Annotated in this window: 49 protein-coding genes (1 of these 49 only partly in view); 27 read left to right on the top strand and 22 right to left on the bottom strand. The window is 74.0% G+C overall.

Features of this window, described 5'->3' with window-relative positions; all coding sequences use genetic code 11:
* The 4 genes from C892_RS0110495 to C892_RS0110480 form a co-directional block, all read left to right on the top strand.
* Positions 1-1369, top strand: the 3' portion of a protein-coding gene (locus tag C892_RS0110495) for an acyl-CoA carboxylase subunit beta (RefSeq protein ID WP_017536794.1). 227 nt of this gene lie to the left of the window's left edge; the window shows 1369 of its 1596 coding nt (coding positions 228-1596); its start codon lies beyond the left edge, outside the window; its stop codon occupies positions 1367-1369.
* A gap of 43 nt (positions 1370-1412) precedes the next feature.
* Complete coding sequence (locus C892_RS0110490; protein WP_017557142.1) at positions 1413-3446, top strand: ATP-binding protein; 2034 nt, start codon at positions 1413-1415, stop codon at positions 3444-3446.
* A gap of 546 nt (positions 3447-3992) precedes the next feature.
* Positions 3993-5150 carry an acyl-CoA dehydrogenase family protein gene (locus C892_RS0110485; protein ID WP_017557141.1) on the top strand — a complete coding sequence of 386 codons (1158 nt, stop codon included), beginning with the start codon at positions 3993-3995 and terminating at the stop codon, positions 5148-5150.
* A gap of 91 nt (positions 5151-5241) precedes the next feature.
* A complete protein-coding gene (locus tag C892_RS0110480) occupies positions 5242-5874 on the top strand; it encodes a TetR/AcrR family transcriptional regulator (RefSeq protein ID WP_017557140.1) in 633 nt (210 codons plus the stop codon).
* Positions 5875-5884: 10 nt separating this feature from the next.
* On the opposite strand, the gene C892_RS0110475 is transcribed toward C892_RS0110480, so the two are convergent.
* Complete coding sequence (locus C892_RS0110475) at positions 5885-6454, bottom strand: hypothetical protein (RefSeq protein WP_017557139.1); 570 nt, start codon at positions 6452-6454, stop codon at positions 5885-5887.
* 171 nt (positions 6455-6625) lie between these two features.
* Between C892_RS0110475 and C892_RS0110470 the strand changes: the two genes are divergently transcribed.
* Together C892_RS0110470 and C892_RS0110465 are read left to right on the top strand one after the other, a co-directional pair.
* The gene (locus C892_RS0110470; RefSeq protein ID WP_017557138.1) at positions 6626-9001 is read left to right on the top strand and encodes a phosphoketolase family protein; all 2376 of its coding nucleotides are present in this window, start codon (positions 6626-6628) and stop codon (positions 8999-9001) included.
* Between the two features lie 31 nt (positions 9002-9032).
* Complete coding sequence (locus C892_RS0110465) at positions 9033-10109, top strand: acetate/propionate family kinase (protein WP_017557137.1); 1077 nt, start codon at positions 9033-9035, stop codon at positions 10107-10109.
* A gap of 317 nt (positions 10110-10426) precedes the next feature.
* Here C892_RS0110465 and C892_RS32175 read toward each other — a convergent pair whose 3' ends face one another.
* Complete coding sequence (locus tag C892_RS32175) at positions 10427-10576, bottom strand: hypothetical protein (protein WP_017557136.1); 150 nt, start codon at positions 10574-10576, stop codon at positions 10427-10429.
* Positions 10577-10798: 222 nt separating this feature from the next.
* Positions 10799-12790 (bottom strand): acyl-CoA dehydrogenase family protein, encoded by a 1992-nt coding sequence (locus C892_RS0110455; RefSeq protein ID WP_017557135.1) that lies wholly within the window; start codon positions 12788-12790, stop codon positions 10799-10801.
* A gap of 159 nt (positions 12791-12949) precedes the next feature.
* On the opposite strand from C892_RS0110455, the gene C892_RS0110450 reads away from it, so the two are divergent.
* The 5 genes from C892_RS0110450 to egtD all read left to right on the top strand — a co-directional run bounded on the left by C892_RS0110450 (position 12950) and on the right by egtD (position 17855).
* On the top strand, positions 12950-13402 hold the full coding sequence (locus C892_RS0110450; RefSeq protein WP_017557134.1) for a GNAT family N-acetyltransferase: 453 nt from the start codon (positions 12950-12952) through the stop codon (positions 13400-13402).
* A gap of 172 nt (positions 13403-13574) precedes the next feature.
* Entirely contained in the window at positions 13575-14780 is a 1206-nt protein-coding gene (gene egtA, locus C892_RS0110445) for an ergothioneine biosynthesis glutamate--cysteine ligase EgtA (RefSeq protein ID WP_017557133.1), read from the top strand.
* Positions 14777-16120, top strand: coding sequence for an ergothioneine biosynthesis protein EgtB (gene egtB / locus C892_RS0110440; RefSeq protein WP_017557132.1), 1344 nt, complete (start codon positions 14777-14779; stop codon positions 16118-16120). Before egtA ends, egtB begins: the two co-directional genes overlap by 4 nt.
* A complete protein-coding gene (gene egtC / locus C892_RS0110435; protein ID WP_017557131.1) occupies positions 16120-16917 on the top strand; it encodes an ergothioneine biosynthesis protein EgtC in 798 nt (265 codons plus the stop codon). Before egtB ends, egtC begins: the two co-directional genes overlap by 1 nt.
* Entirely contained in the window at positions 16893-17855 is a 963-nt protein-coding gene (gene egtD, locus C892_RS0110430; RefSeq protein WP_017536781.1) for an L-histidine N(alpha)-methyltransferase, read from the top strand. Before egtC ends, egtD begins: the two co-directional genes overlap by 25 nt.
* A gap of 40 nt (positions 17856-17895) precedes the next feature.
* Here the strand turns inward: egtD and C892_RS0110425 are convergent, their stop codons facing one another.
* Positions 17896-18663 (bottom strand): VIT1/CCC1 transporter family protein, encoded by a 768-nt coding sequence (locus C892_RS0110425; protein WP_017557130.1) that lies wholly within the window; start codon positions 18661-18663, stop codon positions 17896-17898.
* 89 nt (positions 18664-18752) lie between these two features.
* Here C892_RS0110425 and dapB point away from each other — a divergent pair, with 89 nt between their 5' ends.
* The 6 genes from dapB to C892_RS0110395 all read left to right on the top strand — a co-directional run bounded on the left by dapB (position 18753) and on the right by C892_RS0110395 (position 24709).
* A complete protein-coding gene (dapB, locus tag C892_RS0110420; protein ID WP_017557129.1) occupies positions 18753-19505 on the top strand; it encodes a 4-hydroxy-tetrahydrodipicolinate reductase in 753 nt (250 codons plus the stop codon).
* Between the two features lie 340 nt (positions 19506-19845).
* Entirely contained in the window at positions 19846-20523 is a 678-nt protein-coding gene (locus C892_RS28740; RefSeq protein ID WP_083932519.1) for an urease subunit gamma, read from the top strand.
* Positions 20520-22232, top strand: coding sequence for an urease subunit alpha (locus tag C892_RS0110410; protein WP_017557127.1), 1713 nt, complete (start codon positions 20520-20522; stop codon positions 22230-22232). The genes C892_RS28740 and C892_RS0110410 overlap by 4 nt, the downstream gene beginning before the upstream one ends.
* Before the next feature lie 221 nt (positions 22233-22453).
* Positions 22454-23149 (top strand): urease accessory protein UreF, encoded by a 696-nt coding sequence (locus C892_RS0110405; RefSeq protein WP_017557126.1) that lies wholly within the window; start codon positions 22454-22456, stop codon positions 23147-23149.
* Positions 23150-23156: 7 nt separating this feature from the next.
* Positions 23157-23894 carry an urease accessory protein UreG gene (ureG, locus tag C892_RS0110400; protein WP_017557125.1) on the top strand — a complete coding sequence of 246 codons (738 nt, stop codon included), beginning with the start codon at positions 23157-23159 and terminating at the stop codon, positions 23892-23894.
* On the top strand, positions 23894-24709 hold the full coding sequence (locus C892_RS0110395; RefSeq protein WP_083934354.1) for an urease accessory protein UreD: 816 nt from the start codon (positions 23894-23896) through the stop codon (positions 24707-24709). The genes ureG and C892_RS0110395 overlap by 1 nt, the downstream gene beginning before the upstream one ends.
* A 1593-nt stretch (positions 24710-26302) precedes the next feature.
* Here the strand turns inward: C892_RS0110395 and C892_RS0110390 are convergent.
* From C892_RS0110390 to C892_RS0110360, 7 genes are all read right to left on the bottom strand, one after another.
* Positions 26303-27046: an MIP/aquaporin family protein gene (locus C892_RS0110390; protein WP_017536773.1), complete on the bottom strand. Its 744-nt coding sequence runs from the start codon at positions 27044-27046 to the stop codon at positions 26303-26305.
* Between the two features lie 375 nt (positions 27047-27421).
* Entirely contained in the window at positions 27422-28918 is a 1497-nt protein-coding gene (glpK, locus tag C892_RS0110385; protein ID WP_017536772.1) for a glycerol kinase GlpK, read from the bottom strand.
* A 343-nt stretch (positions 28919-29261) separates the two neighbouring features.
* Positions 29262-30077: an IclR family transcriptional regulator gene (locus C892_RS0110380; protein WP_017536771.1), complete on the bottom strand. Its 816-nt coding sequence runs from the start codon at positions 30075-30077 to the stop codon at positions 29262-29264.
* A gap of 168 nt (positions 30078-30245) precedes the next feature.
* Positions 30246-30869 (bottom strand): OmpA family protein, encoded by a 624-nt coding sequence (locus C892_RS0110375; protein WP_239647337.1) that lies wholly within the window; start codon positions 30867-30869, stop codon positions 30246-30248.
* Entirely contained in the window at positions 30853-31443 is a 591-nt protein-coding gene (locus C892_RS0110370; protein WP_017557122.1) for a fimbrial protein, read from the bottom strand. Before C892_RS0110370 ends, C892_RS0110375 begins: the two co-directional genes overlap by 17 nt.
* Positions 31444-31578: 135 nt before the next feature.
* Positions 31579-32460, bottom strand: coding sequence for a 1,4-dihydroxy-2-naphthoate polyprenyltransferase (locus tag C892_RS0110365; RefSeq protein WP_017557121.1), 882 nt, complete (start codon positions 32458-32460; stop codon positions 31579-31581).
* Between the two features lie 170 nt (positions 32461-32630).
* Positions 32631-33275, bottom strand: coding sequence for a GNAT family N-acetyltransferase (locus C892_RS0110360; RefSeq protein WP_017557120.1), 645 nt, complete (start codon positions 33273-33275; stop codon positions 32631-32633).
* Between the two features lie 193 nt (positions 33276-33468).
* On the opposite strand from C892_RS0110360, the gene C892_RS0110355 reads away from it, so the two are divergent.
* Positions 33469-33852, top strand: coding sequence for a phage holin family protein (locus C892_RS0110355; protein WP_026124282.1), 384 nt, complete (start codon positions 33469-33471; stop codon positions 33850-33852).
* A gap of 108 nt (positions 33853-33960) precedes the next feature.
* Here C892_RS0110355 and C892_RS0110350 read toward each other — a convergent pair whose 3' ends face one another.
* The 4 genes from C892_RS0110350 to C892_RS0110335 form a co-directional block, all read right to left on the bottom strand.
* Positions 33961-34323 (bottom strand): DUF1304 domain-containing protein, encoded by a 363-nt coding sequence (locus tag C892_RS0110350; protein WP_017557119.1) that lies wholly within the window; start codon positions 34321-34323, stop codon positions 33961-33963.
* Between the two features lie 48 nt (positions 34324-34371).
* The gene (locus C892_RS0110345) at positions 34372-35733 is read right to left on the bottom strand and encodes a short-chain fatty acid transporter (RefSeq protein ID WP_017557118.1); all 1362 of its coding nucleotides are present in this window, start codon (positions 35731-35733) and stop codon (positions 34372-34374) included.
* Positions 35734-35838: 105 nt separating this feature from the next.
* Positions 35839-36252, bottom strand: a complete 414-nt coding sequence (locus C892_RS0110340; RefSeq protein ID WP_017557117.1) for a type II toxin-antitoxin system VapC family toxin — start codon at positions 36250-36252, stop codon at positions 35839-35841.
* Complete coding sequence (locus tag C892_RS0110335) at positions 36249-36650, bottom strand: type II toxin-antitoxin system Phd/YefM family antitoxin (RefSeq protein ID WP_239647336.1); 402 nt, start codon at positions 36648-36650, stop codon at positions 36249-36251. The genes C892_RS0110340 and C892_RS0110335 overlap by 4 nt, the downstream gene beginning before the upstream one ends.
* A 157-nt stretch (positions 36651-36807) precedes the next feature.
* Here C892_RS0110335 and dapA point away from each other — a divergent pair, with 157 nt between their 5' ends.
* From dapA to C892_RS0110295, 8 genes are all read left to right on the top strand, one after another.
* Positions 36808-37785 (top strand): 4-hydroxy-tetrahydrodipicolinate synthase, encoded by a 978-nt coding sequence (dapA, locus tag C892_RS0110330; protein WP_083932516.1) that lies wholly within the window; start codon positions 36808-36810, stop codon positions 37783-37785.
* A complete protein-coding gene (locus C892_RS0110325; RefSeq protein ID WP_017557116.1) occupies positions 37782-39467 on the top strand; it encodes a ribonuclease J in 1686 nt (561 codons plus the stop codon). Before dapA ends, C892_RS0110325 begins: the two co-directional genes overlap by 4 nt.
* A 76-nt stretch (positions 39468-39543) precedes the next feature.
* The gene (locus C892_RS0110320) at positions 39544-42078 is read left to right on the top strand and encodes a DNA translocase FtsK (RefSeq protein ID WP_017557115.1); all 2535 of its coding nucleotides are present in this window, start codon (positions 39544-39546) and stop codon (positions 42076-42078) included.
* Between the two features lie 151 nt (positions 42079-42229).
* Complete coding sequence (locus C892_RS0110315; RefSeq protein ID WP_017557114.1) at positions 42230-43738, top strand: RodZ domain-containing protein; 1509 nt, start codon at positions 42230-42232, stop codon at positions 43736-43738.
* Positions 43739-44111: 373 nt separating this feature from the next.
* Positions 44112-45584, top strand: a complete 1473-nt coding sequence (gene rimO / locus C892_RS0110310; protein WP_017557113.1) for a 30S ribosomal protein S12 methylthiotransferase RimO — start codon at positions 44112-44114, stop codon at positions 45582-45584.
* Positions 45581-46201 carry a CDP-diacylglycerol--glycerol-3-phosphate 3-phosphatidyltransferase gene (gene pgsA, locus C892_RS0110305; RefSeq protein WP_017536757.1) on the top strand — a complete coding sequence of 207 codons (621 nt, stop codon included), beginning with the start codon at positions 45581-45583 and terminating at the stop codon, positions 46199-46201. The genes rimO and pgsA overlap by 4 nt, the downstream gene beginning before the upstream one ends.
* 38 nt (positions 46202-46239) lie before the next feature.
* Complete coding sequence (locus C892_RS0110300) at positions 46240-46725, top strand: CinA family protein (RefSeq protein WP_083932517.1); 486 nt, start codon at positions 46240-46242, stop codon at positions 46723-46725.
* Positions 46726-46882: 157 nt separating this feature from the next.
* A complete protein-coding gene (locus C892_RS0110295; protein ID WP_017536755.1) occupies positions 46883-47239 on the top strand; it encodes a helix-turn-helix domain-containing protein in 357 nt (118 codons plus the stop codon).
* A gap of 114 nt (positions 47240-47353) precedes the next feature.
* Here C892_RS0110295 and C892_RS0110290 read toward each other — a convergent pair whose 3' ends face one another.
* From C892_RS0110290 to C892_RS0110270, 5 genes are all read right to left on the bottom strand, one after another.
* Positions 47354-47806 (bottom strand): RrF2 family transcriptional regulator, encoded by a 453-nt coding sequence (locus C892_RS0110290; protein ID WP_026124281.1) that lies wholly within the window; start codon positions 47804-47806, stop codon positions 47354-47356.
* 262 nt (positions 47807-48068) lie between these two features.
* Positions 48069-49541, bottom strand: a complete 1473-nt coding sequence (locus C892_RS0110285; protein ID WP_017557112.1) for a glycoside hydrolase family 3 protein — start codon at positions 49539-49541, stop codon at positions 48069-48071.
* Between the two features lie 129 nt (positions 49542-49670).
* Positions 49671-50612, bottom strand: a complete 942-nt coding sequence (locus C892_RS0110280; RefSeq protein WP_017536752.1) for a carbohydrate ABC transporter permease — start codon at positions 50610-50612, stop codon at positions 49671-49673.
* Complete coding sequence (locus tag C892_RS0110275; RefSeq protein WP_017536751.1) at positions 50609-51607, bottom strand: carbohydrate ABC transporter permease; 999 nt, start codon at positions 51605-51607, stop codon at positions 50609-50611. Before C892_RS0110275 ends, C892_RS0110280 begins: the two co-directional genes overlap by 4 nt.
* A 116-nt stretch (positions 51608-51723) precedes the next feature.
* Entirely contained in the window at positions 51724-53013 is a 1290-nt protein-coding gene (locus tag C892_RS0110270; protein ID WP_017557111.1) for an extracellular solute-binding protein, read from the bottom strand.
* Positions 53014-53280: 267 nt separating this feature from the next.
* On the opposite strand from C892_RS0110270, the gene C892_RS0110265 reads away from it, so the two are divergent.
* Positions 53281-54498 (top strand): ROK family transcriptional regulator, encoded by a 1218-nt coding sequence (locus C892_RS0110265; protein ID WP_017557110.1) that lies wholly within the window; start codon positions 53281-53283, stop codon positions 54496-54498.
* Positions 54499-54690: 192 nt separating this feature from the next.
* Here the strand turns inward: C892_RS0110265 and C892_RS0110260 are convergent, their stop codons facing one another.
* Together C892_RS0110260 and C892_RS0110255 are read right to left on the bottom strand one after the other, a co-directional pair.
* Entirely contained in the window at positions 54691-55620 is a 930-nt protein-coding gene (locus C892_RS0110260; RefSeq protein WP_017557109.1) for an oxidoreductase, read from the bottom strand.
* Between the two features lie 108 nt (positions 55621-55728).
* A complete protein-coding gene (locus C892_RS0110255; RefSeq protein ID WP_040685364.1) occupies positions 55729-56337 on the bottom strand; it encodes a GNAT family N-acetyltransferase in 609 nt (202 codons plus the stop codon).
* Positions 56338-56469: the final 132 nt, after the last annotated feature.

The following is a 56469-nucleotide window of genomic DNA, read 5'->3' as shown; positions in this document are numbered from 1 at the left end:
GGCCGCCTGGGGCAGCGACTACCCGGTGGGCGCCAGCGTGGTCACCGGCATCGGCGTCGTCGAGGGCGTGGAGTGCGTGGTGGTGGCCAACGACCCCACCGTGCGCGGCGGCGCCAGCAACCCCTGGACCGGCCGCAAGACCATGCGGGCGATGGAGATCGCCGAGCAGAACCGGATGCCGCTGGTCAACCTGGTGGAGTCCGGCGGGGCCGACCTGCCGAGCCAGAGCGAGATCTTCATCCCCGGCGGGCGGCTCTTCCGCGACCTGACCCGGCTCTCGGCCGCCGGGATCCCCACCATCGCCCTGGTCTTCGGCAACTCCACGGCCGGCGGCGCGTACGTGCCGGGCATGAGCGACCACGTGGTCATGGTGCGCGAACGCTCCAAGGTCTTCCTCGGCGGGCCGCCGCTGGTCGAGATGGCCACCGGCGAGAAGAGCGACGACGAGTCCCTGGGCGGCGCCGAGATGCACGCCCGGGTGTCCGGGCTCGCCGACCACCTGGCCGATGACGAGCACGACGCGCTGCGCATCGGCCGCCGCATCGTCGCCCGGCTCAACCACCGCAAGGCCGGCCCCGCGCCCGCGCCCGCCGCCGACCCGCTGCACGACCCCGAGGAGCTCGCCGGGATCGTCCCCGACGACCTGCGCACCCCCTTCGACCCGCGCGAGGTGCTGGCCCGCATCCTCGACGCCTCGGAGTTCGACGAGTTCAAGCCCGCCTACGGGGCCAGCCTCGTCACCGGCTGGGGCCGCCTGCACGGCCACCCGGTCGGGGTGCTCGCCAACGCCCAGGGGGTCCTGTTCAGCGAGGAGTCGCAGAAGGCCGCCCAGTTCATCCAGCTGGCCGACCGGGCCGACACGCCCCTGCTGTTCCTGCACAACACCACCGGGTACATGGTCGGCCGCGAATACGAGCAGGGCGGCATCATCAAGCACGGCGCCATGATGATCAACGCGGTCTCCAACAGCACCGTGCCGCACCTGTCGGTGCTCATGGGCGCCTCCTACGGCGCCGGCCACTACGGCATGTGCGGCAGGGCCTACGACCCCCGCTTCCTGTTCTCCTGGCCCAGCGCCAAGTCGGCGGTGATGGGCCCCAAGCAGCTGGCCGGGGTGCTGTCGATCGTCGCCCGCGCCTCCGCCGCCGCCAAGGGCCGCGCCTACTCCGACGCCGACGACGCGGCCATGCGCGAGGCGGTCGAGCGGCAGATCGAGGCCGAGTCGCTGCCGCTGTTCCTGTCCGGCCGGGTCTACGACGACGGGGTGATCGACCCCCGCGACACCCGCACCGTCCTGGGCCTGTGCCTGTCGGCCGTGCACAACGCCCCCGTCCGCGGCGCCGACGGCTTCGGCGTCTTCCGGATGTGAGCGCCGCGAGCGCGGCGGAGGCGACGATGGGAGGAGCCCGCAGATGATCGGCACCGTACTGGTCGCCAACCGCGGCGAGATCGCCCGCAGGGCCATGCGCACCTGCCGGGACATGGGCCTGGGCACGGTCGCGGTGTACGCGGCCGCCGACGCCGGCGCGCCGCACGTGCGCGAGGCCGACGCCGCGGTGCCGCTGGAGGGCGGGGGCGCCGCCGCCTACCTGCGCCCCGAGGCCCTGGTGGAGGCGGCCGAGCGGGCCGGCGCGGACGCGGTGCACCCCGGCTACGGCTTCCTGTCCGAGAGCGCCGCCTTCGCCCGCGCCGTCGTCAAGGCCGGCCTGACCTGGATCGGCCCGCCGGCCGAGGCGATCGAGGCGATGGGGTCCAAGACCGCGGCCAAGGCGCTGGCCGAGCGCGCCGGGGTGCCGGTCTCCGCCGCCCTGGACCCCGGACGGGTCACCGCCGGCGACCTGCCGGTGCTGGTGAAGGCCTCCGCGGGCGGGGGCGGCCGGGGCATGCGGATCGTGCGGGACCTGGTCGGCCTGGAGGCGGCGGCCGAGTCCGCCCGGGCCGAGGCGGCCGCCGCCTTCGGCGACCCGGCCGTGTTCTGCGAGCCCTACGTCGAACACGGGCGCCACGTGGAGGTGCAGGTCCTGGCCGACGCGCACGGCACGGTGTGGGCGGTGGGCGACCGCGACTGCTCGGTGCAGCGGCGCCACCAGAAGGTGGTCGAGGAGGCGCCCGCGCCCGGCCTGGACCCCGCCCTGCGCGAGCGGCTGCACGAGGCGGCCCGGCGGATGGCCGGCGCCATCGGCTACACCGGCGCCGGGACGGCCGAGTTCCTCGTCGGCGCCGACGGCACCCCCGCCTTCCTGGAGATGAACACCCGGCTCCAGGTGGAGCACCCCGTCACCGAGTGCGTCACCGGGCTGGACCTGGTGGAGTGGCAGCTGCGCATCGCCGAGGGGGAGGCGCTGCCGCCGGAGGGGCCGCCCGCCCCGCGCGGGCACGCCGTCCAGGCGCGGCTGTACGCCGAGGACCCGGCGGCCGGCTGGCGGCCGCACAGCGGCACCGTGGCCCGCTTCGACGTCCCGGCGGCGCGGGCGCGCTTCACGGTGCCCGACGGCTTCGGCGTGCGGGTGGACTCCGGGGTGGAGGAGGGCACCCGGGTCGGGGTGGAGTTCGACCCGATGCTGGCCAAGGTCATCGCCTGGGGGCGGAACCGGGACGACGCGCTGCGCCGCCTGTCCGCGGCGCTGGCCGGGGCGCGCCTGCACGGGGTGGGCGCCAACCGGGACCTGCTGGTGCGGGTGCTGCGCCACCCGGTGTTCACCGCCGGGGACATGCACATCCGCTTCCTGGCCGAGCAGGGGCTCGACGACCACGGCACCGGCGGGCGCACAGCGCAGGGCCGCCCTCCCGAACTGGCCCTTCCGCTGGCCGACGAGCGCGCGGTGCGGCTGTCGGCGCTGGCCGCGGCCCTGGCGGAGGCCGAGCGCAACCGGGAGCGGGCGCCGGTGCTGGGCGGCCTGCCGGCCGGGTGGCGCAACCTGCCCTCGGCGCCGCACACCCGCCGCTACCGGGGGCCCTCCGGCGAGGAGGTCGAGGCGGCCTACGCCTCCGGACGCGGCGGACCGGTGCCGGTGCCGGTCGGGGACACGGGCCGGGTGGTGCTGCGCGGTGCCGCGCCCGACCGGGTGGAACTGCTGGTCGACGGCGTCCTGCGGGCGTTCGAGGTCGCCCGCGGCGCCGGCGCCGTGTACGTGGACTCCGTGCTGGGGCCGGTGGCGCTGGAGCCGCTGGACCGCTTCCCCGAGCGGGAGGCGGCGCACACCCCGGGCACCCTGCTGGCGCCCATGCCGGGCACGGTGACGCGGGTCGCCGCCTGTGCAGGAGAGCGGGTGGAGGAGGGGCGGCCGCTGCTGTGGCTGGAGGCGATGAAGATGGAGCACGAGATCAGCGCCCCGGTCTCCGGGACGGTGTCCGAGGTGGCGGCGGAGGGCGCCCGCACCGACACCGGGACGGTCCTGGCCGTCGTCGAGCCCGACGGCCCTCCGGACCCGCAGGAACGGGCATGAGTGCTCCGGCTCGGAGGGCGGTCCTGACGCCGTCTCCGTCGTCGAAGGGGCCACCGCCGTCCGGGGAGCGCGCGCCGGCCGCGGTGCCCTCGGGAGCGGTGTACCGCCTCTGCTTACGGGAGGCCCCGGGGCCGGTGGGCGTCCCCTCCCCGTTCCCCCCCTCGTGCGGCGGCGACTCCGTTCGTGCAGGCCGGCGTGGACAGGGGGTCGGGCGTCGGCGGGGCCGCACGGCTTCCGGACCGGCCCTGCCCTGTGGTTTCGGGCTTCGGACCATTGCCGCGCACCGGGTGTGCGGCGGTGGTCCAGCGACGCGCACGGTCCCGGCCGGCGGAGGCGGCCGGAACCGGGGCCGCCCGGCGCGCTCGGGCGGCCCCGTGCCCCGCCCCGGCAGGCGGGGGACCGCGCTCCGCGCCTCCTCCCGGGGGCCCCGCGCCGCCCCGGGTGGGCCGGAAACCGCGGGGTGGGAACGAACCCGGGAACACCTCCGCCCCCGGCCGCGCGAACCCCGGCGACCCCTCGCCCCCTCGACCCAGTGAAGGGCCCAGCATGCGATTCACCGAATCCGACGAGCGCCTCGCCCTGCGCGAGGCCGTCCGCTCCTTCGCCTCCTCCTACGGCGGCGACTACTACCGCGCCAAGGCCCGCGAGGGCGCCTACCTGACCGAGCTGTGGGCCGAGGCGGGCAAGCTCGGCTACCTCGGGGTCAACCTCCCCGAGGAGTTCGGCGGCGGAGGCGGCGGCATCGGCGACCTGGCCGCCGTGCTCGAGGAGTTCTCCGCGGCCGGCTGCCCCACCCTGATGACGGTGGTCTCGCCCGCCATCTGCGGGACCGTCCTGGCCCGCTTCGGCACCCCCGAGCAGCGCCGGCGCTGGCTGCCGGGCATCGCCTCCGGCGAGAGCATCCTCGCCTTCGCCATCACCGAGCCCGACGCCGGCTCCAACGCGCACAACATCACCACCACCGCGCGCCCGGACGGCGACGGGTGGGTGCTCTCCGGCCGCAAGACCTTCATCTCCGGTGTGGACGTCGCCGACGCGGTCTTCGTCGTCGGCCGCATGGAGGACACCGCGACCGGGCGGCTCGCCCCGGCCCTGTTCATGGTCCCCACCGACGCCCCCGGGTTCGAGGCGCGCCGCATCGAGATGGACCTGGTCAGCCCCGACCACCAGTTCGCCCTGTTCATGGACGGGGTCCGGCTCCCCGCCGACGCCCTGGTCGGCGACCCCGGGAGCGGGCTGATGCAGCTGTTCGCCGGGCTCAACCCCGAGCGGATCATGGCCGCCTCGCTGGCCACCGGCTCGGCCCTGCACGCCCTGGAGCGCGCGGTGGGCTACGCCTCCCAGCGCGAGGTGTGGGGCCGCCCCATCGGCGCCCACCAGGGACTGTCCCACCCCCTGGCCCAGGTCAAGGTGGAGGTCGAACTGGCCCGCCTGATGACGCAGAAGGCCGCCGCCCTCTACGACGCCGGGGACGACGCGGGCGCGGGCGAGGCCGCCAACATGGCCAAGTACGCGGCCGGGGAGGCCTCGGCCCGGGCCGTGGACCAGGCGGTGCAGACCCTCGGCGGCAACGGGCTGGCCACCGAGTACGGGCTGGGGGCCGCCGTCACCGCCTCCCGGCTGGGCCGGATCGCGCCGGTCAGCCGGGAGATGGTGCTCAACTACGTCGCCCAGCACTCCCTCGGCCTGCCGAAGTCGTACTGACCCGGAGCCGCGGGCCCGCCGCCGCGCGTGTTCCGCGGAGCGCCGCACTGCCGTTAGGTTGGCGGCGACGCGACCAGGGGGGACGGAGCACATGGGGACCGTGCGCGGGGCGGAGCGGGGCGGGGAGCGCGAACCGCGCCAGGAGCGCAGCAGGGCCACCCGGCGCCGCCTGCTGGAGGCCGCCGTGGCGTGCCTGGCGGACCGGGGCGTGGCCGGGACGACGGTGGGCGCGGTCGCCGAGCGGGCCGGGGTGTCCCGCGGCGCCGCCCAGCACCACTTCCGCACCCGCGAGGACCTGTTCACCGCCGCGCTGCGGCACATGAGCGACACCCGCATGGCCGACCTGCGCGAGAGCGCCGAACGGCTGCCGAGCGGCCCCGGGCGCACCGAGGCCGTGGTGGAGATGCTGGTCGACGCCTACTGCGGGCCGGTGTTCTCGGCCGCGCTGCAGCTGTGGGCGTCGGCCGCCAGCGATCCCGCGCTGCGCGCGTCGGTCATCCCGCTGGAGGAGCACGTCGGACGGGAGGCGCACCGGGCGGCGGTGGAGGTGCTGGGCGCCGACGAGTCCGCCCCCGGGGTGCGCGAGACCGTGCAGGCGACCCTGGACATGGGGCGCGGCCTGGGCCTGGCCGCCCTGCTCACCGACGACACGGCGCGCCGCCGGCGCATCGTCGGCCAGTGGGCCCGCATCCTCGACCGCGAACTGGCGGAGCGGACCCGCTGAGCCTCCCGGGTCAGTTGCCGGGGACCATCGGCGGCATCGGGGCCGGCGGAGGCACCAGCAGGTACGCCCCCGCCGCGGCCAGGACGGCCAGCACCGCGACGATGAGCACGCCCCCGCACAGCCAGCGCGTCCAGGAACGGGTCTCGGAGGAGGACGCCGAGAGCGCCCCGACGGCGAGGACGGCCGCCAGCAGTGCGGGCACCGCGTCGCCCAGGGCCAGGGCCTTGAGCGCGCCCTCCTGGGACGTGGCCGTCACGCTCGCGACGACCTCCACGACGCGGGTGCCCGCGAACGACGCCAGCAGGGACAGCAGTGAGGCGATGCCGAACGCCTCGGGGGTCAGCACGCTCGCGAATCGGCTGCGGGGCTTGGTCCGCTGCTCCTCCTCCTGCTCTCCGTCCTGGACCTCGGCGGTGGCCTCCCCCTCCGGGGCCTGTGCGACCTCTCCATAGGCGCCCTGGTGCGGTTCCGTCTCGTCAGGGGTGGAGGCGGGCGCGAAGTCCGGCCCGGGCCGGACTTCGTCCGCGCGGTCGTCGTCGCGGGGGGCCGCGGCCCCTCCGTCTTCTGGAGTGGTAGTCATTGCGCGCCAACCTACCCGCGCCGCCGCCCTGCCGACGACGTCCGCCGCGCCATGGGCGAAACGAGGCGTCCGGATGGGGTTCCGATGACCCCTGGGCATCCATAGTCGGAATGACGACTGGGTAGTGGCACCCAGCGGTCCGACGCCGCGCGCGATCGACGAGGGGATGCGATGACCACCACAGAACCCCGGGTACGGGACTCCCTCACGCAGGACGAGGTCCGGCAGGTCGACATGTACTGGCGGGCCGCCAACTACCTGTCCGTCGGCCAGATCTACCTCCTCGACAACCCCCTGCTGCGGGAGCCCCTGCGCCCCGAGCACATCAAGCCCCGCCTGCTGGGCCACTGGGGCACCACCCCGGGGCTGAACTTCGTCTACGCGCACCTGCAGCGCCAGGTGACCAAGCGCGGGACCGACATGATGTGGCTGATGGGCCCGGGCCACGGCGGCCCCTCAGGGGTGGCGACGGCCTGGCTCGACGGCACCTACTCCGAGGTCTACCCGGAGGTCACCCAGGACGCCGAGGGCATGCGGAAGCTCTTCCGCCAGTTCTCCTTCCCCGGCGGGGTGCCCTCGCACTACGCACCGGAGACCCCCGGGTCCATCCACGAGGGCGGCGAACTGGGCTACGTCCTCTCGCACGCCTACGGGGCGGTCTTCGACACCCCCGGCCTGGTCGCCGCCGCGGTGGTCGGCGACGGCGAGGCCGAGACCGGGCCGCTCGCCAACAGCTGGCTGTCGAACAAGTTCGTCAACCCCGTCACCGACGGGGCGGTCCTGCCCGTCCTGCACCTGAACGGCTACAAGATCGCCGGGCCGACGGTGCTGGCGCGCATGCCCGAGAGCGAGCTGGCCTCTCTCCTGGAGGGGTACGGCCACCGGCCCTTCTTCGTCGCCGGAGACGACCCGGACGTGATGCACCGGGAGATGGCCGGGGTGCTCGACACGGTCCTGGACGAGATCACCGGCCTGCAGGAGCGGGCGCGCTCGGGCGGCGACCGGGGCGACCCCAAATGGCCGATGATCGTGCTGCGCACCCCCAAGGGGTGGACGGGCCCGTCCGAGGTCGACGGCCTGCCGGTGGAGGGCACGTGGCGCTCCCACCAGGTCCCGCTGGCCCGGATGCGGGAGAACCCCGAGCACCTCAGGATGCTGGAGGAGTGGATGCGCTCCTACCGGCCCGAGGAGCTGTTCGACTCCGACGGGGCGCCGGTGGGGGAGGCCGTCCGCCTCGTCCCCGAGGGGCCGCTGCGCATCAGCGCCAACCCGCGCGCCAACGGCGGCCTGCTGCTCAAGGACCTGACCCTGCCCGACTTCCGGGACTACGCCGTGGAGGTGCCCGAGCCGGGCGCGGTCAAGCACGAGGCCACCCGGGTCCTGGGCACGCTGCTGCGCGACGTCATCCGCCTCAACCCCGACGACTTCCGCATCTTCGGCCCCGACGAGACCGCCTCCAACCGGCTCGCCGCGGTCTTCGAGGCCACCGACCGGACCTGGAACGAGGGGCTGCTGCCCACCGACGAGGACATGGCCCCCGACGGGCGGGTCATGGAGGTGCTCAGCGAGCACCTGTGCCAGGGCTGGCTGGAGGGCTACCTGCTCACCGGGCGGCACGGGCTGTTCAACAGCTACGAGGCCTTCATCCACATCGTCGACTCGATGTTCAACCAGCACGCCAAGTGGCTCAAGACCACCCGCACCATCCCCTGGCGGCGCCCCATCGCCTCGCTGAACTACCTGCTCAGCTCGCACGTGTGGCGCCAGGACCACAACGGCTTCAGCCACCAGGACCCCGGCTTCATCGACCACGTCGTCAACAAGAAGCCCGAGATCATCCGGGTCTACCTGCCGCCGGACACCAACACCCTGCTCGCCACCGCCGACCACTGCCTGCGCCTGCGCGACACGGTCAACGTCATGATCGCCGGCAAGCAGCCCGGACTGAGCTACCTGGACATGGACCAGGCGCAGGCGCACTGCATCCGCGGCCTGGGCATCTGGGGGTGGGCCAGCTCCGACGACGGCGAGGAGCCCGACGTGGTGCTGGCCTGCGCCGGGGACGTGCCCACCATGGAGGCGCTGGCCGCCGCCGACCTGCTCCGCACCCACCTGCCGCAGCTGAAGGTACGGCTGGTCAACGTGGTGGACCTGATGCGGCTGCAGCCCGCCGAGGAGCACCCGCACGGCATCACCGACCGCGAGTTCGACGCGCTGTTCACCACCGACAAGCCGATCATCTTCGCCTTCCACGGCTACCCGTGGCTCATCCACCGCCTGACCTACCGGCGCCGGGGCCACGACAACCTGCACGTGCGCGGCTACATCGAGGAGGGCACGACCACCACCCCCTTCGACATGGTCATGCTCAACCACCTGGACCGCTACCACCTGGTCATGGACGTCATCGACCACGTCCCGGGGCTGGCCGTGCGCGCGGCCCACCTCAAGCAGCAGATGGACGATGCGCGGCTGCGCTGCCGCGCCTACACTCGCGAGCACGGCGACGACGCGCCCGAGGTCCGCGACTGGACGTGGCGGGGGTGAGGGGCGCGGCACGCGCGGAAGGGCGGTCCGTATGCAGGTCCTGATCGTCAACACCGGGTCGAGCAGCGTGAAGCTGGCGGTCCTGGGGACGGGCGACGAGCAGCTGGGCAGCAGCACCCTGGAGCTGCGCGAGGGCGCGGTCACCGCCGAGCAGCTGGAGGCCGCGCTGGCGGAGCTGCCGCGGGTGGACGCGGTCGGCCACCGGGTGGTGCACGGCGGCGAGGAGTTCCGCGACCCCGTGGTGCTGGACGACCGGGTGGTGGAGCGCATCCGGTCGGTGGCGGTGCTGGCGCCGCTGCACGTGCCCAAGGCGCTGGCGGGCATCGAGGCCGCCCGCAAGGTCCTGCCCGACACCCCGCACGTGGCCTGCTTCGACACGGCCTTCCACGCGACGCTGCCGCCCGAGGCCTTCACCTACGCCATCCCCCAGGGGTGGGGGCTGCGCAGGTACGGCTTCCACGGGCTCTCGCACTCCTACGCGACCCGGCGCAGCGCCGAGCTGCTGGGCCGCGCGCCGGGACGGCTGGTGGTGGCCCACCTGGGGGCGGGGGCGTCGCTGTCGGCGGTGCGCGACGGGCGCTGCCTGGACACCACCATGGGGTTCACCCCGACCGAGGGCCTGGTCATGGCCACGCGCAGCGGCGACGTGGACCCGGGGCTGGTGCTGTGGCTGCTGCAGTACGGGGGGATGGCCCCCGACGAGGTGGCCGGCGGGCTGGACCGCGGCGGCGGGCTGGCGGGGCTGACCGGGGACTCCGACATGCGGCGCGTGATGGACCGGGTCGAGGCCGGCGACCCGGCGGCGCGTCTGGGGCTGGGGGTCTACCTGCACCGGCTGCGCGCCAAGATCGGGGCGATGGCGGCCTCCCTGAACGGGCTGGACACGCTGGTCTTCACCGGGGGCGTGGGCGAGCACCAGCCCGCGGTCCGCTCCGGGGCCGCCGAGGGGCTGGCGTTCCTCGGCGTGGCCCTGGACGCCGCCGCCAACGAGGAGGCGCACACCGACACCGACGTCACCGCCCCGGGGGCGACCGTGCGCACCCTGGTCCTCACCGCCAGGGAGGACCTGGAGATCTCCGCCGAGGTACGGCGCACCCTGGCGCCCTGACGTCCGGAGGAGGGCTCACGGGGGCCGGGCACGAAGACCTTGTGGGTTCCGACCCTGCGCCAGATGACATGCGGCTTGCCAGGGATCTTCCCCCGGCCGTATTCCCATGTAGCCCTTCCGTCAGGGGCCCATGTCACCTCGAAGGCGCCTGGCGCCCCTTGAACGCGCTTGACGCGCAGACCAGGACGGAACTCGCCCTTGTCGACATCCGGTGCGAACTCGTTCCTGACGATGTGCCGGAAACGGCGGTGCTGCGCTTCGCTCAGTCGTTTGAGGTCGGCGCGGAACTTCGGGGGAACGGCGAACGTGGCCAGGGCTCAGCGCTCCTTGTCCAGGGCGTCGAACATCGAGTCCACGTCGTCGTACTCCTCGACATCGCCCTCCGCGATCTGAGCGCTTGCTTCGCACTCGCCTTCCTGCCAGGAGTTCTCCCAGAACCAGGCCTGGTCCGCGGGAACCACGGTCATCCCGCGAAGGACGACCTCTCCGTCCGCGTCGATGGCGAACTCGACTTCATCCCCTCCCGGATGTGGAGGGCCTCTGCCACATCGCGTGGCAGAGTCACCTGGTTCTTCCGCCGCATGACGGCGCGGATCCGCCTGAGAGACCGACGGTTCGACCGACCGTGCTTCGCGCTCATCGATCCACTCCCCCCGATCTCTGAGGCATGCATCGGAGTGTAGGAAAGTTCAACTATCCGACTCGGCGTTGATCTGGGCCGCCTGGCGCTCGGCCTCCGCGCCCAGGGCGATGGGGGCGGCCAGCCACTCGTCGGGCAGGCCGAAGGCGTCCACCAGGGTGCGCGCGTGCGGGCGCAGGTCGGCGCAGAGCTCGTCCACGGCCTTGACCACCGCCTTGGCCCGGGTCCCGGACAGGCGCTCGTGCTCCAGGAACCAGGCGCGGTCCTCCTCGACCACCGAGAGCACGTACAGGTCGCACACCTTCTCCAGCAGCCGCCGCGCCCCGGCGTCGGAGCAGCGGTCGATCCCGGCGACGAACGCCTCCAGCACCACCCGGTCCACGTGCACCCGCGCCGCCCGCAGCAGGTGGTCCTGGGCCTGGTTGAAGGCGTCGAAGGCCGAGCGCCCGTCGCCCCCGCCGGCCCGGCGCAGCCGCCGCGCCAGCCCCGCCACCGTGTGCTCCTCGCGGTCCTCCAGCAGCCGCAGCTGCCACCCGCGGTCCCGCAGCTCGTCGGCGTCCCCGCGGCCCGGCGCCGCGCTGACCAGGCGCTCGATCAGCGACCGGGCGGCGGTGCGCTCGATCACCCCCTCCAGCACCTGGCCGGCGGCGAAGCGCACCATGCCCGCGGTGTCCAGGTCGCCGAAGGCGTCCCGGTAGTCGGTCAGCAGCGCCTTGGCCAGCAGCTGCAGCAGCACCGTGTTGTCGCCCTCGAAGGTGGTGAACACGTCCACGTCCGCGCGCAGCTGCGGCAGGCGGTTGGCGGCCAGGTAGCCCGCGCCGCCGCAGGCCTCCCGGCAGTCCTGCACCGTGTCCAGGGCGTGCCAGGTGGCCACCGCCTTCAGCCCGGCGGCGCGCGACTCCAGCTCGCGCCGGCCGTGCTCGTCCAGCGGGCGCTCGCCGGTCTGCGCGTCGTGCAGCGACGCCACCAGCTCCTGCTGGGCGAAGTGCAGGGCGTAGGTGCGGGCCAGGGCGGGCAGCAGCCGGCGCTGGTAGGCGCGGTAGTCCAGCAGCGGCACCTCCTCCGAGGCCGATCCCGGCCGGGTGAACTGGCGCCGCGCCTCCCCGTAGCGCACCGCGATCGCCAGCGCCGCCTTGGCGGCGGTGCCCGCCCCGCCGGCCACGCTGACCCGGCCCCGCACCAGCGTCCCGAGCATGGTGAAGAACCGGCGCGAGGGGTCGGCGATGGGGCTGGAGTAGGTGCCGTCCTCGGCGACCGCGCCGTACCGGCTCAGCAGCGCCGAGCGTGGCACCCGCACCCGGTCGAAGGTGAGGCGGCCGTTGTCGACGCCGTTCAGCCCGGCCTTGGGGCCGCAGTCCCCGATCGCCACCCCGGGCAGCGGCCGCCCGTCGGCGTCCCGGATCGGCACCAGCAGGGCGTGCACCCCGTGGTCCTCGCCGCGCGTGCGCAGCCGGGCGAAGACCACCGCCGCGCGCCCGTCCCGGGCGGCGTTGCCGATGTAGTCCTTGCGGGCCGCCTCGTCGGGGGTGTGCACCGTGAACATGCCCGAGCCGGGGTCGTAGTCGGCGGTGGTGCGCAGCCGCTGCACGTCGGACCCGTGCCCGGTCTCGGTCATCGCGAAGCAGCCGGGCACCTCCAGGCCGATCACCCCGGGCAGGTGCTCGGCGCGCTGGCCGTCGGAGCCCAGCGCGTGGATCGCGCCGCCGAACAGCCCCCACTGCACGCCGACCTTGACCATCAGCGACATGTCGGCCACGAGCATCTCGAAGGCCGTGCACGAGGCCCCCAGGTCGTCGGCGCCGCCGACCTCGGCGGGGAAGCCGTAGCCGGGGACCTCGGTGCGGGCGAGCGCCGCCAGCTGGTCGGCGACCCGGGCGCGGTGCTCCTCCACCGACAGCCCGGCGACGGGGGCGAACCGCTCGCCCCGCACGTGCGTCCGGACGGCGTCCCGGACCCGGCCCCACCGCCCGTCGAGCAGGGCGCGCAGGGCCTGCTCGGTGCCCTCCTGCGGGTGCTGCTCCGCCTTCTCGGCATCGGTCATCGTCACCAGGCCCCCATCCGGCTCCGCGCTCCCGGCCGTCCTACCACGGGCGGGGCCGGGCGCACCCGCCCGACACGCGTGCATTGCGGGGGAAGGCGGTGAGATCGGGTGATCTCGGGAAGGGACGTGTGGAGAGAGGAACGCGCGGATCGGGGGAACATGACGGCCGAAACCCTTCCCGGTGTGCGGGACGCGCTGCCCACCGACGTCGCCGCGATGGTCGCCCTGGGCGGGCGCGTGCCCGGCGCAGAGCCCGTCGAGGCGCGCCGCGCCCGGCTCGGGGCGCTGGTGTCCGACCCCGGCGCGGTGGTGCTGGTGGCCACGGACGAGGAGGTCGTGCAGGGGTTCCTGGCGGCGGCGGTGGGCGACCCCGCGCCGGTGCACGGGGGCGCGGGCCCGGTGGGCTACGTCGACGACCTCGCGGTGGGGGAGGGCTTCGACTGGTGGCGGGTGGGCGGCGCCCTCATCGCCCGGGCCCGGGAGCGCCTGAAGGGGGCGGGGGCCGTGCGGATGATCGTCACCACGGGCGGCGGCGACCCGGTCAAGCAGGCGTTCCTGTGGAGGTCCGGCCTGACCCTGGTCACCGAGTCCTACGAGCAGCCCCTTCCCTGAGCGCCGGCACCGCCGTCGACTCCCGTCCCGTCGGCCGAGCGCGGCCACGGCGGCCGTATCGGTCCCGGGGGTCCCATTTCCCCCGAGGTTTCCCACATTTGAAGATCGAAGAGGTTCGATGCGCGGGATCGCCGGGCATGTGAGGTCGGTGCGTGTTCGATTGGAGTGAGCGATGACCCGACTCACCGAGAGCGACGTCCACGAGTACATCCGCGGGATCTGCTTCAAGAACGGCCCCCCGGGCCTGGTCGGGGTCGAGGCCGAATGGCTGGTCACCGACCCCGACGCCCCCGACCGCCCCGTCCCCCTCGACCGTGTGGCCGCGCTCCTGGACGAGGCCGGGCCGCCGCCGGCCGGAAGCGCCGTCACCTTCGAACCCGGAGGGCAGCTGGAGCTGAGCTCGCCGCCCCTCCCCGGCCCCGCCGCCGCGCACAGCGCCGCCGCCGCCGACCTCGCCCACGTGGAGAAGCCGCTCACCGACGCAGGCCTGTGCCTGCAGGGCGTCGGCCTGGACCCCCGCCGCCCGCCGCGGCGCCAGCTCACCCTCCCCCGCTACACCGCCATGGAGCGCTTCTTCGACCGCCACGGGCCCAGCGGGCGGACCATGATGTGCAGCACCGCCTCCCTGCAGGTGTGCCTGGACATCGGCGCCGACACCGCCGACGCGGCCCGCCGCTGGCGCCGGGTGCACCGCCTGGGCCCGGTGCTCACCGCCGCCTTCGCCAACTCCCCGCTGTGGCGCGGGCGGCCCACCGGATGGCGTTCGGCCCGCTGGGCGGTGTGGGCCGGGATCGACGCCGGCCGCACCCGCCCCGTCGGCGGCGACGACCCCGCGGCCGCCTGGGCCGAGTACGCCCTCAGCGCCCGCCTGATGACCATCCGCACCCCCGGCGGGCACTGGCACGGCGGCGCGGGCATGGCCTTCGCCGAGTGGATGCGCCGCTGCCGCCCCCGCCCGCCCGACCACGACGACCTCGCCTACCACCTGAGCACCCTGTTCCCTCCGGTACGCCCGCGCGGGTGGCTGGAACTGCGCATGATCGACGCCCTGCCCGCGCCCTGGTGGCCGGTGCCCGCCGCCGTCGCCTCCGCCCTGGTGGACGACGCCCGCGCCGCCGACGCCGCCGACCAGGCCCTGGACGAGCTGCACGGGGACGGCGCCGAACCCGCCCGCCGCACCTGGCTGGCGGCCGCCCGGGACGCCGTGGCCGACCCCGCCCTGGGCCGGGCCGCCCGGCGCTGCCTGGAGGCCGCCGCCGCGGCCCTGCCCCGGATGGGGGCGGCCCGGCTCGCCGAGGCGGTCGACGCCTACCGCGACCGCTACACCGAACGGGGCCGCTGCCCCGCCGACGACGCGACCCCCGGAGGGGACCGATGACCACCGATGCCGAGCAGGACCGGGTGCGCGAGCGCATCGCCGCCGAGCTGGAGGCGGTGCGGCGGCGCAGCGAGGGGCTGACCGTGCACGCCCTGGAGGACGAGGAGCTGCTGTCCCAGCACTCGCCCCTGATGTCGCCGCTGGTGTGGGACTACGCCCACGTCGGCAACTACGAGGAGCAGTGGCTGCTGCGCGCCGCCGCGGGGCGCGAGGCGCTGCGCCCCGACATCGACGTGCTCTACGACGCCTTCGAGAACGCCCGCGCCGACCGGGTGGAGCTGCCGCTGCTGCGCCCCGAGGAGGCGCGCGCCTACAACGCCCGCGTCCGCCGCGGGGTGCTCGACTCCCTGGAGCGGGTGCCGCTGGAGGAGGGCGCCGGACTGGGCGCCGGCGGGTTCGTCTACAACATGGTGATCCAGCACGAGCACCAGCACGACGAGACCATGCTCGCCACCCACCAGCTGCGCACGGGCGACCCGGTGCTGCCGGACGGCGCCCCGGACGCGCCCGACGCGGTGCCGCCCGGCCCCGAAGAGGTGCTGGTCCCCGCGGGGCCGTTCACCATGGGCACCACCGCCGACCCGTGGGCCTACGACAACGAGCGCCCCGCGCACACCGTGCACCTGCCCGCCTACCGGATCGGCGCGCGGCCGGTGTCCAACGCCGAGCACATGGCCTTCATCGACGCCGGGGGCTATGACGACCCCCGCTGGTGGACCGGGGAGGGCTGGAACTGGCGCCGGGAGCGGGGCGCGGCCGCCCCGGCGTTCTGGTTCCGCGACGGCGGCCGGTGGATGCGGCGCCGGTTCGGCCGCATCGAGCCCGTCCCTGCCGAGGAGCCGGTGCAGCACGTGAGCTTCCACGAGGCCCAGGCGCACGCGCGCTGGGCGGGCGCACGGCTGCCCACCGAGGCCGAGTGGGAGAAGGCCGCGCGCTGGGACCCCGCCACCGGGCGCTCCCGCCGCTTCCCCTGGGGAGAGGAGGACCCCGACGAGCGCCACGCCAACCTGGGGCAGCGCCGGCTGCGGCCCTCGGCCGCCGGGGCCTTCCCCGAGGGGGCGTCCCCGCTCGGGGTGCGCCAGCTCATCGGCGACGTGTGGGAGTGGACCTCGACCGTCTTCCACGGCTACCCCGGCTTCACCGCCTTCCCCTACCGGGAGTACTCCGAGGTGTTCTTCGACGACGGCTACCGGGTGCTGCGCGGCGGCTCGTGGGCGACCGACCCCACCGCGACCCGGGGCACCTTCCGCAACTGGGACCACCCGGTCCGCCGGCAGATCTTCAGCGGGTTCCGGCTGGCGCGCGACGCCGCACCGGACGAGGGCGGGGTGGGCGCCTGATGTGCCGCCACATGGCCTACCTGGGGCCGCCCTCCACCCTGCACCGGCTGCTCTACCGGCCGGAGCACGCGCTGCACCGCCAGTCCTACGCCCCGCGCGAGCAGCGGCACGGCACGGTCAACGCCGACGGGTTCGGCGTGGGCTGGTATCCGCCGGACGGCGGGGAGCCGCTGCGCTACCGCCGGGCGATGCCGATCTGGGCCGACTCCTCCTTCGCGGACGCCGCGCGGGCGATCACCGCCGGGTGCCTGGTGGCGGCCGTGCGCGACGCCACCCCGGGGTTCGGCTCGGACGAGTCCTGCGCCCAGCCCTTCCGCGCCGACGGCCTGCTGTTCAGCCACAACGGCGCGGCCGAGGACGACGAGGCGCTGGCGGCCGCGCTCGGGGCGCCCGCCCCGGCCGGGGCCCTGGACGCCCGCACGCCCGTGGACTCGGCGCCCCTGTTCGCGCACACCGTGCGGCTGCGCCGGCAGGGCGCGGGGCTGGGGGAGGCGCTGGCGGCCACGGCGCTGGCGGCGCTGGAGGTGTCGCCGGGCCGGTACAACCTGCTGGCCAGTGACGGGCACGCCATCGCGGCGACGGCCCTGGGCGACACCCTGTACGTGCGGGCGCAGGCCGGCGGCGCCGTCATCGCCTCCGAACCGCTGGACGACACCCGGGAATGGCACAGGGTTCCGGAGTGTTCCCTGGTCATCGCCGACTCCGAAGGGATCCGAACCACCGCCCTCGCCGCACCGGCGGCCCGCGGGCGACGCGAGGAGGGGGACGCGCAATGGTCCGCACCGACCGCCACCTGACCGACGACGACCTGTCCAAGGCGCTCCGCCGGGACGTGGCCGAAGGGCTGGCCGAGGCGCCCAAGGCCCTGCCGCCCAAGTGGTTCTACGACGAGCGCGGCAGCGGGCTGTTCGAGGAGATCACCCGGCTTCCCGAGTACTACCCGACCCGGGCCGAGAGCGCGATCCTTCGCGAGCGGGCGGGGGAGGCCGTCCGCGCCTCCGGGGCCGACACCCTGGTCGAGCTCGGCGCGGGGTCGGGGGAGAAGACCCGGCTGCTGCTGGGGGCCCTGACCGAGCGGGGCGGCCCCGCCGGGTTCGTGCCCGTCGACGTCAGCGGCGACTTCCTGGAGGAGGCGGCCGGCCGCATCGCCGCGGACCACCCGGGCCTGCGGGTGCACGCGGTGGTCGCCGACTTCGAGCGCCACCTGCCGCTGCTGCCCGGCGGGGGGCGGCGCATGGTGGCGATGCTCGGGTCGACCATCGGCAACCAGACGCCCGGGCACCGCGCGGGCTTCCTGAGCGACCTGCGCGGCACCATGGAGGAGGGCGAGAGCCTGCTCCTGGGGGCGGACCTGGTCAAGGACCCGGGCCGGCTGGTCGCCGCCTACGACGACGCGCGGGGCGTGACGGCCGAGTTCAACCGCAACGTGCTGCGGGTGATCGACCGGGAGCTGGGCGCCGACTTCGACCCCGGGCTGTTCGAGCACGTGGCGGTGTGGGACCCCGAGAACGAGTGGATCGAGATGCGCCTGCGCTCCCGCACCGCCCACCGCGTGCGGGTGGAGGCGCTGGACATGGAGGTCTCCTTCGCGGAAGGGGAGGAGATGCGCACCGAGATCTCCGCCAAGTTCCGCAAGGAGGGGCTCAAGGCGGAGCTGGCGGCGGCCGGGTTCGCCCTCGAACACTGGTGGACCGACCCGGCCGGGGACTTCGCCCTCCTGCTGGCACGGGCCTGAACGGCGGGCCCGGGGCGGGCCCGGAGGCGGCGCCGACGGGTCAGGCCCCGGCGGCGCCGCCGACCGCCGTGCCGATGGCGAAGGTCACCGCCATCGCCAGCAGCCCTCCCACGACACAGCGCAGCGCCGCCCGCAGCGGCGCCGCCCCGCCCAGGCGGGCGCTGACCGCGCCCAGCAGCGCCACGGCCGCGGTCACCGCCGCCACCGTGGTGCCCACCCGCCAGTCCGCCGGCGACAGCGTGATCAGCAGCAGCGGGACCAGCGCCCCCGCCAGGAACGACAGGAAGCTGGCCAGCGCCGCCTGCCAGGGGTCGGTCAGCTCGTCGGAGTCCAGCCTCAGCTCCACCTCGGCGTGCGCGCGCAGCGCGTCCCGGGCGGTCAGCTGCTCGGCCACCCGGCGGGCCAGGTCGGCGTCGAGGCCGCGGTCGCGGTACAACCCGGCCAGCTCCTCCAGCTCGGCCCCGGGGTCCTCCTCCAGCTCGCGGCGCTCGCGGGCCAGGGCGGCCCGCTCGGTGTCGCGCTGGGTGCTCACCGACACGTACTCGCCCAGCGCCATGGACAGGGCCCCGGAGAACATCCCCGCCACCCCGGCGACCAGGACGGCGGTGGCCGAGGCGGTCGCGCCGGCCACGCCGACCACCAGCCCGGCGGTGGACACGATGCCGTCGTTGGCGCCCAGCACCCCGGCACGGAGCCAGTTCAGCCGCGACCCCAGGCTCTCGTGGTGCGGTTCGGTGGGACGGGGATCGCCGGGCGGTCCCGGACGGCGCCGGCTCCGGCCCTCCCGCTTCGCCTTCCTGCGCGACATGGGCGCCTCCTTTCGCACGGCCCCGATCGTCTCAAGGGGGTGTGCGGGCGCGGCGGAGGCGCGCTGGCCGGCCCGGCGGCTCCGGTACGGTGAACCCCGTGATCAAGGTAGGAGTGTTCGGCGCCCGCGGGCGCATGGGAACGGAAGTCGTCAAGGCGGTCGAGTCGGCCGAGGACACCGAGCTCGTCGCGGCCGTCGACGCGCCCGAGGAGCGGGAGAAGGTGCGGGGGGCCGACGTCGTCGTCGACTTCACCCACCCCGACGCGGTCATGGACAACCTGCGGTGGCTGGCCGAGGCCGGGATCCACGCCGTCGTGGGCACCAGCGGCTTCGACGACGCGCGGCTGGCCGAGGTGCGCGACCTGCTGGCCCGCCACCCCGGCGTCAACATCCTCATCGCCCCGAACTTCGGCATCGCGGCGGTGCTGATGATGAACTTCGCCGCCAAGGCCGCGCCGTACTTCGAGTCCGCCGAGATCGTCGAGCTGCACCACCCGAACAAGGCCGACGCCCCCAGCGGGACCGCCGACCGCACCGCCCGGATGGTCGCCCGGGCGCGCGCGGACGCCGGGTGCGCGCCGATGCCCGACGCCACCACCTCCGAGGCCGAGGGGGCGCGCGGCGCCGACGTGGACGGGGTGCGGGTGCACGCGCTGCGGATCACCGGGCTCATCGCCCACCAGGAGGTGGTCTTCGGTACCCACGGCGAGACGCTCAAGATCCGCCACGACTCGATGAACCGCTCCTCGTTCATGCCGGGCGTCCTGCTGGGCGTGCGCCGCGCCGCGGACCTGCCCGAGCAGTTGACGGTCGGGCTGGAGCCGCTGCTCGGCCTGGACTGACCGCGTCCCGCAGCGTGATTCCACGAATACCCCGCGCGTTCAGCGCGGGGTATTCGTGTTGTCGCGGCGCGCATTTACCCTGCTGACAGGTGAATTCCCGGCGAGGTCGAAGGGGTTGCGGGGGCACGGGAGCGGCGGGGACCGGTCATGCTATCTTCATTAAGCCAATGATCCGATGACTCGCATGGTGATCTGGACATGCCCGTCTCGCATGCCCCCTGCTGAGCCGCTCGACTTCACTGGCCATCATTAACGCACTCGAAATGCGTGGGAAACGTCGTTTCTTCGTCTTCGGACACCATTGCCTGAAGGCGTGTTCGTCGTGCGCTGTGGAGGAAAGATGTTCCTTACCCCGTCCGATCGGGAGAAACTACTGCTCAGTGTGGCGGGGATGGTCGCCCGGGACCGCTTGGACCGCGGCGTGCGCCTCAACCACCCCGAGGCGGTCGCCCTGCTGTCCTGCTGGGCCGTCGAGCGCGCCCGCGAGGGGGCGAGCGTCGAGGGCCTGATGGCCGAGTGCACGGGCGTCCTCAGCGCCGAGCAGGTCATGGACGGCGTTCCCGAGCTGGTGGACTACGTGCAGGTCGAGGCCACCTTCCCGGACGGGCGCAAGCTCGTCACCCTGAGCCACCCCATCCGGCCCTCGGCGGAGGCGCGGACGGCGTCGGGCGCCGAGTCCGCCCCCGGGGCCCTGTCCGTCGCGCCGGGCGAGGTCGAGCTGAACGCCGGGCGCGCCACCCGCACCGTCGTGGTCCGCAACGACGGCGACCGCCCGGTCCAGATCGGCTCGCACATCCACCTGGCCGACGTGAACCCGGCGCTGGCCTTCTGCGACGCCGACGGCGCGCCCGCCGACCGCTCCCTGGTCGAGGGGTACCGCCTGGACATCCCGGCCGGCACCTCGCTGCGCTTCCAGCCCGGCGACGAGAAGTCGGTGACCGCGGTGGAGCTGGCCGGGCGGCGCGCCGTCCCCGGCATCCGCCCCGCCGCGGCAGCCGTGGGGGGTGGCGTGCGATGAGCCGCATCCCCCGCGAGGAGTACGCCGCGCTGTACGGCCCCACCACCGGCGACCGGGTCCGCCTGGGCGACACGAACCTGTGGGTCCAGGTCGAGGAGGACCGCTGCGTCGGCGGAGACGAGGCCGTCTTCGGCGGCGGCAAGTCGATCCGCGAGTCCATGCTGCAGTCCACCGTCACCCACGCCGAGGGCGCGCTCGACCTGGTCGTCACCAACGTGGTCGTCCTCGACCACTGGGGCGTGGTCCGCGCCGACGTGGGCGTGCGCGACGGGCGCATCGCCGCGGTCGGCAAGGCTGGCAACCCCGACGTGCAGGACGGCGTCCACCCCGACCTGGTCATCGGGCCCGGCACCGAGGTGCTGGCGGGTGAGGGGCGCATCCTCACCGCCGGCGGCATCGACTCCCACGTGCACTTCCTCAACGCCGACCAGCTGTGGGAGGCGCTGTCGCTGGGCATCACCACCTCCATCGGCGGCGGCAGCGGGCCCTCCGAGGGCAGCAAGGCCACCACCGTGACCGCGGGGCCGTGGAACCTGGCCACCACCCACCGCGCCCTGGACGCCCTGCCGATGAACCTGCTGCTCCTGGGCAAGGGCAACACCGTGGGCCGGGACGCCATGGCCGAGCAGGTCCGCGCCGGGGCCGGCGGGCTGAAGATCCACGAGGACTGGGGCGCCACCCCGGGGGCGATCGACGCCGCGCTGGGCGCCGCCGAGGCCTTCGGCGTCCAGGTCTCCCTGCACGCCGACAGTCTCAACGAGGCGGGGTACGTGCAGCAGACGCTGGAGGCGGTCCGCGGGCGCGGCATCCACATCTTCCACTCCGAGGGCGCGGGCGGCGGGCACGCCCCGGACATCATCGTGGTGGCCGGTGAGCGCAACGTGCTGCCGTCCTCGACCAACCCGACCCTGCCCTTCACCGTCAACACGGTGGCCGAGCACCACGACATGCTCATGGTCTGCCACCACCTCAACCCCGACGTCGAGGCGGACGTGCAGTTCGCGGACTCGCGCATCCGGGACACCACCATGGCCGCCGAGGACCTGCTGCACGACATGGGGGCCATCTCCATGACCTCCTCGGACGCCCTGGCGATGGGGCGCGCGGGGGAGGTCGTGACCCGCACCTGGCAGGTGGCGCACGCGATGAAGGACCGGTGGGGCACCGACTCGCCGCTGCCGGCCGACAACGAGCGGGCGCGGCGCTATGTCGCCAAGTACACGATCTGCCCGGCGGTGGCCGCGGGCATCGACCACGAGGTGGGCTCGGTCGAGCCGGGCAAGCTCGCCGACCTGGTGCTGTGGGAGCCGGCGTTCTTCGGCATCCGCCCGGCGGCGGTCGTCAAGGGCGGCGGCGTGGTCTACGCCCCGCAGGGGGACGTCAACGCCTCCATCCCCACCGCCGAGCCGATGCTGCTGCGGCCGGGGCTGGCGGCGGGCGACGCCGCGCACCTCGCGGTGACCTTCGTGGCCCCGGCGGCCCTGGAGGAGGGGGTGGCCGAGCGCCTGGGGCTGCGCCGCCGGCTCTCGGCGCTCCGCGACACCCGCGGGGTGGGCAAGGAGCACATGCCCAACAACAGCGCGCTGCCGGACATCAGCGTCGACCCGGAGACGTTCCGGGTGACGATCGACGGCTACGAGGTCGACCCGAAGGGCGCCGACCGCCCGGTGTCGGAGGTCCCGTTGGCCCAGCGCTACAGCATGTTCTGAGCCGGCGTGCCCTGTGGCACAGGGCGGACCGCACACGACATTCGGAAAGCCCAGTGACCGAGGCCCTCGGGGGTTCGGGGGGCGGAGCGTGGGTGCCACGGTCCCGGAGCCCCAGGGGGAAGCCCTTCGGCCGCCCACCGCCCGTCGAGCGCAGTGCGGTATCCGGACGCCGCTGCACGGCGCGCGTGGCGGGAGACAGGACAGGGACGGGAGAGAACACCGTGAGCGGAACCGACACCGGCGCGCTGGGAGCCCTTCTGCTCGCCGACGCCCGCCTGCCCACCGGCGGCCACGCGCACTCGGCCACCCTTGAGGCCGCCCTGGAGGCGGGCATGCCCGAGGACCGCATCGCCGACTACATGCGTGCCCGCCTGGCCACGGTCGCCCGCACCGAGGCGGCCGCCGCGGTCGTCGCGCTCCGCGCCGCCGGCCGCCCCGACCCCGACTACGGCCCCGTCCAGGAGGCCCTCGCCGCGCGCACCCCCGGCCGGGCGCTGCGCGAGGCGTCGGCCTCCCTCGGCCGCGGCCTGGCCCGACTCGCCCGGCGGGTCGACGCCGCCCACCCCGCCGTGTGCGCCCTGCCCACCGCGCAGGCCGCCACCCCCGGACTGCGGCCGCTGCGCCCGGTCGTCCTCGGGGCGCTCGGCGCGGTCTTCGGCATGACCGCCGAGCAGACCGCCCGCGCCGTCCTGTACGAGGACGCCCAGACGGTGACCGCGGCCGCCCTCAAACTCCGCCCCGGCGACCCGCTCACCGCGGTCCGCCGGCTCCTCGACCTGTCGGCCGACATCGAGGGGTCGGTCCGCGTCGCCGCCGAGACGGACGCCCCCCATGGCATTCCCGCGCACTCCGCCCCGCTCATCGACCGCTGGGCCGAGGCGCACGCACGTGAGACGAGGAGGCTGTTCGTTGCCTGAGAACACAGTGGTGACCGCCGGACCATCCGTCCGCCGTACCCTGCGCCTGGGGGTGGCCGGGCCGGTCGGCACCGGTAAGAGCTCGCTCATCGCCACCCTGTGCCGGGAGCTCTCCGGCGAGCTGGCGATGGCCGTGGTCACCAACGACATCTACACCGACGAGGACGCCCGCTTCCTGCGCAGCGCCGGGGTGCTGGCCGAGGAGCGGATCCGGGCCGTGGAGACCGGCGCCTGCCCGCACACCGCCATCCGGGACGACGTCACCGCCAACCTCGACGCGGTGGAGGACATGGAGGAGGAGTTCGCGCCGCTCGACCTGGTGCTGGTGGAGAGCGGCGGCGACAACCTGACGGCGACCTTCAGCCCGGCCCTGATCGACGCGCAGATCTTCTGCCTGGACGTGGCCGGCGGCGGCGACGTGGCCCGCAAGGGCGGCCCCGGCATCGGCCGCGCCGACCTGCTCATCGTCAACAAGTCCGACCTGGCCCCCTACGTCGGCGTCGACGTGGAGCGGATGGTCGCCGACGCCGAGAAGGCGCGTGACGGGCGGCCGGTGCTCGCGCTGTCCCGCACCGACGAGCCGTCGGTGAAGGCGCTGTGCGACTGGGTGCGCGAGGTCATCGGCGCCCACCGCAGCGGCGCGCACACCCCGCAGGACCCGGGCCCGATGGCCCCGCACGCCCACGGGCCCGAGGGGGAGGGCCACGGCCACGGGCACGGGCACGGTCACGGCCACGGGCACTGATGGACGCCCTACGCCAACGGTCCGCCCCCTCCGCAGCGGGCGGGGCCGACCCCACCAGGACGAGGAGCGCCGCCGAGCCGGGGCTCGACCCGTCCGAGCCGGCGGTGATCGCCGTGCGCCGGGTGGGCGACCGGACGGTCCCGGTGGCCCTGGAGACCGGGACGTTCCTCCGGCCGGGCATCATGCGCCGCCCCGGCGGCGCGCTGCGCGTGGCCCTGGCCGCGGTGCGGGCGGCGCTGTGCGCGGGGGACGACGTCCGGCTCCAGGTCGACGTGGGGCCCGGCGCCGAGCTGGAGCTCGTGGACCCCAACGGGTCGGTGGCCTATAACGCGCGCGGCGGGCGGGCGGCCTGGCGGGCGTCGGTGCGCCTGGCCGAAGGCGCGCGGATGAGCTGGGCCGAACCGGCGTTCGTGGTGGCCGACGGCGCGGACGTGGTGCGCGAGGTCGACGCCGACCTCGCCGAGGGGGCGGAGCTGCTGTGGCGCGAGTCCCTGGTGCTGGGGAGGACGGGGGAGCAGGGCGGGAAGGTACTGGCGTCCACGCGGGTGCGGGCGCAGGGGCGGCCGCTCTTCGTCGAGGACCTGGACCTGCGCGATCCGCGGGTGCGGGGCCTGCCCGGGATCCTCGGCGGGAGCAGGGTCGTGGGCCAGGTGGGCCTCTTCGGCCGCGACCCGGAGGCGGGTGAGGGGCCGGACGGCCCGGACCTCCTCGACCTTGCGGGCCCGGGAGCCGTCTGGCGCTGGACGGGAGAACGCCCGTTCAAGGCGGACGCCGCCCTGACCCCGGTATGGCACGCGTGGGGCGGACACCACTGAGGGGCCGGCGCCGGGGTTCCGGGACAGCGGCGACGGCCCGGCTGGTTCCCCGCTCACGGGTCCCGGCCGGGCGGCGGGCCTCTCCCGGTACCGGTGATGAGCAGCGACGACGGACCGGCGGGTGCCCCGCTCCGGCCTGCCTGCCGGGCGGCGGCGCTCTTCGGTGCAAGGGGGATGGGCAGCGACGAAGAGGCGAGGCCGCTCCCCGGGGCCGCCGGACGGCCGCCGGGCCGCACGTGGTACCGGCCTCCCTTTTTCGCGTTCCGGGCATACCGGGCAAGCGAGGCGACGCTTGGCCATCGTGAGTGATGGCATTGCCACGCACTGTGCAATCAGGTAGCGATATCACCACTCACGATGGAGAACCGGCCCTTCCGGGGCGGTCTCCGGCGGGCCGGGCCTGTCGGGTGTCCTGTTCGTCCGGATCGGGAGGGGGTGCGGGCTTCGTGTGCGCCCGCAGCGGCGCCCGGGGGCGGGCGGGTGCGCGGTGGCGGCCAGACCAGAACCGGATTCGGTACCCCGCACCCCTCCTTTCGGCACACATGGCCCGATTGCAGCGCTCCTCGTCACTCCGGGTGACCGGGAGCGGGCCGACACCGGCGCGAGACCCGGCGCGGGCGGCGCACTGGTCCTCCTCCGTCGCCCTGCCCTCCTCAACCCGCGGACGAACAGGGACATAACGGGCGCCGCAGTACCGAACCCCGTTCTGGTCTGGCCGGGATCGCACCCGGGAGCCGTCGCGGGGCGTCGATCAGCGCGCTCCCACCCTCCCCGCCCCTGTGACGGTGCGTATTGCCCCAGGTCAGAAGGGTGTCCGTGATCGGAGGGGGACCGGCGCGGGCCGAGGGGTGCCCCGCGGGCGCGCGGGCGGCGACCCGGCACCACCACGCGCTCTTCCCGGACCGCGGGAGGCCCGGCGGTCGACCGGCAGGGCCGGGGAACCGCCACGCTTCGTCGTCGCCGCTCCCGTCCTGGCACCGCGACGGCCTACCGCCCGGCCGGGGCCCGTGAGTGGGGAACCGGCTGTGCCGTCGCCGCCGCTGTTCCCCTGGACCACTGGTGACCCGGCGGCCGACCGGCGCCACCGGGGGAACCGCTGCGCCTTGTCGTCGCCGCCCCTCCCTCTGCACCGAGGGGTCCCGCCGCCCGGCAGGCAGGCGTGAGCGGGGCACCGGCCGTTCCGTCGTTGCTGCTCATCGTCGGTACCGCGGGAGGCCCGCCGCCCGGCCGGTATACGTGAGCGGGGAACCGGACGGCCGCCGCTTCCTCCGGCGGCCGTCCGCACGCCATGCGCCCGACAGCGCTACCGGAAGCGGCTCCGGCCCTCGTCGCCATCCCGGCCACCTGCACGCCGGACGCTCGGCTGTTCTGCCCACGGTGCTTCAGGCCGTCCATCGCGATACGCCGCCCCTTCCGGAGCCCTGAACTGCGCCACTCGGCGCCACTCGGCGCCACTCGGCCCCGCCGCCGGTCGGTGGTCGAGACGGTACGTCGGTGCCTCCGGCCTCGGACCCCTCGAACGGGGAAAGGCGGCACGGGGGCGCGCTGCCCCGTGCCGCCCTCGTGCCGCCTTCGGTCTGCGACCGCTCGTGCTCAGCCGCCGAAGCCGATGGCGGTGAAGACCTGAGCGGCCAGCACGCCGCCCACGATCGGGGCCACGACCGGGACCCAGGCGTAGGACCAGTCCGAGCCGCCCTTGCCCGGGATCGGCAGCAGCGCGTGGGCGATGCGCGGCCCCAGGTCGCGGGCGGGGTTGATGGCGTACCCGGTCGGCCCGCCCAGGGACAGGCCGATCGCCAGCACCAGGAAGCCCACCAGCATCGGCGCGATGCCGGTGCCGAACAGCACCGTCAGTTCGCCGTTGCCCATCGGGTTCACGTTGGCGTTGATCCCCAGGATGCCGAAGACCAGCATGAAGGTGCCGATGGTCTCGGTGGCGAAGTTCGCCGGGATGTTGCGCACCGCGGGCGCCGTGGAGAACACGCCGAGCTTGGTGTCCTCGTCGTCGGTCTCCTTCCAGTGCGGCAGGTAGGCCAGCCACACCAGGACCGCGCCGACGAAGGCGCCGGCCAGCTGGGCGGCGAGGTACCCGGGCACCTGCGACCACGGCAGGTCGCCGATGGAGGCCATCGCGAACGTCACCGCCGGGTTGATGTGGGCGCCGCTGTACTGGCCGACGACGTAGACGGCCATCATGACGCCCAGGCCCCACCCGAAGGTGATGACGATCCAGCCGCCGTTGTTGGCCTTGGACTTGGCGAGGGTGACGCCGGCGACGACGCCGCCGCCGAGGAGGATGAGAATCGCGGTTCCGATGAATTCGGCCAGATAGACCATGGGAAGCCTCCGTGCGGGCAGGGGTGCCAGCGGGCGCGCGGGCGGCCGCTGCTGGTGGGGGAGAGGTAGGGGGTGGGAGCGGCGCCCGTTCCGGGAGTCCTCGCCGGGGAGGGCTCCCGGAACGGGCGCCTCGGTGCGGGCGGCCCGCTCAGGGGCGGCCGCACCGAATCCGTGGGACCGCGCGGCGGCGCGGTCGGCGGGTGCGCCGTTCGTCCCGGTGGGCCGCCGGGGCCCGGGCGCCGGGGGAGGGGCGCTCGGTGGGGCGGCGCGCGGGCCGCGGGGGAGCGGTCCGCCTTTCAGGAAGTCGGACCGGCGGGCCCGCCCGAACCCGCCCGGTGCCGGCGGCCGCCGGGGCGCAGGGCGCGGCCGGGGGGGTCAGGCGTTGTCGTGCTCGACCCAGCCGAGGGTGCGCTCGACGGCCTTGCCCCAGTTCCGGTACTCGCGCTCGCGCACGTCGGCGTCCATCTTGGGCGTCCACTCGGCGGCCTTGTGCCAGTTGGCGCGCAGGCTCTCCATGTCCGGCCAGAAGCCGACCGCCAGGCCGGCCGCGTAGGCCGCGCCCAGGCAGGTCGTCTCGGCCACCATCGGCCGCACGACCTCGACGTCCAGCACGTCGGCAAGGATCTGCATGAGCAGGTTGTCGGCGGTCATGCCGCCGTCCACGCGCAGCGAGGACAGCTCCACGCCCGAGTCCGAGCGCATCGCGTCCACGACCTCGCGGGTCTGCCAGGCGCTGGCCTCCAGCACCGCGCGGGCGATGTGGCCCTTGTTGACGTAGCCGGTCAGGCCGGTGATGACGCCGCGCGCGTCGCTGCGCCAGTGCGGGGCGAACAGCCCGGAGAAGGCCGGGACGACGTAGCAGCCGCCGTTGTCGTCCACCGTGCGGGCCAGCGTCTCGATCTCGGCGGCGCTGGAGATCAGCCCCAGGTTGTCGCGCACCCACTGCACCAGCGAGCCGGTCACCGCGATGGAGCCCTCCAGCGCGTAGACCGCCGGGGCGTCGCCGATCTTGTAGCCCAGGGTGGTGAGCAGCCCGTTGGAGCTCATCACGGGCTCGGTGCCGGTGTTGAGCACCATGAAGGTGCCGGTGCCGTAGGTGCCCTTGACCTCGCCGGGGGAGAAGCAGGTCTGGCCGAACAGGGCGGCGTGCTGGTCGCCCAGCGCGGAGGCGACCGGGACGCCGTCCAGGAAGCCGCGGGCGTTGCCGTAGACCTCGGCGGAGGAGGTGATCTCCGGCAGCATCTGGGACGGGATGCGCATGGCGTCCAGGATCTCGGCGTCCCAGTCCAGCGTGTGCAGGTTCATCAGCATGGTGCGGCTGGCGTTGGTCACGTCGGTGACGTGCCGACCTGTCAGCTTCCAGATGATCCAGGTGTCCATGGTGCCGAAGAGCACCTCGCCGCGCTCGGCGCGCTCGCGCAGGCCCTCGACCTCGTCCAGCAGCCAGCGCAGCTTGGGGCCGGCGAAGTAGGTGGCCAGCGGCAGGCCGCAGCGCTCGCGGAACCGCTCCTGGCCGATGCCGCCGGCCAGCTCGCGGGTGAGGGCGTCGGTGCGGGTGTCCTGCCAGACGATGGCGTTGTGCACCGGCTCGCCGGTCTCGCGGTCCCACACGACCGTGGTCTCGCGCTGGTTGGTGATGCCGACCGCGGCCAGCTGGGAGGGGGCCAGGCCGCCGGCCTCCAGGGCCTCGCGGACCACGATCTGCACGTTGTCCCAGATCTCGGTGGCGTCGTGCTCGACCCAGCCGGGCTGGGGGAAGATCTGGCGGTGCTCGCGCTGGCCGACGGAGACGATCCGGCCGTCCTGGTCGAAGACGATGCACCGGCTGGACGTGGTGCCCTGGTCGATGGCGGCAATGTACTGGGTGGTCATCCGGTCACTCGCCTCTGGGAAGGGGACATCGCTGGCCGGACCGGCAGCCCCCGTGCGCGCCCGGATTCACACCGGTTCACGTGAGCGCTCGATCCGCATGACGTACGACAATGTAGTACGAATGGAGCCAAGTGTGAGCCGTGTCTCCGGAGTTGTCAAGCGGGAGTGGGAAAGCGCGGTGGCGGCCGAGGTTACCGTTCAGGATCGTCACACACCAGGGTCGCCGACCGTGTCGCCGCCGGTGAGCGGGGGTGTGCGGTCGGTGAGAGGGCGAGGGGGCGGCCGCGGCGTCGGGAGGGTCCGGGCGGCCGGAAGGGAGGGGCCGCGCCTCCTCCCGGGGCGGTCACCAGGAGTGCGCGCCCAGCTCCCGGGAGATGGACCGGGCCGCGTCCCGCACGTAGGAGACCAGCTCCATGCGCGGGCCGCCGCCGTCGGCCCCGTGCACGCGCTCCACGGCGCCGGAGATGCCCACCGCGCCCACGGTGGTGCCCCGGTGGTCGCGGATCGGCGCGGCGATCGCCACCTCGCCCTCGATGAGCTCCTCGTCCTCCCCGGCCCAGCCCCGGGCGCGCACCCGGTCCAGCTCGGACAGCAGGTCCTCGGGCGAGGTCAGTGTGGCGGGGGTGAACCGGGCCAGGTCGAGGGGGTGCCCGTTGCCGTCCTCCAGCGGTCGGCCGGGCCCGCCGTCCTCGGCGGGCACCGGCATGGCCAGCGGGTCGAACGCCATCAGCGCCTTGCCCAGGGCGGTGGCGTGCAGCGGCAGCAGCGAGCCGACCTCCAGGGTCTGCGTGCTGTCGTCGGGCCGGAAGACGTGGTGCACGACGAGCGCCTGGCCCTCGTGCAGGGTGCCGATCCGCACGCTCTCACCGCTGCGCGAGGCCAGCGAGTCGGCCCAGTTCAGCGCGCGGGTGCGCAGCTCGTTGCCGTCCAGGTAGCGGGTGCCCAGGCGGAGCAGCCCGCCGCCGAGGCGGTAGTGGCCGGTGGCCTCGTCCTGTTCGACGAATCCCACGTGCTGCAGGGTGCGCAGGATGCCGAGGACCGTCCCCTTCGGCAGCTCCATGCTCCGCGAGATCTCCGCGAGGCTGAGCCCCCGGGCCCCGCCGGCCAGGAGCCGGAGGATCCCGGCCGCGCGCTCGATCGACTGGATCCTTCCAGGCATGCGCGTGACCACTTCCTAGTACGACAATGTCACACGCAATCCTACTGGAGTGTGTGAGGCAGGCTACTCGCAGGCCGGTGCGTCGGGGACCGCGCACCCGGCCCGGTGTCCTCCGCGGGCGGAAACCCGCGGGGGACACCAGGGTCTCAGACGCCGGTCGGCCGCTGGTCAGCGCGGGTAGCGGATCTCCACGCGACGGTTCTTCTCCCGGCCCTCGGGGTTGTCCTCACCGTCGATCTGATTGGGCGCGACGGGGTCGGCCGACCCGTGCCCCTCGGTCTCGAAGGTGACGTCCACGCCGTCGAGCAGGGAGGCCAGCTCCTTCTCGACCGCTTCGGCGCGCTGCTCCGACAGCGGGACATTGTGGGAATCGGAGCCCTTGGAGTCGGTGTAGCCGTCGATGTCGACGGTCTTGCCGTCGGCCTCCTCACGGAGGATGTCGGCGGCCTCCTCCAGCGCCTCCTGCGCGTCGCCGCTCAACTCGGCCTCGTCGAACTCGAACAGCACGTCGGCGGCGAGCGTCACCACCCGCTCCTCTGAGTTCTCCTCGTCCTTGAGCGACCCGTCCGCGTTCTCGGTTCCGTAGGTCAACTCCTGCACCGGGGCGGAGATGTCCAGGACGGGGGCGCTGATGTCGTGGACGGGGATCGTCTCCGGAGGGCCGGCGTCCACCTCGGCCACGATCTCCTCGGGGCCGTCCTCGTCGGCCTGGGCCGCGGTGGGCACCCCCAGCGCGAGGAGCGCGGCGGGCACCGCGAGCAGCCGCGCACGCGGCCTAGGAGAGCGGAACATTGTCGAACGTCCCTACCCTGGGGATCTTCACGTCCAGCGTCTCGACCTCGCTGGGCGGGGCACCGTACGTGGCGCTGAGCAGGATCGAGTCGTCCGGCTCAAGAGCGAGGAACCTCAGTCCGCCGGAGCACACGCACGCGTCGTCCGCGTCACGTGCGACGAGGTGCACCTTTCCGTTGTCGGAATCGACCAGCTTCACCCCTGAGACGTCCCGGTCACCACCTGGGCTGAAGGTGTTGGAGATGATGTCGCTCTCGGAGTCGCCGATGTTGGTCACGGAGAACGTCAATTCGACGGTCTCCCCGCCACGGGCGAGCGAGTGCAGGGCGACGTGCAGATCGGTCTCCAGCGTCGACACGTCCTGGCTGGCGATGGTCTCCCGGGCATCCGCGTCGCCCGGTTCGACCTTGCCGGCGTTGACCGGCTGTGCCTGGTCGGCGGCTTCTCCGCCTTCTCCGCCCTCGTCGTCGCCGCCGAACATCGAGCAGCCCGCGAGCGCCAGTGCGAGCACCCCGGCCGCGGGGACGGCCGCGGTGGATCTGAGCCGTGCGGTGTTCCTGATGGGGATGTGCATGGGGGAGACGTTAGCGCCCGTGACGCGCGGAGATCGCGGTCGGTCCGCGTCCGAATCCGGACAGTGGACACACCCGACAGTGGACACAGAGGACGGGGGAGAACCCGCGCCACCCGGGTCGGCCCCGCGCCTTCCTCAGCCCAGGGCGCCCAGGGCCAGCCCCGCCGTGAGAAGCGCGCCGAAGGCCATCTGCAACTTGCCCGTCTCGCCCAGGCCCAGGATCAGATCGCGCCCGGTCTGCCCGCCGCGCACCCGGCGCAGCGGCCGCACCGCCAGCGGCGCCGCCAGCAGCACCAGCGCCGCCCACGGGGTGACGGCGACCGCGAACAGCGCGATCACGAACGCCCCCACCAGGCACGCCTGGTACAGCAGCCGGGTGCGCCCCTCGCCCAGCCGTACCGCCAGGGTGATCTTGTCGCTCTCGGCGTCGGTGCCGATGTCGCGCAGGTTGTTGATCACCAGCACCGAGCAGGACAGCAGGCCGATGGGCACCGCGGCCGCCCACGCCTGCCAGGGCACCGAGCCGACCTGCACGAACACTGTGCCGACCACGGCGACCAGGCCGAAGAACACGAACACCGACACCTCGCCCAGCCCCCGGTAGCCGTAGGGCGTGCGGCCGCCGGTGTAGTACCAGGCGGCGGCGATCGCGGCCGCGCCGAGCAGCAGCAGCCACCAGGACGAGGTCGCCACCAGCACCAGGCCCAGCACGCCCGCGACCGCGAAGCAGCCCCAGGCCGCCAGCAGCACCTGCCGCGGCGGGGCCGCCCCCGAGCCGGTCAGCCGCATCGGGCCGACCCGCTCCTCGGTGTCGGTGCCGCGCACCCCGTCGCTGTAGTCGTTGGCGTAGTTCACACCGACCTGCAGGGCCAGGGAGACCAGCAGGGCCAGGGCGGCCTTCCACCACACGGGCGCGCCGACGCCGACCGCCACCCCGGTCCCGACGGCCACCGGGACGATCGAGTTCGGCAACGTGCGGGGGCGGGCCCCCGCGACCCACTGGCTGAGCGTGGCCACGCGTGCGTGTTCCTCTCCGTGCGAGCGCTCCGATCCCCGGTCGGGCGCGGCCCGCTCCGGACGGGCGGCCCCGGGGAGGCGCGTACTTCCCGGTCAACCGTAGCGCCGGTCAGGGGCGGTCCGCCCGCGCTCCCCAGCCGCCGGAGGCCGATCCACCGGGGCCGGCGGGGTCAGGTCGGCGGGACCGGAGGGGTGTCGGCCGCGATCGCGGCGTGCAGGCGGACCATGGGCAACAGGCCGCCGGCGTCCACCTCGCGGCGGGCGCCGTCCGGACGCCACCCGGACCGCTCGGCGAAGGTGCGCAGCGGGTCGCCCTTCTCCGCGACCCACAGGTGGACGGTGCGGAAGCCGTCGTCGACGAGGTGGTCCACCGCCGCGTTGAGCAGGCGGCTTCCGTGCCCGGTGCCCGCGTGCGCGGGGTCCACGTGCAGGGCGTAGACCTCGGCGTCGGTGGCCGGCCACCGGTCGGGGTCCTGCGCCGGGCCGAGGGCGGCGAACCCCACGGTGATCCTGCGGACCCGGCCGGACGCCGCACCCGGACCCTCCGGGGAGGTGTCGGTGGCGACCAGCATCCGGTGGCGGGATGTCGGAGGGCGGCCGATCGCGGCGCTCCACTGCTCGCGGAAGGCGCGTCCGGCCTCTTCCCCGGTCATCTCGGCCAGGACTTCGGCGGGGAGGCGCGGTCCGTAGGCCGCGCGCCAGGCCGCCACCTGGATGCGGACGATGTCGTCGACGTCCTCGGCGCGCGCGGCGCGGACGAAGCGCTGGGACCGGTCCTCCTGCGCGGAGGAGGACGGCTCGTGCTGGGGGGTCATGTGCTCATCGTCGCAGTCCGCACGCGCGCAGGGCCAGCGGTGGGCCGGGCCTGCGGCCTCCGACGGGACGACGGGCGGGCGGACGGACCCGGCGGCGGAGCCCCCGACCCGCGGGCCGGGGGGACCCGGAGATTCCCCGGAACCGGGTCGGGGGACGTTCGACACAGGGCCTGTGCGTGGGACCATCGGGGGCGTGAGCATCATCATCCGCATCCTCGTCAACGCCCTGGCCCTGGCCGCAGCGGCGTATCTGATCACCGGAATCGAGATCGCCCCCGGGAAGCCGGCCGCGGAGCAGATCGTCACCTACGCCGTCATCGCGATCATCTTCGGCGTGGTCAACGCCGTCATCAAGCCGATCGTGAAGACCGTGGGGTGCGCCTTCTATGTGCTGACCCTGGGGCTGGTGGCCCTGATCGTGAACGCGCTGCTGCTCATGCTCACCGCGTGGGCCGCGGGGCTGTTCGGGTTCGACTTCCACATCGAGGGCCTGTGGTCGGCGGTCCTCGGCGGGATCGTGATCGCGGTCGTGAGCTGGCTGCTGAGCCTGGTGCTGCCCGACGGCGACGACGACTGAGCACCGGCCGGGGCCTGGGCACGGCCCGGAGTGCACCCGTGGGGGGAGGCCGGAGGGCCTCCCCCCACGGCGGTGCGCCCCATGGCGGGTCCTGTGCCGTCACCCGGGTCAGTGCGCGGCCAGCACCGGCACGAGGGCGAGCGCCGCCGGGACCGTCTGCACGAACACGATCCTCCGGCTCGCGGTCGCGGCTCCGAACAGGCCCGCCACCGCCACGCAGGCGAGGAAGAACACCGAGGCCTGGAACCCCACCGGGTCGGGCGCGAAGGCGCCCCACACCAGCCCGGCGGCGAGGAAGCCGTTGTACAGCCCCTGGTTGGCCGCCATCGCCCGCGTCGACGCGGCGAACTCCGCGGTCGTGCCGAAGACGGCACGCGTTCTCGGGGCGGTCCACAGCAGCATCTCCAGCACCAGGATGTACACGTGGAGCGCGGCTATGAGCAGGAGTGCGGCCGTCGCGGCGATGGTCATGGGCGCAACGCTAACCGCGAGGGCCCGTTCGCCCCGGGAGCGCCGCGCTCAGCTCAGGAAGGTGATGCACAGGGCCGCGGCGGCGATGGCGAAGACCATCACCACGCCGCTGTAGCCGAGCACCCGGCCCGCGCTCAGCCGGGTCAGCGCCAGCAGCGGCAGCGCCCAGAAGGGCTGGATGCCGTTGCTGAGCTGGTCGCCCATGGCGACCGCCATCACGCCCACGCCGGGGTCCAGGCCCAGGGACTCGGTCGCGCTGATCACGATCGGCCCCTGCACCGCCCACTGGCCGCCGCCCGAGGGCACCGCCAGGTTCACCAGGCAGGCGCTGATCAGCGCCCAGAACGGGTAGGTGAGCGGGGTGGAGAAGGAGACGAACCACGCCGCGATCTGCTCCAGGAGCCCCGAGTGCTCCATGATGCCCATGATCCCGGCGTAGAACGGGAACTGGACGATCACCGACGCCGCGCTCTTGGCGCCCTCGGCGGCGGCCGACGCGTACCCGGCCAGGGTGCCGTGCAGCCCGAGCCCGGCGATGAGGAACGTGAAGTTGAGCAGGTTGAGGTCCAGGCCGACGATGCCGCCGCGGACCAGCTCCGGGACGAGGTAGACCAGCCCGGCCGCGACGACCACGAGCACCGGAACGCGGCTGTGCATCAGGCTCTGGGCGGGGGTGAGGGCCCGGCGCTGCTCCCGGGTGAGGACCGCGCCGCCCGGTCCCGCCCCGGGCCCCTCCGCGTCCCCGGGCGCGTCCTCGATCTGCTCGGCGTCCTCCGGCCGCGGGTGCATGCTCATCAGCAGCAGCGGCGCGCCGATCAGCATCACCGCGAGGAAGACCAGGTTGAACGGCTGGAAGAGCGTCTCGCTCAGCGGCAGCACGCCGATCTGCTCCTCCAGGAAGTGCCCCTCGGTGTTGACCAGCAGCGGGGCCGAGCCCGACAGGCCGCTGTGCCACACCATCAGGCCCGTGTACCCGGCCGCGGCCAGCAGCGGGAAGTGCGCCCGGATGCCCCGCTCCCGGCACGACCGGGCGACCTCCACGGCCAGCAGGGCGCCGGCGATCAGGCCCAGGCCCCAGTGCACCGCGCCGAGCAGTGTCGCGCCGACGGCGGTCAGGGCGCACGCCGACAGGGGCCCACGCGGCAGCGCCGCCAGCCGCCGGATGCCGCGCCGGGCGGGCGGCGAGGACGCCAGGGCATAGCCGGTGACCAGCACCAGCGCCATCTGCATGCCGAACTCCAGCAGGCCCCAGAACCCGGTGTACCAGTCGTCGACCAGTCGGAGCGGCCCATGGTCGGTCAGACCCAGGGCGAGGAGGTAGACCAGCACCGACAGCCCGATCGCGAACACGAAGGCGTCGGGGATCCAGCGCGTGCTGAACGCCGCGAGGGCGTTGCCGAACCGGCGCATGGGGGTATCCCGTCTGTCTCGATCTGCCTCATGGGGGCGGATCGCCCGTTGACAGCCGGAAAGTGTGTTGTGTGCGTCACACGAGAGTCAAGGGGGTCAGCCCCTTCATGTGGGCTTGAACGGGTTGAGGCAGGGGACCCCCGTCCGTTCGAAGTCCTTGATGTTTCGTGTGACCACGGTGAGGCCGTGGACGTGCGCGGTCGCGGCGATGAGTCCGTCGATCTCGGGAAGGCGGTCCGGAGCGCTCATCCGGGCCCATGCTTCGGCGATTTCGAGGGTGATGGGAAGGGCCCGCCGATCGAACCGCCTCGTCAGGAGTGTGATCCAACGATCCAGTGCGGTTGCTTGGGCGGCGTCGCGAGGGCGAATGATCTCGCATCCGCGCCGGATCTCACCGAGGACCGTGACGCTGGTGAACAACTGCGCCCCCTCGACGGAGGAGAGCCAGGCCGTGACGTGCGGGTCGGGGACGGACCTCCTGGTCTCTCCCAGCACGCCGGTGTCGAGCAGGTAGCTCATCGGGTCCCGGGCTCTTTCTGCTCTTCGGTGGTGTCGATTTCGAGAGGGAAGCCAAGGTCGCGTGGATAGCCTCGCTCCGCGACGACCTGCTCCAGTGCTTCGGCGAACATGTCGTCCCGGCCCATGGGATCGAGGAGGAGGTCCTTGACGCCTGCGTCCCGGCTCTGGAGATGCCGGTACTCCTCGATGGCGATCACCACCGCGACGTCCTCGCCGTGCTTGCTGACGTATTGGGGCCCTTCGTCCTGGACCGACCTCAGGAGGGCGCTGAATCTCTGCTTCGCCTCTTGGACCTGCCAGTGCATCGAGTTTCCTTCCGGGCGCGCGACGCGGTCACCATGGACAGTCTCGTCTGTCTCGACCGATTCGGCGAGGCGGTGGCGGGCATCATGGGGCATCGGCGTCGTATACGTCACCGCTCCCGTCCCGCGCCGACGCGTCGGCGCCTACCGGCGGGGGTGCCACGGGGTCCGCAATGCGGTGCCAGGTCGGAAAAATCCACCTCGTGGGCCTGCCGTGGCCTCACGACCGGCGGGATCGCGGTACGTTTTGCACATGGCAGCCAGCACTTCGCCGAACGCGCCCTTCGGCCAGATGTTGACCGCGATGGTCACCCCGATGCAGGAGAACGGGGACGTCGACTACGACGGCGCCGCCCGCCTCGCCACCTACCTGGTCGACGAGCAGCGCAACGACGGCCTGATCATCAGCGGCACCACCGGTGAGTCTCCCACCACCAACGATGAGGAGAAAGACCGGCTGCTTCGCGCCGTCCTGGACGCCGTCGGGGACCGCGCCACGATCGTCGCCGGGGTCGGCACCAACGACACCCGGCACAGCACCGAGCTCGCCCGCGCCGCCGAGCGGGCCGGGGCGCACGGCCTGCTGACGGTCACGCCCTACTACAACAAGCCCCCGCAAGAGGGACTGATCCGGCACTTCACCGCGATCGCCGACGCCACCGAGCTCCCGGTGATGCTCTACGACATCCCCGGCCGCACCGGAACGCCCATCGCCTCCGAGACCCTGGTCCGGCTGGCCGACCACCCGCGCATCGTCGCCAACAAGGACGCCAAGGACGACATCGGCGCCTCCTCGTGGGTGATGGAGCGCACCGGTCTGGCCTACTACTGCGGCTCCGACATGCTCAACCTGCCGATGCTGTCGGTGGGCGCCTCCGGGTTCGTCAGCGTCGTCGGCCACATCGTGGGTGCCGACCTGCACGACATGATCGACGCCTACGAGAGCGGCGACGTCGCCCGTGCGCTGGCCATCCACCGGCGCCTCACGCCCGTCTACACCGGCATCTTCCGCACCCAGGGGGTCATCACGACCAAGGCGGTGCTGAACATGTTCGGCCTGCCGGGCGGCCCGGTGCGCACCCCGCTCGCCGACGCCTCGGGGGAGCTGCAGACGCTGCTCCGCGAGGACCTGGCGGCGGCCGGAGTCAAGGGCCCGATCGGGCTGGCGCCGCACCAGGCGGTCCCCGCAAGCGTCGTGGGCGTCGAACGGTTGACGGAAGGATCCGCATGAGCCACCCGCACCCCGAACTGGGGCCGCCGCCGCCCCTCGCCGAGGACGCGCTGAGGGTCGTGGCCCTCGGCGGCCTCGGCGAGATCGGCCGCAACATGACGGTCTTCGAGTACCGAGGCCGGCTGCTGATCGTCGACTGCGGCGTGCTCTTCCCCGAGGAGGAGCAGCCCGGAGTCGATCTGATCCTGCCCGACTTCGAGTACATCCGGGACCGGCTGGACGACGTCGAGGCCCTGGTGCTCACGCACGGGCACGAGGACCACATCGGCGCCGTCCCGTTCCTGCTGCGCGAGCGCCCCGACATCCCGCTGGTCGGGTCCCGCCTGACGCTGTCGCTGCTGACGGCCAAGCTGGGCGAGCACCGGATCAAGCCGGAGACGGTGCAGGTGGCCGAGGGGGAGCGGCGCGCGTTCGGCCAGTTCGACCTGGAGTTCTTCTCGGTCAACCACTCCATCCCCGACGCCCTGGCGGTCGGGATCCGCACACCGGCCGGCAGCCTGCTGCACACCGGCGACTTCAAGATGGACCAGCTCCCGCTGGACGGCCGCCTCACCGACCTGGCCGGTTTCGCCCGGTTCGGCGCCGAGGGCGTGGACCTGCTGCTGTCGGACTCCACCAACGCCGAGGTGCCGGGGTTCGTCACCAGCGAGGCCGACATCGGGCCGGTCATCGACAAGGTCTTCGCCCAGGCCGACCAGCGCATCATCGTGGCCTGCTTCGCCTCGCACATCCACCGGGTGCAGCAGGTCCTGGACGCCGCCAAGGCGCACGGGCGCAAGGTCGCCTTCGTCGGGCGCTCCATGGTCCGCAACATGAACATCGCCCGCGACCTGGGCTACCTGCACGTCCCCGGCGACCTGCTGGTCGACGTCAAGCAGCTGGACGACCTGCGCCCCGAGGAGGCGGTACTGGTCTCCACCGGCTCCCAGGGCGAGCCCATGTCGGCGCTGACCCGGATGGCCAACCGGGACCACCAGATCCGCATCGAGGAGGGCGACACGGTGCTGCTCGCCTCCTCGCTCATCCCGGGCAACGAGAACTCGGTCAACCGGGTCATCAACGGCCTGACCCGCTGGGGCGCCAAGGTCGTGCACAAGGGCAACGCGCTGGTGCACGTGTCCGGGCACGCCCCCGCCGGGGAGCTGATGTACGTGCTCAACATGGTCAAGCCGCGCAACCTGATGCCGGTGCACGGCGAGTGGCGGCACATGCGGGCGCACGCCGACATCGCCGTGCGCACCGGGATGGCCGACGCGAACGTCGTCATCGCCGAGGACGGCGTGGCGGTGGACCTGCACCGCGGGCGGGTGCGCACGTCCGGCAAGGTCCAGGCCGGCTACGTGTACGTGGACGGCACCTCGGTCGGCGACGTCACCGAGTCCGCCCTGAAGGACCGCCGCATCCTCGGCGAGGAGGGCTTCATCTCGGTCGTGGTGGCGGTCGACTCCAGCACCGGCAAGATCCTCGGCGAGCCGGAGATCCACACCCGCGGCTCGGGGCTGGACGTCGAGGCCTACGACGAGGTGCTGCCCAAGATCCAGGACGCGCTGGACCGGGCCGCCGGCGACGGCGTCACCGACCCGCACCAGCTGCGCCAGCTCGTGCGCCGCTGCATCGGCCGCTGGGTCAACGACACCTACCGGCGGCGCCCGATGATCGTTCCGGTGATCGTGGAGGTCTGACCCCGCAGGGCCGGAGAGGCGAGGAACACCGCGACACGCCCGCCGTCGAGCGCGATGTGCCGCGGTGTTCCTTAGTATGCTGCGCACCATGGCCACCCGTGCGCCCAAGTCCTCCCGGCGAGACGGCGGTGGCGCGTCCCGGAGCGCAGGCTCCGGGGGGAAGCGGAAGGCGCCCGCCCGCGGCGGCGCGTCCTCCTCCGGCTCCAGGAAGCGCGCCCCCGCCAAGAAGAGCGCGGCCTCCCAGGGGCCGGTCGCGATGGCCTTCATCGGGGTCGCGCGGCTGCTGCTGCTCCTGTGGAAGGGCCTGGCGCACACCGTGGGCGGGGTGGCCCGCGCGGTCGGGCGCAGCGCCCGCGACCTCGACCCCGACCTGCGCCGCGACGGCCTGGGCATGGTGCTGCTCGCGGCCGGCCTGCTCATCGCGGCCGCCGTGTGGTGGGACACCGGCGGGCCGCTGCCGGAGGCCACCCGCACCGTCGTGGTGGGCGCGTTCGGCACCTTCTCCCCGGTGCTGCCCCTGCTGTTCCTGCCCTTCGCCTGGCGGCTCATGCGCACCCCCGGCGACGGCGACACCGACGTGGGCCGCCTGGCCATCGGCAGCGCGGCGCTCCTGGGGGGCCTACTCGGCCTCATCCACATCGGCCACGGGATCCCGTGGCCCTCCGAGGGCATGGAGCCGGTCCAGCGGGCCGGGGGCCTCATCGGCTTCGCCGCCTCCGGGCCGCTCAGCGCGCTGATCACCCCGTGGGTGACCGGGGTGCTGCTGTGCATGCTCATGGTCTTCGGGCTGCTCGTGGTCACGGCCACCCCCGTGCACCGCATCCCCGAGCGCATGCGGCGGCTCTTCGGCGGCCTCATGGCGCCCGACGACGGCCCGGGCGAGGGCCTGGGGATCCTCGACGAGGACGGCGCCCAGGAGCGCCCCAAGCGCAAGCGCAAGCCGCGCGCCAAGGCCGCCGGCGAAGGCGGGGAGGGCGCCGAGGGCCCGCTGGGCGGCGAGAACGAGCGGCCCTACGACACCCCGGTGGTGGAGACCGAGCCGCAGTCCGCCGCCGCCAAGGCCGAGGCCAAGACGGCCCCGCCGGAGCCCACCCCGGCCCCGGCCGCCACGGAGCAGCTGTCCATCCCCTCGCGGGCCATCGAGGGCGACTACGACCTGCCGCCGCCGCAGTACCTCAAGCCCGGAACCCCGCCCAAGCCCCGCACCAAGGCCAACGACGAGGTGGTGGAGGCGCTCTCCGGGGTGCTGGACCAGTTCAACATCTCCGCCGAGGTCACCGGCTTCACCCGGGGCCCCACCGTCACCCGCTACGAGATCGAGCTGGGCCCGGCGGTGAAGGTGGAGAAGGTCACCGCGCTGACCAAGAACATCTCGCTGGCGGTCAAGAGCGCCGAGGTGCGGATCCAGTCGCCCATCCCCGGCAAGTCCGCCATCGGCGTGGAGATCCCCAACACCGACAAGGACATCGTCAGCCTCGGCGACGTGATGCGCTCGGCGGCGGCCACCTCCGACGACCACCCCATGCTGGTCGGCCTGGGCAAGGACATCGAGGGCAACAACGTCGTGGCCAACCTGGCCAAGATGCCGCACGTGCTGGTGGCCGGCGCCACCGGTGCGGGTAAGTCGACCTGCATCAACGGGGTCATCACCTCGATCATGACGCGGGCCACCCCCGACGAGGTGCGGCTGATCCTGGTCGACCCCAAGCGGGTCGAGCTGACCATGTACGAGGGCATCCCGCACCTGATCACCCCGATCATCACCAGCCCGAAGAAGGCCGCCGACGCGCTGCAGTGGGTCGTGGGCGAGATGGACCGCCGCTACGACGACCTGGCCGCCTCGGGGTTCCGGCACGTCGACGACTTCAACGCCGCGGTGCGCAAGGGGCAGCTGACGGCGCCGCCCGGGAGCGAGCGGGAGTACGAGCCCTACCCCTACCTGCTGGTGATCGTGGACGAGCTGGCCGACCTGATGATGGTGGCGCCGCGCGACGTGGAGGACGCGGTGGTGCGCATCACCCAGCTGGCCCGCGCCGCCGGGATCCACCTCGTGCTGGCCACCCAGCGGCCCAGCGTGGACGTGGTCACCGGGCTGATCAAGGCCAACGTCCCCTCCCGGCTGGCCTTCGCCACCTCCAGCCTGTCGGACTCGCGGGTCATCCTGGACCAGCCCGGGGCCGAGAAGCTGGTCGGCAAGGGCGACGCGCTGTTCCTGCCGATGGGCGCGGGCAAGCCCATCCGGCTGCAGAACGCCTGGGTCACCGAGAAGGAGATCCGGCAGATCGTCGACCACTGCAAGAAGCAGGCCGAGCCCAGCTACCGCGAGGACGTGGGCAGCGCCGAGGCGAAGAAGAAGGAGATCGACGAGGAGGTCGGCGACGACCTGGACCTGCTGGTGCAGGCGATCGAGCTGGTCGTCACCACCCAGTTCGGGTCGACCTCGATGCTGCAGCGCAAGCTGCGGGTGGGCTTCGCCAAGGCGGGGCGGCTGATGGACCTGATGGAGAGCCGCGGCGTGGTGGGCCCCAGCGAGGGGTCCAAGGCGCGCGACGTGCTGCTCAAGCCGGACGACCTGCCGGGCGCCCTGGCGGAGCTGCGCGGAGAGGGCTGACCCGGGCCCCGCCGCCCGGGGCGTGCCGAACTTCCCGAAGCGGGTCGTTGACGCACTTTTACCTGCACACGGGGTGTGTCTGTTCCCTTGCGGGCCGTAGTGGTTGCACAGTGGAATGGGACGACCACGCGGAGCAGGCGGAGGCGGCGACATGAGCACGATCGGCCAGATCATCGCCGCGGCCCGGGACCGGGCCGGGTACTCGATCCAGGAGCTGAGCGCCCGCACCTACATCAGGGAGTCGGTGCTCGAAGGGATCGAGCGCGACGACTTCGGGCCGTGCGGCGGCGACTTCTATGCGCGCGGGCACATCAAGTCCGTCTGCCGCGAGCTGGGCGTCGCCTCGGCCGACCTCGTCGAGCGCTTCGACGCCGAGTACGCGAGCGGCGCCCCCTCGCCGCTGATGGGCGGGGACGCGGTCCCCACCGTCCACCCCCGGAGGACGGGGGCCGGGCAGGGCGCCGATGACGGCCCGGGCGAGGACGGCCGGGGCGAGGACGGCAAGGCCAAGAGGCGGGACCGGCGGCGGCCCGGGGGTGTGCTCCGCCCCTTCCGGGGCCCCGCCGCAGACGGCCCGAGCGAGCCCGGGGACGCCCGGCCCGAAGGGGCGGCCCCGGTGGACGAGGGCGTGGTGGTCACCCGCGGGCGCCCGTCGGACGGTGCACCGGAGGGCTCCCCGGAGGAGGAGGGGCGGCGCCCGCATGAGGAACGGGCCCCCGAGCCGCACGAGGAGGGCCCGGAGGGCGGTCACGCGGGACGCACCGGACGTGACCGCCGCGAAGCCCGTGACGGGCAGGACCGGAGGAACGCCCCGCCCGCCGGAGGCCTGGGGGAGGCCGGGAGGCGTCCCCGGGTACCGCAGGCGCCCCGGGCGCGCCCGGAGTGGAACGAGAGGCGGGAGAAGCGGGCCGTGCGGCGTCCCCCCACCGGGCCGCGGGAGGACGAGTTCGACGGCGAACTCGACGATGCGCCGTGGAGGCGCCGCTGGGGCACCGCCGCGGCGGGCGCGTCGGCGGCGGTCGGTGCGGGTGCCGCTGCGGGGGCGGCCGAGGCGGGCGGTACGGCCGACGGCGGTATCCACGGCGGTGGGGCCGCCGACGCCCCGGAAGAGGAGGATGGCGCCGGGGACCCGGGCTCCCCGTCCTCGGTCGGGGCCCTCGCGGACCGGGCGCGGCGGCACTGGCCGGTGGCGGTGGTCCTCGTCCTGGTGGTCGCGGCGGTGATCGCGGGGGTGCAGGCCTGGCCGGACGGCGGAGGCGACCGGGCGGCCGGCGAGGAGGTCGCGCGGGAGTCCGACGCGGCGGACCGGGAGGATGCGGGGGCCGAGACGGACAAGGCGCGGCGCGAGGCCGCGACGACGGCTCAGCCGGCGATCTCCACCACCGTGCGGAACAAGCAGCGCCCCGAGGAGGTGCGGGTCCGGCTCTACGCGCTCCACCGCACCTGGCTCAGTGTCACCGACGGGGACGGGACGAGGATCTACGCCGGGGCCGTGAAGAAGGGCACCACCCGGGTGTGGAAGGACAGCGACGAGCTCCGGTTCCACCTGGGTAACGCAGGCGGCGTCCACCTGGAGGTCAACGGCGTCGAACGGGGCGTCCCGGGAGGGCGGGGCCAGGTGAAGCACCTCACCATCTCCGCCGACGAGCTGGCCGAGTAGCGGACGCGCCGGGCGGCCCTCTGGTCAGGCGCCGGCGGGGCCGCGGGCCATCGGGGACCCGGTGATCACGGTGGGTGGCCGAGGGAATGCGCACGTCGTGTGCGCCCTCGGGTGCGGTGGGGGCGTCTCGGGCGACGGGCCACCGATACCGAATCGGTCCACGGAGGCGTCCTCCCTGGTCGGCGCGGGTTCGGCGAGGGCGGGCCGGTGCGGCGCACCGGGGTCGGCGGGGTGCGGCGGGCCTCCCGGACCGGTCATGGTCTTATGCTGTATGTGACAGGTGTCAATGGAACCGGCCACGGGGACGCCCGCGCCGGGCAGCTGTCCCGCTCCGGCGACCCCGGGTCCTCCGCAATCTCTAACCTTGGAAGCTATGTCATCGCGCCGTACCGTTTCGCTCGTCACCCTCGGCTGTGCGCGCAACGAGGTCGACTCCGAAGAGATCGCCGGCCGCCTGTCCGACGGTGGCTGGGAGCTCGTCGACGGCGAGGCCGATGAGAAGGCCGACGTCGTCGTGGTGAACACCTGCGGCTTCATCGAGGCCGCCAAGCAGGACTCCATCGACGCGCTCCTGAGCGCCGCCGAGGGCGGCGCCAAGGTGGTGGCGGCCGGGTGCATGGCCGAGCGCTACGGCAAGGACCTCGCCGAGGCGATGCCCGAGGCCCAGGTCCTGAGCTTCGACGACTACACCGGGATCTCCGAGCGCCTCGACGACGTCCTGGACGGGCGCGCGCTCGTCCCGCACGACCCGCGCGACCGGCGCACCCTGCTGCCCATCAGCCCGGTGGAGCGGCACGGAGGCGACGCCCACGTGCCCGGCCACGGCGCGTTCGCCCCCGCGCCGCTGGACCCCCTGCCCGAGGGGGTGGCCCCGGCCTCCGGCCCGCGCGTCCCGCGCAAGCGCCTGACCGGCGGCCCGGTCGCCAACCTCAAGATCGCCTCCGGCTGCGACCGCCGCTGCTCCTTCTGCGCCATCCCGGCCTTCCGCGGCGCCTACATCTCCCGCCGCCCCGGCGACCTCGTCCGCGAGGCCGAGTGGCTGTCCGGGCAGGGCGTCCGCGAGCTCTTCCTGGTCAGCGAGAACTCCACCTCCTACGGCAAGGACCTGGGCGACCTGCGCGCACTGGAGTCGCTGCTGCCGCGCCTGGCCGGCGTGGAGGGCATCGAGCGGGTACGGGTCAGCTACCTGCAGCCGGCCGAGGTCCGCCCCGGCCTGATCGAGGTGCTCACCGGCACCCCCGGCGTGGTGCCCTACTTCGACCTGTCCTTCCAGCACGCCAGCGGCCCGCTGCTGCGCCGGATGCGCCGCTTCGGCGACCGGGAGCGCTTCCTGGAGCTGCTGCGCACCGTGCGCGCCGCGGCCCCCGGGGCCGGCGCCCGCTCCAACTTCATCGTCGGCTTCCCCGGCGAGACCGAGGAGGACTTCGCCGAGCTCACCGCCTTCCTGGAAGAGGCGCGGCTGGACGCCGTCGGCGTCTTCGGCTACTCCGACGAGGACGGCACCGAGGCCGCCGGCCTGGACGGCAAGGTCGACGAGGAGGTCGTCGCCGAGCGCGTGGACCGTCTCAACCGCCTCGCCGAGGAGCTGATGTCCCAGCGCTCCGAGGAGCGCGTGGGCGAGCGCGTCGACGTGCTCATCGAGAACGACCTGGAGGACGGCACCTACGAGGGCCGCGCCGCCCACCAGGCGCCCGAGGTCGACGGCGGCACCCTGGTGCGCGGCACCGGTCTGGCCGTCGGCGACCTCGTGCCCGCCACCGTCGTCGAGGCCATGGGCGTGGACCTGGTCGCCGACGCCGACGCCCTCGACCGCTCCCCGGACACCCGATCCCCGGACACCCGATGAACGCGCAGGAATCCGTGCCCGCCCCCGCGCCCCAGCACCCGCCGGTCTGGAACATCGCGAACGTGCTCACCATGGTCCGGCTGGTCATGGTGCCGCTGTTCGTGGTGCTCATGTTCCTCCCCGAGACCGGGTGGCGCTACGCCGCGTTCGCGGTCTTCGTCGTGGCCGCGGTCACCGACCGCGTCGACGGGGAGCTGGCCCGCCGCCGCAACCTGGTCACCGACTTCGGCAAGATCGCCGACCCGATCGCCGACAAGGCGCTGACCGGCTCGGCGCTGGTCGTGCTGTCGCTGCTGGGCGAGCTGTGGTGGGCGGTGACCGCCGCCATCCTGGTCCGCGAGTTCGGCATCACCCTGCTGCGCTTCGCCGTCATCCGGTACGGGGTGATCCCGGCCAGCCGCGGCGGCAAGCTCAAGACCGTGCTCCAGGTGGTCGCGATCGCCGTCTACCTGTTCCCGCTGCCCGAGCCGCTGCACCTGGCGGCCCACGTGCTCATGGGCGCCGCCCTGGCGGTCACCCTGTGGACCGGCGGCGACTACGTGTTCCAGGCCTTCCGGCTGCGCCGCAAGGCCCGCAAGGCGGGCGGCGACGGCGCCGAGCCGGAGGGGGAGGGCTGAGCCCGGCCCCGGGCGGGGACGGGCCGCCCGACGCCGAGCTGCACGCGGCCGCCGAGGCCGCGCTCGCCGCTCTGGGCGCGGCCGGCGCGACCCTGGCCACCGCCGAGTCCCTCACCGGGGGCCTGATCGGCGCCGCCGTCACGGCGGTGCCCGGGGCGTCCGCCGTCTACCGCGGCGGCGTCGTCGCCTACGCCACCGGCGCCAAGGCCGGGCTGCTGGGGGTCCCCGCCGGACTCCTCGCGCGCGAGGGCGCCGTGCACCCCGGCGTCGCCGCGGCGATGGCCGAGGGGGCGCGGTCGGCGCTCGCGGCCGATTTCGGCCTCGCCGTCACCGGGGTGGCCGGACCCGAGCCGCAGGACGGCCGACCGGTCGGCCGCGTCTACGCCGCCGTCGCCTCGCGCACCGCCGTGACCAGGGTGGACCGCCTGGATCTGGACGGCGGCCGGGACGCGGTCCGGCGTGCGACCGCCCTGGCGGCGCTGCGCGCCCTGGCCGCCGAGGCCGCTCGGACCGCCGGGGAATAGGCGGTCCCAGGCCGTTCAAGGCGCCCGAACCGGGGAACAAACCGACACCAAGATCGCGTTACCCCTCCAGCGAACAGCTGGCCATGCGGTGCGACGATCAGGCGGCGGACAGGTACGGTGTTTTTATGATGGTCGCTACCGCTGGGAGGGAGCGCGAATGATGGTCCTGCTTCGTCACCTGCTCGGTGACGTGCTACGGCGGCTTCGGCAGCGACAGGGCCGCACCCTCCGCGAGGTGTCGGCAGAGGCCCGGGTCTCCCTCGGCTACCTTTCCGAGGTCGAACGCGGGCAGAAGGAGGCCTCCTCGGAGCTGCTCTCCTCGATCTGCGGCGCCCTCGGCGTCCCCCTGTCCCAGGTGCTGCGGGAGGTCGCGGACCAGCTGGCGCTCGCCGAACTGCAGGAGGCGGCGATGCTCAGCGGCTCGGTCCCGGCGGAGCCCGTGCCCGACGACCGCCTCGACATCGACCAGGTGCCCGACCGCGTCCCCGACGTGGTGGACATGGTCGGCGTCTGAGGACCCTCCGCCCGCACCGCCGGACGGCGCGCGCAGGGCGGACCATGTGCGACGGCGGCGCCCCCGATGGGTCGGGGGCGCCGCCGATGTGCTTCACCCGTGCTCTCGGGAGCCTCAGCTCATCCAGGCGTCGGGGTCCTCGGCGAGCCGGCGCACGCCGTCGGGGAGCTTCCCGGTGGACAGGTGCTCCAGGTTCACGCTCTCCAGGATCGACCGCTCGCTGGCGCGCAGGGCGATCCAGACCATCTGCAGGTTGCGGGCGGCGCCGTCGTAGTCGACGTCCTCAGGGCGCTCGCCGCGGACGTTGGCCAGGGGGCCGTCCACCGCGCGGATGATGTCGGCCAGGGAGATCTCGGCGGCCGGGCGGGCCAGCCAGTAGCCCCCGACGGGGCCGCGCTGGCTGCGCACCAGGCCGGCGCGGCGCAGCTGGGTGAGGATGTTCTCAAGGAATTTTCCGGGTATGGCCTGGGCGCGCGCGAGCTGTTCGGCCGTAACCGGACCGCCGCTGGCGGCGGAGAGTTCGGCTGCGGCGCGCAACGCGTAATCGACCCGGGCAGAAAGGCGCATGCTGCGATTATGCCGTGAATCGAGGGGAGTCCGGTTCAAAGGGGCGGGGGTGTGGCGCCGCTGCGGGCGGGATCGGGGCCATCGGGGCGCCTCCACTGCTCGTCGTCCTGGGCCGGGGAACGGGGGCCGGGGCGGTGCCGGCACCGGTCCGCACGCTCCACCCTAGCCGAGCCGCCTCCGGAGGAGGCGGGCGGCAGGGGCGCGTTCCGCCGGTTCGGTGTCCTGCCTCCCTGCCTCCCTGCCTCCCCGCCTCCCCGGATCCTCACCGCACCGGGGCCGGGACTCCGCCGAGCAGTTCGGCGACGCTCTGGCCGTTCACCCGGGCGGCGCCGTAGCTGCGCACGTGCGCCCGGCACTCCGGGCGCCACACCGGCAGCCCCATCTCCACCACCACGGCGTCGGGCCGCGCCCGGCACAGCGCCTCCACGAAGTCCCGGGTGTCCGGGTAGCGGTGGGCGTCGCGCACCACCGCCACCAGCGGCCGCCCCTGCGCGCGGGCCAGGACCCGCCGGGGGGAGTCGTGCTCGGCCCGGATCCGCTCGGTCCGGGGGAACCACGGCGACAGCCCCCACGGCACCTCGCCCACCGCGATCCCGGCGGGGGCGTCCAGCTCCACCACGTACGGGTCGGCCAGTTCCTCGGCGGAGGGCAGCACGCCCTCCACCCGCACCGCGCGGCGCGCGCCCTCCAGGCCCGGGGCGGCCGGGGCGTCCGCGGGGGGTGCGGGCTGCCGAGCGGTCCACCGGCGCACCTGCGCGGTGCGCTCGGCCGCCTCCTCCAGCCGGGCGGCGGGCAGCCGCCCGTCGCGGACCGCGTCGGTGACGGCCCGGCGCACCGCCGCCACGTCGTCGGCGTAGCGGAAGCGGCCCAGGCACAGCAGGTCGCACCCGGCCTGCAGGGCGCGCACCGCCGCCTCCGGGACGCCGATGTCGCCGCTGACCCCGTCCATCTCCAGCGCGTCGCTGATCACCATGCCGGTGAACCCGAGCTCGCCGCGGAGCAGGCCGGCCAGCGCGGTGGGGCTGAGCGTGGCCGGGCCGTCGACGTCCAGCGCGGGCAGGGTGATGTGCGCGGTGAGCACCGCCTGCGCCCCCGCCTGGACCGCGGCGCGGAAGGGCCGCAGCTCGCGCTCGCGCAGCACGTCGGCGGGGGCGTCGACCACCGGAAGGTCCAGGTGGGAGTCCTGCGTGGTGGCGCCGTGGCCGGGGAAGTGCTTGGCCGCGGCGGCGATCCCGGCGCTCTGCAGCCCCCGCACGGCCGCGCCGGCGTGCCGGGCCACCAGGTCGGCGTCGGAGCCGAAGGAGCGGGTGCCGATGGTCGGGTTGTCCGCGGCGGTGTTGACGTCCACCGACGGTGCCAGGTCGAGGGTCAGGCCCAGGCCGCGCAGTTCGGCGCCGAGGCCGGCGTGGACCTCCTCGGTCAGGCCGGGGTCGTCGATGGCGCCCAGCGCGGCGTTGCCCGGGTAGTCGCTGCCGGCCGCCTGGCCGATGCGGGTGACGTCGCCGCCCTCCTCGTCCAGGGAGATCAGCGGCGCGTCCGCGGCCTCGGCCAGGGTGCGGTTGAGCGCGACCAGCTCGGCGGGGCCCTGCGAGAGGTCGATGTTGTTGTGGAACAGGCACACGCCGGCCAGGCCGTCGGCGAGTCCGTCCAGGATCCAGCGGGGCGCGGTGGTCGACTCGAAGGGAACCAGAAGCGTGGCGTTGGCGAGGCGGTCCAGGCTCGGATCCGCGGTCATGGAGGCTCCGTTCATTGCGGGTGCGCCGTGCGCGGGCGCGCAGGCGCGCAGAGTGAGGGGGTGCGGACAGGGGAGGGCGCCCGCGCGGGCGGGGCGCCGCGCGCGGGCGCCCGGTCCGGCGGCCGCGGGTCAGCCTTTGACCGCGCCCATGGTCAGGCCGGAGACCATGCGCCGCTGCACGAAGAGGAAGAACACCATCACCGGGATGGTCAGCAGCGTGGAGGCGGCCATGATCGCCCCCCACTCGGTGCCGGTCCGTCCGAAGTAGTAGGACAGCGTGAGCGGGAGCGTGTAGAAGTCGGTGCTGCGCCCCAGGAAGGTCAGCGCGACGATGAACTCGTTCCAGGCGGTGATGAAGGCGAAGATGCTGGCCGCGACCAGCCCCGGCGCCACCAGCGGCATCAGGATGCGCCAGAAGATCACCGCGTTGGAGGCGCCGTCGATGGCGGCGGCCTCCTCCAGCTCCTTGGGCACGGCGGCCACGAAGCCCCGCAGCATCATGATGGTGATCGGCAGGGCGACGGCGGTGTAGACGATCAGGATGCCGGTGAGGTTGCCGAGCATCGTCACCCCGGTGGCGTCCTGGATCTGCCGGAAGTTGATGAAGATCGAGATGATCATGGCCTCCATCGGCACCATCTGGATCACCATCAGCAGCACGATGAAGGCGGTGCGCAGGCGGAAGCGGAAGCGCGCCACGGCCACCGCGGCCAGCAGCGACAGCAGCGCCGCCACCAGCACCGAGCCCAGGGTCACCGCCAGGCTGTTGAGCAGGAACTGCCAGAAGCTCACCCCGGGCAGCAGCTCCCCGTTGATCACCCGGTCGAAGTGCTCCAGGGTCAGGGTGCGGGGGAAGACCGACTGGTCGCGGGAGAAGATCTCGCCCTGGGAGCGGAACGCGGTGGCGACCATCCAGTAGACGGGGAAGACCGAGAAGAGCAGGACGGCCGTCCCGGCCAGGTACAGCCCGGCCTTGCGCAGCCGGGCCGCCGGGGAGCGCCGGCGGCGGGGCGCGCGGTGCGTGCGCGGGGCGCGGTTCGCGGGGGGCGCGGAGGTCGCGGTGGCGGTCATCGGGTCTCCCCCTGGCGGATCATGATGCGCAGGTAGTAGGCGGTGACGATGAGGATCATGATGGTCATCACCACCGCGATCGCCGAGCCCATGCCGTAGCTGGGCGGGCTGGCGCTGAACCCCTGCTGGTAGATGTAGTAGCTGAGCAGGTAGACGGACTTGTTCTGGAAGCCGTTGGCGAGGATGTAGAGCTGGGTGAACACCCGCAGGTCCCAGATGATCTGCAGCACCAGCAGCAGCGCGAACAGCGGCCGCAGCATCGGGAAGGTGACGCTCCAGAAGCTGCGCCAGGGGCCGGCGCCGTCCACCCGGGCGGCCTCGTAGAGCTCGGAGGGGATGCTCTTGAGGCCGGCCAGGACCGAGACCGCGATGAACGGGAACGACTGCCAGACGATCACCATGATGAGCACGGCGAACAGCGACACCGGTTCGAGGAACCAGTTGTACTCCCGCCAGCCCGAGCCCACCAGCCAGTCGGGCAGGGCGTCCAGCCCCACGTTGACCAGGCCCCGGTCGGGCATGAACAGCCAGCGGAAGATCAGCGAGGCGCTGATGGCCGGGGTCGCCCAGGCGAGCATCATGCCCACCGCCACCACGGCGGAGAACCACTTGGGCAGCTTGTTGAGCAGGATGCCCACCAGGGTGCCCAGCACCATGGTGATGCCGACCATGAGGCCGGACACCACCACGGTGTTGCGCAGGATCGTCCAGAACTCGGGGTCCGTCAGCAGGCGCCGGTAGTACTCCAGCCCCCGGAACTCGGGGGCGGGCGCGTTCGGCATCAGGTGGCGGGTGGTGAACCCGTGCATCGAGTACCAGACCATCTGCACGATCGGCCAGAGCAGCACGACGGCGAGGATGACCACGGTCGGGACGATGAGCAGGTACGGGGTGCCGATTCTGAGGCGCGGGCCGCGGCGGGGCCCGGGCCCGGCGGGGGCCTCGGGCCCGCCCGCCCGGTCGTCGGGCGGCGCCTTTTCGACGGTCTGAGCCATGGCGGGACTTCTCGATTCGGGTGGCGTAGCGGTCCGGGGGACGGTGGGGGCGGGGCGAGGGGCGGCGGGGCGGCCGTGAGGGGTGGACGGCCGCCCCGCCTGTGAGGGGGCCCGGTCTACTCGACTTCCTCGTTCAGGGTCTCGGTCAGGTCCTTGTTGGCCTGCTCCATGACCTCGTCCACGTCATCGCCCTGGACGATCTCCAGCACCGCCGAGGGCAGGATCGCCTGGTCCTGGTCGGCGGCGTTCCAGCGCGGGGTGGCGGGGAAGAACTGGGTGTGCTCCATCTGCTGCGCGCCCGCGGCCTTGACCGGGTCCTCCTGGTAGGCGGGGTCGTCCAGCAGCTCGGGGTAGGCCGGGAAGTAGCCCGCGGCGTCGGCGTAGCCCTTGCCGCCCTCCTTGTCGGCCATCATCGTGAGCAGCTCGGCTGCGTACTCGGGCGACTCGGTGGTGGCGAAGACGCTGAGCGCGGAGCCGCCCGCGAAGGCCGGGGCGATGCCCTCGGCCCCGGGGATGGGCGCGGCGGAGATCTCCTCCAGCAGGGCCGGGTCCTCGGCCTGCTCCTCCATCTGGCCCATGGCCCAGCTGCCGTCGATGTACATGCCCAACTCGCCGTTGGCCATGTCGGCCAGCGGGACCAGCTCGTTCTCACCGACGTAGGACTGCGGGGAGATCTCCTCCTCGGCGGTCAGCCCGGCGTAGAACTCGACGGCCTCCTTGGCCTCGTCGCTGGTGAGCTGCCCCTGCCACTCGCCGCCCTCCTGGGTGGCGATCTGGCCGCCGTTGCTCCAGATGAAGCTGGCGATGCCGTTGGTGAAGTCGGTGGGGGCGGCGAACCCGGGGACGTCGTGCTCGTCCTCGACGGCCTGGGAGACCTCGACCAGCTCGTCCCAGGTCGCCGGGGGCTCCATCCCCAGGTCGTCCAGCCAGTCGGCCCGGTAGTACAGGGTGCGCACGCCGGCGAACCACGGGACGCCGTACTGCGCGCCGTCGTACTGGCCGTACTCCAGGGCGCCCTGGTCCAGGTCGCCGGCGTCCTCCCAGTCGGCGATGTGGTCGTCGAGCGCGAGCAGGGCGCCCTGCTGGGCCCAGTTGGAGGTCTGGTCGTTGCCGACCTCCAGGACGTCGGGCGCGTCGCCGCCGGCCATCGCGTTGGTGATGGACTCCTGGGCGTCCTCCCAGGGGACGAACTCCACCTCGATCGCGGTGTCGGGGTAGGTCTCCTGGTAGCGCTCCTCGATGCCGTCGAAGTACTCGACGAGGGGGTCCTGCGCGGTGCCCATGACCCACACGGTCAGGCTGTCGGGCGCGCCGGACGGGTCGGCACCGCCCTCACCGCCTCCTCCGCCGCAGGCGGCCGCGAGCAGGACGACCGCCGGAACGGCCGCGATCTTCGGGAATCTCACTGGTTCTCTCCCTTCACGCGTCGCCACGCGCGCGACCGTGCGTCGAAGAAGACGCCCCCCGGTCATCTCTGGGTCGGCTACGAACGCTGTGCGGGCTTCGTCATGGGTGCGGGGGTGTGCTGGTATAGCTCTGGTACGCCGTTCGGTCGCGCGCCGCCCCCGCCTCCGGGGATCCGGAGTCCGGGGGTGTGAACGAGACCTGGTTCACGTTGGCCGTTAAACTAACAGGAAACTTTCTTAACTAATAGGGATGGGGGTGTCACGGTTATGTCTCGACGCCCGGGGACCCCGCGGCTGCTGCGGCAGCTCAACGACCGTGCCGCGCTGGAGCTCCTCCTGACGTCGGGGCCGCTGACGCGTACCCAGCTGGGACGGGAGACGGGGCTGTCCAAGGTCACCGCCTCACAGCTGCTCTCCCGCCTGGAGGAGCGCGGCCTGGTGCGGGTCGCGGGAAGCCAGGCCGGGGGCCGCGGCCCCAACGCCGCGCTGTACGAGGCGGTGCCCTCCAGCGCCTACGCGGTGGCGCTGGAGGTGGGGGCCGCCGAGGCCACCGCCGCCGTCGCCGACATCACCGGCGCGGTGGTGGAGCAGGGCAGCATCGACCCGTCGAGCGCCTCCGACCCCGTCGGGGCGGTGTGCTCCCTGGTGGTCAAGCTCGTGGAGAGCGCGGGGGTGCCGCCCGAGCGGCTCAACGCCTGCGTCATCGGCACGCCCGGCGTGGTCGACCCGCGCACCGGGGCCGTGCGGTTCTCCTTCGACCTGCACGCGTGGCTGGAGGGGGTGTTCGACGCGCTCGGCGCCGAGCTGGGACGGCCGGTGCTGATCGAGAACGACGTCAACCTGGCCGCCATGGCCGAGCACGCCGAAGGGGCGGCGCGCGACGAGCGGGACTTCGCGCTGATGTGGCTGTCCGGCGGCGTGGGCATGGCGATCATGCTGGACGGGCGGATCCGCAGCGGCCGCTCGGGCGGCGCCGGCGAGATCGGGTACCTGCCGGTGCCCGGGGCGCCGCTGCCGCGCGACGTGGGGCGGCCCGGCGGCTTCCAGTCGCTGCGCATGCAGGACGGCGGCATCGAGCACGGGTTCCAGTCGCTGGTCGGCGGCCGCGAGATCGTCGCGCTGGCCGCCGAGCACGGCGTCACCGGGGCCGGGGCGGCCGAGGTGATCACTGCGGCGCGCGACGCGGCGGCCGAGGACCCCGGCGGGCGCGGCGCGGCCTTCCTCGACCGGTTGGCCGAGCGCATCGGCCGGGGTGTGGCCGCGGTCTGCGTGGTGCTGGACCCGGGCCTGGTGGTGCTCGGCGGGGAGGTGGCCCGCGCGGGCGGCGAGGAGCTGGCCCGCCGCGTCGCCGAGGCCGTCCCCGCCATCGGCCCGAACGCCCCCGAGGTCGGCGTCGGCCGCGTGGAGGAGCCGGTGCTCCGCGGAGCGCTGCTCCTGGCCCTGGAGAACGCGCGAGAGGAGCTCTACGCGGCGGTCGCCGAGTGAACCCGGACCGGACCCTGATCCTCGGCCGGGCCGGTGCGGCGGGGCGGGGTCCTGTGGCCAAGGCCCTGGGCGATCAGAACCGCTTCCTGGTCGCCCGGTCGTCACCCGACCGGGCTCGAGGGGTGCGTTCCTGCCCGGAGCAGCGCACCTGAGTGCGGACGAAGGCCGGGTGGGCCCCGCGCCGGTGGCGCATCACGGCCAGGTGTAGACCACGCCGGTCGCCTCCTCGGACAGGGTCCACAGGCGGGCGGCCGCAGCGTGGTCGCGCGCGGCCGTGCTCGGCCGGCAGAACCGGGGGGCACCGCGCAGACCGAAGAACCCCCTCGGCCCGACGTAGGCGCCGCCCCGCACGTCAGGATCGACCGCCGCCCGCACGGTCGGCAGCGCGCCGCCGAGGTCGGAGTGGCCGATGGTCCCCGCGGCCCCGGCCAGGAGGCTCCCCAGACGGGGCCGCCCTTCCAGCGACGGCCCGGCGGCGGCGAGGTCGGTGCCGGCCATGCCGGGGTGGGCCGCCGCGGACAGCAGCGCGCCGCCCTCCCGTTCGGCGCGCCGGTGCAGCTCGCCGCTGAACAGCAGGTTGGCCAGCTTGGATCCGGCGTAGGCGTCCCACCGCCGGTAGCGGTCCGGCCCTCCGTCCACCGTGAAGCGGGTGTGCCCGATCCGGTGGAGTTCGCTGCTGACGGTGACGACGCGCGGGGCCCGCGCGGCCAGCAGGCGCGGCAGCAGCAGCCCGGTGAGGGCGAAGTGCCCGAGGTGGTTGGTGCCGAACTGCATCTCGAACCCGTCCGCGGTGGTGCGGTAGGGCAGGGCCATCACCCCGGCGTTGTTGACCAGGATGTCGATCCGCTCGGCGGGCGGGTCCTCGGCGAAGGCGCGCACGGATGCCAGGTCGGCGAGGTCGAGCAGGGCGAGCTCGGCCTTCGCGCCGGGGGTCTGGGCCCTGAGCCGTTCGAGGGCGCGCTCGCCCCGCTCGGGGCTGCGGCAGGCCAGGACCGTGTGCGCACCGAGGTGGGCGAGCAGGCGTGCGGCCTGGAAGCCGATCCCGCTGTTGGCGCCGGTCACCACGGCCACGCGGCCGTCGAGGCGCGGTGCGTCCTCCGGGCGCCAGGGGGTCTCACCCATCGGAACCTCCGTCGGGGGTCGGGGACGGGGAAGAGCGTCCGACGAACACTACAAGCGACACTGTGCCAACGGAAGTTGTCATGGTCGGTGCCGAGGGGACCGCCCTCGTCAGGGCGCGTCGAGGGCGCGCCGCATCGCGATGCGCGGGGCCACGGCGATCCCGGCCCGCTCCTCGGCCCGCCACTGTTCGGCGAGCCCGGGGCCCCAGGCCTCGCGGGGGAGTTCACGGAAGCCGTGGCGTGTGTACCAAGGGGCGTTCCACTCCAGGTCCCGGAAGGTGGTCAGGGTGATCGCGGTGAACCCGGCCTCCCGGACACGTGCGCAGGACGCGTCGAGGAGGGCGCGGCCGATGCCGCGCCTGCCGTGGTCGGGATGGACGGCGATCTGCTCCAGGTGCGCGGCCCCGTCCAGCTCCACGAGCGCCGCGAGCCCGGCGGCCCCGGCGCCGTCGGTGCCGTCCGCGCCGTAGGTGCCGTCAGTGCGGTCGGTGCCGCCAGTGCTGCCAGTGCCGTCGGTGTCGCCGCCGGCCTCCTCGGCGACCAGCACGGCACCGAACCGGCCGGGGGAGCGCCGCCGCCCGTCGGGGCCGACGGCTCCGAGGACATGGTCGAGCAGCTCACGCGGGTCGTCGGGAGGCAGCACGAGCCCGGCGTCGGCGAACATCCCGTCCGCCGCCAGGCTGACCTCGACGACCCGGGGGACATCGGATTCGCGCATGTCCCGGATGACAGGGAAGGACGGATGCACCACCGAGACCGGCTCCTTTCACTCACGCTCGCCCGGCATCCTCCCGCGCGGGCCGGTCGGAGGCACCTTCTTTTCTGTTCCTCTGTCCCAGGGGGCGGGAAC

The sequence above is a fragment of the Nocardiopsis baichengensis YIM 90130 genome (genome assembly GCF_000341205.1).
Classification (GTDB): Bacteria; Actinomycetota; Actinomycetes; order Streptosporangiales; family Streptosporangiaceae; genus Nocardiopsis_A; species Nocardiopsis_A halophila.
Note: the sequence above shows the minus strand (reverse complement) of the source record. Positions and strands in the feature narration are given on the sequence as shown.

What these genes read in the sequence shown, in the direction of transcription:
- C892_RS0110490 (WP_017557142.1), top strand. Translation starts at nt 1,413, where the DNA reads ATGATCGGCACCGTACTGGTCGCCAACCGCGGCGAGATCGCCCGCAGG.
- C892_RS0110485 (WP_017557141.1), top strand. Translation starts at nt 3,993, where the DNA reads ATGCGATTCACCGAATCCGACGAGCGCCTCGCCCTGCGCGAGGCCGTC.
- C892_RS0110480 (WP_017557140.1), top strand. Translation starts at nt 5,242, where the DNA reads ATGGGGACCGTGCGCGGGGCGGAGCGGGGCGGGGAGCGCGAACCGCGC.
- C892_RS0110475 (WP_017557139.1), bottom strand. Translation starts at nt 6,454, where the DNA reads ATGACTACCACTCCAGAAGACGGAGGGGCCGCGGCCCCCCGCGACGAC.
- C892_RS0110470 (WP_017557138.1), top strand. Translation starts at nt 6,626, where the DNA reads ATGACCACCACAGAACCCCGGGTACGGGACTCCCTCACGCAGGACGAG.
- C892_RS0110465 (WP_017557137.1), top strand. Translation starts at nt 9,033, where the DNA reads ATGCAGGTCCTGATCGTCAACACCGGGTCGAGCAGCGTGAAGCTGGCG.
- C892_RS32175 (WP_017557136.1), bottom strand. Translation starts at nt 10,576, where the DNA reads ATGACCGTGGTTCCCGCGGACCAGGCCTGGTTCTGGGAGAACTCCTGG.
- C892_RS0110455 (WP_017557135.1), bottom strand. Translation starts at nt 12,790, where the DNA reads ATGACCGATGCCGAGAAGGCGGAGCAGCACCCGCAGGAGGGCACCGAG.
- C892_RS0110450 (WP_017557134.1), top strand. Translation starts at nt 12,950, where the DNA reads ATGACGGCCGAAACCCTTCCCGGTGTGCGGGACGCGCTGCCCACCGAC.
- egtA (WP_017557133.1), top strand. Translation starts at nt 13,575, where the DNA reads ATGACCCGACTCACCGAGAGCGACGTCCACGAGTACATCCGCGGGATC.
- egtB (WP_017557132.1), top strand. Translation starts at nt 14,777, where the DNA reads ATGACCACCGATGCCGAGCAGGACCGGGTGCGCGAGCGCATCGCCGCC.
- egtC (WP_017557131.1), top strand. Translation starts at nt 16,120, where the DNA reads ATGTGCCGCCACATGGCCTACCTGGGGCCGCCCTCCACCCTGCACCGG.
- egtD (WP_017536781.1), top strand. Translation starts at nt 16,893, where the DNA reads ATGGTCCGCACCGACCGCCACCTGACCGACGACGACCTGTCCAAGGCG.
- C892_RS0110425 (WP_017557130.1), bottom strand. Translation starts at nt 18,663, where the DNA reads ATGTCGCGCAGGAAGGCGAAGCGGGAGGGCCGGAGCCGGCGCCGTCCG.
- C892_RS28740 (WP_083932519.1), top strand. Translation starts at nt 19,846, where the DNA reads ATGTTCCTTACCCCGTCCGATCGGGAGAAACTACTGCTCAGTGTGGCG.
- C892_RS0110410 (WP_017557127.1), top strand. Translation starts at nt 20,520, where the DNA reads ATGAGCCGCATCCCCCGCGAGGAGTACGCCGCGCTGTACGGCCCCACC.
- C892_RS0110395 (WP_083934354.1), top strand. Translation starts at nt 23,894, where the DNA reads ATGGACGCCCTACGCCAACGGTCCGCCCCCTCCGCAGCGGGCGGGGCC.
- C892_RS0110390 (WP_017536773.1), bottom strand. Translation starts at nt 27,046, where the DNA reads ATGGTCTATCTGGCCGAATTCATCGGAACCGCGATTCTCATCCTCCTC.
- glpK (WP_017536772.1), bottom strand. Translation starts at nt 28,918, where the DNA reads ATGACCACCCAGTACATTGCCGCCATCGACCAGGGCACCACGTCCAGC.
- C892_RS0110380 (WP_017536771.1), bottom strand. Translation starts at nt 30,077, where the DNA reads ATGCCTGGAAGGATCCAGTCGATCGAGCGCGCGGCCGGGATCCTCCGG.
- C892_RS0110375 (WP_239647337.1), bottom strand. Translation starts at nt 30,869, where the DNA reads ATGTTCCGCTCTCCTAGGCCGCGTGCGCGGCTGCTCGCGGTGCCCGCC.
- C892_RS0110370 (WP_017557122.1), bottom strand. Translation starts at nt 31,443, where the DNA reads ATGCACATCCCCATCAGGAACACCGCACGGCTCAGATCCACCGCGGCC.
- C892_RS0110360 (WP_017557120.1), bottom strand. Translation starts at nt 33,275, where the DNA reads ATGACCCCCCAGCACGAGCCGTCCTCCTCCGCGCAGGAGGACCGGTCC.
- C892_RS0110350 (WP_017557119.1), bottom strand. Translation starts at nt 34,323, where the DNA reads ATGACCATCGCCGCGACGGCCGCACTCCTGCTCATAGCCGCGCTCCAC.
- C892_RS0110345 (WP_017557118.1), bottom strand. Translation starts at nt 35,733, where the DNA reads ATGCGCCGGTTCGGCAACGCCCTCGCGGCGTTCAGCACGCGCTGGATC.
- C892_RS0110340 (WP_017557117.1), bottom strand. Translation starts at nt 36,252, where the DNA reads ATGAGCTACCTGCTCGACACCGGCGTGCTGGGAGAGACCAGGAGGTCC.
- C892_RS0110335 (WP_239647336.1), bottom strand. Translation starts at nt 36,650, where the DNA reads ATGCCCCATGATGCCCGCCACCGCCTCGCCGAATCGGTCGAGACAGAC.
- dapA (WP_083932516.1), top strand. Translation starts at nt 36,808, where the DNA reads ATGGCAGCCAGCACTTCGCCGAACGCGCCCTTCGGCCAGATGTTGACC.
- C892_RS0110325 (WP_017557116.1), top strand. Translation starts at nt 37,782, where the DNA reads ATGAGCCACCCGCACCCCGAACTGGGGCCGCCGCCGCCCCTCGCCGAG.
- C892_RS0110320 (WP_017557115.1), top strand. Translation starts at nt 39,544, where the DNA reads ATGCTGCGCACCATGGCCACCCGTGCGCCCAAGTCCTCCCGGCGAGAC.
- C892_RS0110315 (WP_017557114.1), top strand. Translation starts at nt 42,230, where the DNA reads ATGAGCACGATCGGCCAGATCATCGCCGCGGCCCGGGACCGGGCCGGG.
- rimO (WP_017557113.1), top strand. Translation starts at nt 44,112, where the DNA reads ATGTCATCGCGCCGTACCGTTTCGCTCGTCACCCTCGGCTGTGCGCGC.
- pgsA (WP_017536757.1), top strand. Translation starts at nt 45,581, where the DNA reads ATGAACGCGCAGGAATCCGTGCCCGCCCCCGCGCCCCAGCACCCGCCG.
- C892_RS0110295 (WP_017536755.1), top strand. Translation starts at nt 46,883, where the DNA reads ATGATGGTCCTGCTTCGTCACCTGCTCGGTGACGTGCTACGGCGGCTT.
- C892_RS0110290 (WP_026124281.1), bottom strand. Translation starts at nt 47,806, where the DNA reads ATGCGCCTTTCTGCCCGGGTCGATTACGCGTTGCGCGCCGCAGCCGAA.
- C892_RS0110285 (WP_017557112.1), bottom strand. Translation starts at nt 49,541, where the DNA reads ATGACCGCGGATCCGAGCCTGGACCGCCTCGCCAACGCCACGCTTCTG.
- C892_RS0110280 (WP_017536752.1), bottom strand. Translation starts at nt 50,612, where the DNA reads ATGACCGCCACCGCGACCTCCGCGCCCCCCGCGAACCGCGCCCCGCGC.
- C892_RS0110275 (WP_017536751.1), bottom strand. Translation starts at nt 51,607, where the DNA reads ATGGCTCAGACCGTCGAAAAGGCGCCGCCCGACGACCGGGCGGGCGGG.
- C892_RS0110265 (WP_017557110.1), top strand. Translation starts at nt 53,281, where the DNA reads ATGTCTCGACGCCCGGGGACCCCGCGGCTGCTGCGGCAGCTCAACGAC.
- C892_RS0110260 (WP_017557109.1), bottom strand. Translation starts at nt 55,620, where the DNA reads ATGGGTGAGACCCCCTGGCGCCCGGAGGACGCACCGCGCCTCGACGGC.
- C892_RS0110255 (WP_040685364.1), bottom strand. Translation starts at nt 56,337, where the DNA reads ATGCGCGAATCCGATGTCCCCCGGGTCGTCGAGGTCAGCCTGGCGGCG.